A 54941-nucleotide genomic window follows, 5' to 3' on the forward strand; every position below is an offset into this window, starting at 1 on the left:
CTTTGTGCAGGTGGCAGTGGACGAACCACTCGGCGTCGTTGCGCATGGGGTGGTCGACACGGTGGTGGTACAGGCCCCAGCGGCTTTCGGCGCGGAACAGTGAGGCGCGTGCGGCCATCTCGGCGCAATCGCGGATCACGCTGACTTCCAGGGCGCGCATCAGCTCATGGGGGTTGTTGGCTTTGAGCTGGTCGAGGTCGTGCTCGATGGCGGCAAAACGGTCCAAGCCCAGCTGCATTTTTTTCGTCACTTTCGGTGGCTGCAGGTAGTCATTCACGAAGCGCCGCAGCTTGTATTCCACCTGGGCGGGCGGCAGGCCGTGCTCGCGCAGCAATGGCGCATACACCCGGGCGCGCTCGCGTTCGATCTGCTCGGCATCCAGCGCCGTGAAGTCACGCTCGGCCACGTAGTCGGCGGAGTTGGTGCCGGCAAACCAACCGTAAGTGAAGGCGCCGAGCATGTAGTTGTGCGGCACGGCAGCCATGTCGCCGGCCGAGTACAGGCCCTTCACCGAGGTCTCGGCTTTTTCGTTGACCCACACCCCCGAGGCGCTGTGCCCGGAGCAGAAGCCGATTTCGGAGATATGCATCTCCACCATGCTCTGGCGGTAGTCGGTGCCCCGGTTGGCGTGGAACTGGCCACGGCTGGGACGCTCGTTGCTGTGCAGGATTTCTTCGATGTTCTGGATGGTTTCCTCGGCCAGGTGGTCGAGCTTGAGGAACACCGGGCCGTTGCCGCTTTCGAGTTCCTGGTGGAACTCCCACATCATCTGCCCGCTCCAGTAGTCGCATTCGATAAAACGCTCGCCCTTGTTGTTGGCGGTGTAGCCACCGAGCGGGCCGGTGACATAGGCGCAGGCCGGGCCGTTGTAGTCCTTGATCAAAGGGTTGATCTGGAAGCACTCGAGGTTCGCAAGTTCGGCACCCGCATGGTAGGCCATGGCATAGCCATCGCCCGCATTGGTCGGGTTCTCGTAGGTACCCATCAGGTAACCGGAGGCCGGCAAACCCAGACGTCCCGCTGCGCCGCAGCAGAGGATCACGGCCTTGGCCTTGATCACATGGAAGTCGGCGGTGCGGCTGTCAAAGCCCATCACCCCATTCACCGTACCCTCGGCGTCGGTGAGCAAACGGGTGGCGATCACCCGGTTGGTGATTTCCACCCGCGCACGTTTCAGTTGGCGGTACAGCACCTTCTTGATGTCGTGGCCCTCGGGCATCGGCAGCACATAGGCGCCCATGTGATGAACCTTCTTCACCGCGTAGTCGCCGGTTTCATCCTTCTCGAACTTCACCCCCCAGCGGTCCAGCTGTTCGATGGTTTCGAAGCTGTGGGTGGCATAGGCGTACACCGCGGCCTGGTTGACGATGCCGTCGTTGGCGACAGTGATTTCCTTGGTGTACTGCTCGGGCGTGGCGTGGCCGGGAATGATCGCGTTGTTGAGGCCGTCCATGCCCATGCTGATGGCGCCGCTGCGTTTGACGTTGGCTTTGTCCAGCAGCAGCACGCGCAGGTTCTTGTTGCGCTCTTTGGCCTTGATCGCCGCCATGGGGCCGGCGGTGCCGCCGCCGATGATGACGATGTCGTACTCGCGCTCGATGGTGGGGTACTGGCTCATACGTGGCGGCCCTTGTGACGGTCACTGCGCAGGCGGTACTGGAAGGCATCGCCGCGGTAGTAGAGGTATTCGAAATCCAGCGGAATGCCGGCATCGTCGTGGGTCAGGCGCTCGATACGCATGATCGGCGCGCCCTCTTCCACTTGCAGCGCGCGAGTGAGATCGGCGTCGGCGAGAATCGCGTCGATGGCCAGGTCGGCATGGCCCAAGGCGATGCCGCAGTCGTTTTCCAGAATCAGGAAGATGTCGCGGGTGACCAGGTCGGCCTTTTCCAGGCGCAGGCCGAGGTGCTCGGGCACGTAGGTGACTTCCAGGGAAATCGGCTCGCGGTTGACCAGACGCACCCGCTTGATTTCAGTGACCGGCGCGCCCTCCTCCAACTGCAAACGCTCTGCAACCCGCGCGGAAGCCGGCACGTGCTTGACGCTGGTCAGGCGGTTAACCACCTCGTACCCCATCTGCGTCATCGACTCGGCCAGGCCCTGCAAAGTGCTGACGTTCTGGAACGCTTTGGGCTTGGAGACAAAAGTGCCCTTGCCGTGAATCTTGAAAATCAGCCCTTCCTTCTGCAGATCACCCAGCGCCTGGCGCACGGTGATGCGGCTGACAGCGAACGTGGTGCCCAGCTCGCTTTCGGATGGCATGCGGTTCAGCGCTGGATAGGTGCCATCGAGGATGCGTGCGCGCAGCACGTCCTTGAGTTGGGTGTAGAGCGGAACGGGGGACAGCGGGATCAATTCGGCCATGACAGCTCTCGTCAATTTCTACTTGTCATAACAAGTTGTGACGAGAAGATACGAGCATAAGCGCAAAGCGCCAAGAACTTTTATTGCATAAGCATATGAACGAGTTTGCAGGCCCAAAAAGCATCGAGGCTTCAGCCTCGACTCCTGAAAACGCGAATAGTGGCGCGAGGTTCGTGGGCTAAGGCCAGGCAAGGCGGGCTCGCTCGGAAAAGCGCAGCGTACATTGAGTACGTGAGCATTTTCAGAGTGAGCCCAACGCCGCCTGGCCGACGACCACGAAGCGAGCAAGCAAAAAAAAGCCCATCAATTGATGGGCTGTGAAGAGCCGCCCCTCTCGTGAAGGGGCAGTAAAGCGGTATCAGATATTAGCCGTGGGCGGGTTTGCTCTCGCCTTCTACGACTACATCTGCAGTTGCCCCTTGGTCCAGCTCGCGCTGCAAGGTGGCGGTGTCCAGCTGGCCACACCATTTGCCGACCACGATGGTGGCGACGCCGTTACCGACCAGGTTGGTCAGTGCACGGGCTTCGGACATGAAGCGATCGATACCCAGAATCAGCGCCAGGCCGGCAACTGGCAGGTGGCCAACGGCGGACAAGGTGGCTGCCAGCACGATAAAGCCGCTACCGGTCACGCCCGCTGCGCCTTTGGAGGCGATCAGCAGCACCAGAATCAGCGCGACCTGGTGGGAGATGTCCATTGGCGTGTCGGTTGCCTGGGCAATGAACACGGCAGCCATGGTCAGGTAGATGGAGGTACCGTCGAGGTTGAACGAGTAGCCAGTGGGGATTACCAGACCCACCACCGATTTGTTCACACCGAGTTTCTGCATCTTGTCGATCATGCGCGGCAGCGCGGTTTCGGAGGACGAAGTACCCAGCACGATCAGCAGCTCTTCACGGATGTAGCGCACAAACTTGAGGATGCTGAAACCGTGGAAGCGGGCGATACCACCGAGCACCACCAGCACGAACAACAGGCAGGTGACATAGAAGCACGCCATCAGGTAGCCCAGTTGCACCAGCGAGCCGACACCGTACTTACCGATGGTGAAGGCCATGGCGCCCAGGGCACCCAGCGGAGCGACTTTCATGATCACGCCGATGATGCCGAAGAACACCTGGGAGATGCGCTCGATGAACTCGAACACCGGACGACCGTAGTCGCCAGCGCGGTGCAGGGCGTAGCCGAACAGTACCGAGAAGAACAGCACCTGGAGAATGTCACCGCCGGCGAAGGCACCGACCACGGTGGCCGGGATGACGTTCATGATGAACTCGATGGTGCTTTGTTTTTCACCGGCCGCAGCGTAAGCGGCGATACCCGAGGTATCCAGGGACGCCGGGTCGATGTGCATGCCAACGCCTGGCTGCACGATGTTGACCACGAACAGGCCGATCAGCAGGGCGATGGTGGAGACGATTTCGAAGTAGAGCAGCGCGTAACCGCCGGTCTTGCCGACGGCCTTCATGCTCTGCATACCGGCAATACCAGTGACCACGGTGCAGAAGATGATGGGGGCGATGATCATTTTGATCAGTTTGACGAACCCGTCGCCGAGCGGCTTGAGGGCAACAGCAGTGTCTGGGTAGAAATGCCCAAGCAATACACCGATAGCGATGGCTACCAGCACTTGAACATAGAGAACCTTATAGAACGGTTTGCGGGTCATGGCATGTTCCTCAACGACCGCACGGCATCATTCCGGATGCGCGCGCTGCCTGTGCGCTAACCCTCCTGATCCGGAGGGATTTGTTGTTGGCCAGCCTGCATATGCTGCAAGCCTGCCTCGCCTATTGCAGAGGTCATGCCATCCCTTGAATTTCTATTTAATTCCTTTTAATTCAGTAACTTAAAAACAAAACCCGAGCAAAGCAGCGGCATTATTGGCGGGTTTCCGCCAAGCACTGGCGGATATCCCGCAGGCTCACGTTGGTTTGCAGTAGGAATCCGCCTAGAAAAAGCATAGCCCGCACTCTCCAAGCTTGTTACCACCTGGCACCCTGCTTACCATCGACCAGCCTTTTTTTGCCGAGCCCAACCCATGCGTGAACGCACCATCGCCAGCCATTTCGTCCGCGCCGCCCTGCGTGGCGCAGAACGTCAAGGGGTGGACTGCTCGGCAATTTTGCGTGAGGTGAATATCCAGCCGGCTTTGCTCGATGAGCCCCGCGCGCGGGTGGCGCCGGAGCAGTTCGCCCGACTGATGCAACTGCTGTGGGAAAAACTGGCTGACGAGTACATGGGCTTTGGCCGCACCCGCAGTAAACCCGGCACCTTCGCGATGATGTGTTACGCCCTGATCCACTGCCACACCCTGGAAAAGGCGCTGACCCGCGGCACCCTCTTCTACAGCCTGTTCGACGAGGCGCCGGTGATCACCCTGAGCCGCGAAGGCGACTGGGCGCGACTGACCGTGGATGACAGCACCCTGCAGGACCCCGACCACTTTCTGGTGGAGAGCCTGCTGGTGATCTGGCACCGCCTGGCCAGTTGGCTGATTGGCCAGCGCATTCGCCTGCAGGAAGCCACCTTCCGCCACGCCGAGCCCGAGCACAGCGCCGAGTACGACCTGCTGTTCCCCAACCCGCGGCGCTTTGGTGCTGGCAGCACCAGCCTGCTGTTCCAGGCGCGCTACCTGGCGATGCCGCTGCTGCAGGACGAACGCACCCTAAAGCACTTTCTCGAACACTCCCCCGCCGACCTGCTGGCCCGCCCGGATGGTGGCGACAGCCTGATCAGCCAGATCCGCCGCCTGCTCGGCCGCGACTGCGCCAGCTGGCCGGATCTGGAAGCGGTCGCACAACAACTGCACATGAGCCCGCAAACCCTGCGCCGGCATTTGCGCGAAGAGGGTTCAAGCTTTCAGGAACTCAAAGACCACCTGCGTCGCGACCTGGCGATTTACCACCTGGGGCGCGACAACCTGGCGATTCAGGATATTGCCGAGCAGCTGGGGTTCTCCGAACCCTCCGCCTTTCACCGCGCGTTCAAGAAGTGGACCGGCCTGACCCCAGGCGCCTATCGTGCGCAGGAAAGTTGATCCGCGTTTCTTGGCGTAGGTTGGGTTGAGCACAGCGAAGCCCAACAGGCCGGCCAAAGGCCAGCGCGTATCGGTCTAGATTTCCACGCGGAGCCCATTGGGCTCCCAGTTGGGCTTCGCCTTTGGCTCAACCCAACCTACGGCGTAGAATCGCCGACCTCGTTTAACGGTCCGAATCAATGCCCCTCCCCACCCGCCGCAGCACCCTCTACCTCCCCGCCGGCCCCTGGGCCACTGTGCTGGATTGCCTGTGCGCGCATTTTTCCGCCATCGACCGCGACACCTGGCTGGAACGCATGGCACGCGGCAAGGTGCTGGACGAACATGAGCAGCCCATCGGCCCCGAGCACCCGTACAAACAAGGCCTGCGCATCCACTATTTCCGTGAGGTGCCCAACGAGACGCCGGTGCCGTTCGAGGAAACCGTGCTGTATGCCGATGACCACCTGATCGTTGCTGACAAGCCGCATTTCCTGTCGGTGACCCCGGCTGGCGAATACGTCGAGCAAACCTTGCTGGCGCGCCTGAGCAAACGTTTCGGCAGCCACGACCTGGTGCCGCTACACCGCATCGACCGCCTCACCGCCGGCCTGGTGTTGTTCTCGGTGCAACCGCAAACCCGCGCCGCGTACCAGCGCATGTTTGCCGAGCGGAGCATGCACAAAACCTACGAAGCCATTGCCCCTGCCCTGCCCAAGGTGCAATTCCCGCACCTGCACAAAACCCGCATGGTGGCCGGCGAGCCGTTCTTTTTGATGAAGGAAGGCGACGGCACGCCCAACAGCGAAACGCTGATGGAGGTGCGCGAACGCAATGGCGAGTTATGGCGTTACGGGCTGTACCCGGTGACCGGCAAAAAGCACCAACTGCGTCTGCATTTGGCCGCGTTGGGCGCGGGGATCTGCAATGACCCGTTTTACCCGCAGCTGGTCAAAGACGCCGTCGACGACTACAGCAAACCGCTGAAGCTGCTGGCGCAAAGCTTGCGCTTTATCGACCCGCTGAGTGGGGTTGAGCGCGAGTTTCATAGTCAGCTGAAGCTGGAGTGGTAAGGCGTAAAAGCATCGCGGCTGAAGCCGCTCCTACGGATCGCACGATATTGTAGAAGCGGTTTCAGCCGCGATTGGCCAGACCTGAAAACGACTTAGTGCTGAAGATGGCCATACAACTTGGCGTACAACCCACCCTCGGCAATCAACTCCTGATGCCCGCCATCTTCGGCAATCTTGCCGCCGTCGAACACCAGCACCCGATCCGCCTGCTTAACCGCGGAAAGGCGGTGGGCGATGATCAGGGTGGTGCGGCCTTGCAGGAACTGGCCAAGGGCCTGGTGCAGGGCATATTCGGTGGCAGCATCCAGGGCTGAGGTGGCTTCGTCGAGAATCACCACGCTCGGCTCTGCCAGCACCATCCGTGCAATCGCCAGGCGCTGGCGCTGACCGCCCGACAGCCGCACGCCGGAGCGGCCGACAATGCTGTCCAGCCCCTTGGGCAAGGCCTGAATGGTGTGGGCCAATTGGGCGATTTCCAGCGCGCGCCAGCAGGCTTCGTCGCTGCGCTCGCGGCCCATGGTCAGGTTGGCGCGCACGCTGTCGTTGAACAGCGCCGGGTGTTGCAGCACCACCGCCACGTGTTCACGCACAGTTTCCAGGCCGATCTCTTCCAGGCTCTTGCTGCCATAACGGATAGTGCCGGCCTGCGCGGTGTACAGGCCGAGCAGCAGTTGCACCAAGGTGCTCTTGCCGCCGCCGCTGGCGCCGACAATGGCCACCTTCTCACCCGGCGCAATCACCAGGTCGAGGCCATCGAGCACCGGCTCGTCGTTGTAGGCAAAGCTCAACCCACGCACTTCGACGCCCACGGTCGGCTGGCCCACGAACGGGTTGGCGCCACCGGCGTATTGCGGCTCATCGGCGCGCGCCAGCAACTGGTTGATGCGAGTCAGCGCACCGCCCGCGGCGTAGTAGGCGTACTGCAGATTCAGCAACTGCTCGACTGGGCCGATCATGAACCACAGGTAGCTGAACACCGCGAGCATCTGGCCAATCGACAGGTCGGAAAACAGCACGGTGAGCATGGCGGCGGCGCGGAAGATGTCGATGCCAAACTGGAACAGCAGCCCGCTGGCGCGGCTCGAGGCATCGCTTTTCCACTGCGAGGCCACTGCGTAGTCGCGCACTTCCTGGGCACGCAGGCCCAAGCGGCCGAGGAAGAAGCCCTGGCGGTTGCCAGCGCGCACTTCCTGAATGGCTTCGAGGGTTTCGGTCAGCGCCTGGGTGAAACGCGAGGTGCTGTCGTTTTCCAGCTTCTTGAGGTTCTTCACCCGCTTGCCCAGTTGCACCGTGGCGTAGATCACCAGCGGGTTGAACAGCAGGATCAGCAGCGCCAGCTTCCAGTGCATCCACATCAGAATGCCGGCGGTGCCGGTCAGGGTGAGCATGGCGACGAGGAAGCGGCTGAGGGTTTCGCCGACAAATTTGTCCAGGGTGTCGAGGTCGGTGACCAGGTGGGTGGTCACGGTGCCGCTGCCCAGGCTTTCGTATTCGCCGAGGGAAATGCGCTTGAGGCGCTCGATCAGGCGTACGCGGATGCGGTACACGATGTCCTTCGACAGCCGCGCGAACAACCGCGCCTGCAGCACGTTGAAGACCAGCGCCGAGCTGCGCAGCAGCAGCGTCAGCGCGACCATCAGGCCGATATAACCGACGGCGGTCTGCGCTCTGGTGGGGAGGAAGTTGTTCATCACCTTGAGCGCGGCATCGCCCTGTTTGAGCAGCACCTCGTCCACCAACAGCGGCAGCAGCAAAGGGATGGGCACGCTGCACAGGGTGGCGAATACCGCCACCAGGTTGGCCAGAATCAGCGACTTCTTGTGGCGCAGGGCCAGGCGGCGGATTTCTTCCCAGCTCAGGCGATCAAGCATGGGCACTGTGCTCCAGCCAACGCGCCAGCAACGGCGCCAGCTGTTCCAGGGGTTGGTAGCCATTGGTGAGCAAGGCCAGTTGGCCGTTGTGCTCGGCCAGCACCGTGGGGAAACCGGCAATGCCGAGGTTCTGCACCCACTCGAAGTCGGCAACGGTGGCAGCCAGGTCGGCAGCGCTGTCGAACGCGGCGGCAAACTCGATACGCGGCAAACCGGCGCGTTCGGCCAGCTCCACCAGCACGCTGGCCTGGGTGACGTCACGGCCTTCCACGTAAAACGCCTGTTGAATCAGCTTCACCAGCGGCCAGGCACTTTCGGCATCCAGGCGGCGCGCGGCCACCAGGGCGCGGCAAGCGGGCTCGGTGTCGTAGACAAACCCATCGGCCAGCGCCCCTTCAAAGGTGAAGGGCTGGCCGGTGCTGTCCTGCACCGAGTGCCAGTGTTCGAGGATGTAGCGCTTGGTAGTCGGTTCCAGCGCAGCGGCCGTGCCGGCGCGTAAACCGCCGGCCACCAGATGGCTGCTCACCCCGGCCGCCTGGGCTTGCTGTGCCAGGGCGTCAAACACCGGAGCAAACCCCCAGCACCAGGAACACATCGGGTCCATCACGTAGATCAGACGCGCTTGCATGCTAAGGCTCCATTGGCCGGGACAACGAAAGGGGAAAGGCGTGAGGTCGCGCGATCAGTCGCGGCCTTTGTCCCGAGGGTTATAGCCCAGAGGATGGGGTTGGTTGCGGGCTTTGGCCAGTTCGATCTGCTTCTGCCGCTCACGCGCGCCGGCGCGGGTTTTCTCGCTGAGGCTGTCCCAGCAATGCGGGCAGCTGACGCCGGGCACGTAGTGCGGCGACAGGCGATCTTCAGTCGAAATTGGAATGCGGCAGGCGTGGCACTGGTCGTACTCACCTTCGCTCAGGTCATGGCGCACGGTGACGCGGTTGTCGAAGACAAAGCAGTCACCCTTCCACAGGGTCTGGTCCTGCGGCACTTCTTCCAGGTACTTGAGAATGCCGCCCTTGAGGTGGAACACCTCGTCAAAACCTTGGCCGAGCATGTAACTGGAGGCTTTCTCACAGCGGATGCCGCCAGTGCAGAACATCGCCACTTTCTTGTGCTTGGCCGGGTCGAAGTTGGCTTTGATGTACTCGGGGAAGTCGCGGAAGCTTTTGGTCTTCGGGTCTTGCGCGCCTTCGAAGGTGCCGATGGCCACTTCGTAGTCGTTGCGGGTGTCGATCAGCAGCACTTCGGGGTCGGAGATCAGCGCGTTCCAGTCTTGCGGCTCGACGTAGGTGCCCACTTGCAAGTTGGGGTCCACGCCCGGCACGCCGAGGGTGACGATCTCTTTCTTCAGTTTGACCTTGGTGCGGTAGAACGGCTGCTCATCGCAGAACGACTCTTTGTGGTCGATGTCGATGAAGCGCGCATCGCGCTTGAGCCAGGCCAGCAGGCCGTCGATGCCTTCGCGGCTGCCGGAAACAGTACCGTTGATGCCTTCGAGGGCGATCAACAGAGTGCCTTTGATGCCGTTGTCGAGCATGGCTTGCAACAGCGGTTCGCGCAGCGCTTCGTAGTCGTTCAGGGTGACGAACTTATACAGCGCCGCCACGACGATATTCTGAGTCATGGGGGTGTTTCTCCAGGTGGTCGCCCGCGTAAAGGGCGGACCGGGTTCTTTGTCCAAAATGGCGCCAGCTGGCGCGGCGCGCATTTTATGCGAGTTTCGGGTCGTCGGCCATGCTGCGTTGCGTCCTCGCTTTTAATGCTCACGTACGACAGTACGCTGCGCTTAAAAGCTGCGGGGCGCCTTGCCTGGCCTTAGCCCCGAAACTCTCGGTTTGCGGCGCCTGCGTAGATCAAAAGCACAAAAAAAGCCGCCGCTTGATCACTCAAGCGGCGGCTTTTTGTTCCGGAAGCTAGCGTAGCGGCTTAATGCCCGCCTGCGCAGGTCGGCGACGCCGGGGCTGCTCCGGTGGCCGCCCACTCTTCCGGGGTGTAGGTGTGCAACGCCAAGGCATGCATCTGCCCCATCAGGTCGCCGAGGGTGGCGTAGACCTTCTGGTGGCGCTTGACCGCATTCAGGCCGGCAAACGCCGGGGTTACCACCACGGCCTTGAAGTGGGTTTCCAGACCCCGGCTGTGCATATGACTTTCGTCCTGCACATCGACGAATTCGGGCTCGAGGGCCGCCAGGGTGGTTTGAATGCGTTCACGCATGCTCATGGGGAACTCCGATCAAGGCTTTTTGGTAGCAGGAGCAGCAGCTTTGCCATCACCTTTGGCGGCGGCCGGGGCCAGCTCTTTGGTCATGTCGGCCAGCAGTTTGTTGACTTCCGGTACGGCAGTTTCCAGTTTGCCCTGGGCCATTTGTGCCGATTCAGCGGTTACGCGCGGCATGGTTTCCTGAACTTTCTTGCCCAGCGGCGACTGGTAGAAGGCGATCAGGTCTTTGAGTTCCTGTTCGCTGAAGCTCGAGGTGTAGAGCTTGACCATGTCGGGTTTGAGTTTGTCCCAGCCCACTGCTTTGTCCAGGGAAGCCTTGGCTTTGGCCTGGTAGGTTTCCAGTTGGGCTTTTTTCGATTCCGGGGCTTGAGCCTGGGCGAAACGTTGAGCGAAAAGTTGATCGACTTGGGCGTAGATCGGGGCGGTAAGTTTGTCCGCGTGGGCCAGTTTCAGAAAGGTTTCGGCGTTGGCAGCGTGGCTGGCGGCATCGGCGAAGACCTGGCCACTGAGGCAGATCATGAAGGCGGCAGTGCAAAGGCTACGAATCGGGGTCATGGTATTTCCTTGGTAGGGGTACGAATGAAATCTACAGGTAAAGGCGAATCCCGGAGGCTGGGCATTCTGCGCGTTGGTTGGACCCGGCTCAAGCCGCAGGGTTGCAGGATCAGGTCTTATACGAAAATGCATACACGTTATGAAGCCGCCCCGTTGGTCCGCAAGCCAATTGCCAGTACTTGCCTCATAACCCTTCGGGAGTGCATTCTTCGCGCCAACAATTTGGCAGCCTCCCGGGTATAAATTAGCAAGCGCTGTAAAACCAACGCACTGCTTTTATTACACAGCCCAACTTCTGGCCTGCCCCCATTCAGCAACACACGGATGTGTTCGATGAGCAACCTCAGCCCCGCCTTCGCGACCGACCCCTGGCAGCCCTTGTGCGACGCCAAAGGTCAATTGCTGCCTGCTTCGATAGGCTGGTCCAGCCGCCCGCATATCCACTGTGCCCTGCCCGGCCATTACGGTCGGCGCAAACGCTGGAACCACTGGTGCATCACCACCCCCACCTGGATGCTGTCGCTGACAGTCGCCGACCTCGACTACCTGGGTTATGGCGCGGTGTATTTCCTCGACCTGCAAACCGGTCGCTCCGTCGCCCACACCCAGCTTCGGCCGTTTGCCCGCGGCTGCAAACTGCCCGACACACCGCTGCAAGGGCATTTTTTCCAGCACCCGCGGCTGCAGATTCGCGTCAATGAACACCAAGGTCGCGCGCGCCTGGTGGCCACCGTGCCGGATATCGGTGGGCAGACCCTGCAAGTGGCTCTCGATGTGCAGCGCCCCGCACACCTCGACTCGGTCAACCTGGTGGTACCGTTCAACCAGGGCGGCTTCCACGCCACCTCGCGGCATGTCGGCTTGCCGGTGTCGGGCGACGTGCAATTGGGCCACACCCATTACCGCTGCCAGCCGGGACAAAGTTTCGCCGCCCTGGATTTCGGCCGCGGCGTGTGGCCACTGAACACCCATTGGACCCGCGCAGCCTTCGCCGCTCCTGGTGGCATCGCCGGTAACTTCGGCTCCGGCTGGACCGACCACACCGGCCTGTCCGAAAACGCCCTGTGGTTCGGCGGCGAACTGCTGCACGTCACCCGCCCTGTGACCATCGCCGGCAACCCGCAAAACCCCTCCGCGCCCTGGCACCTGAGCAGCGAAGATGAACGTTTGGCGCTGGTCTTCACCCCTCGCCAGCAGCATATCGCCCGGCCAAAACTGGGCCCCTTCCATGCCGAAACCCGTCAGTGGTTCGGCCAGTTCGACGGCGTGTTGCGCGGCCCCAAGGGCGAGCGCGTGCCGGTCGATGGAGCCCTCGGCTGGCTCGGCACCACCAATGCCCGCTGGTGATCGCTGCGTGCCAAGCGCGGTAACGATTTATCCGCACTCGATGGAACCAGCCCGCCAGCACAACGCCTAAACTGCCGGAACAGTCCGCGGAGAGAAACCATGAATCGCAGCGAAACCGACAGCATCGGCGCCATCGACGTTCCTGAGCAGGCCTACTGGGGCGCGCAGACACAACGGTCACTGATCAACTTCGCCATCGGCCAGGAACGCATGCCGCTTGCCGTGTTGCATGCCCTGGCGCTGATCAAGAAAGCCGCCGCGCGGGTCAACGACCGCATCGGCGACCTGCCGCCGGACATCGCCCGCCTGATCGAACAAGCCGCTGACGAGGTGCTGGCCGGCAAACACGACGACCAGTTCCCGCTGGTGGTGTGGCAAACGGGCAGCGGCACGCAAAGCAATATGAACGTCAACGAAGTGATCGCAGGCCGTGCCAACGAACTGGCTGGCAAGGGCCGTGGCGGCAAGTCGCCGGTGCACCCCAACGATCACGTCAACCGCTCGCAGAGTTCCAACGACGCGTTCCCCACTGCCATGCACATCGCCACCGCGCAGGCCGTGTTGCACGACCTGCTGCCAGCGATTGCCGAGCTGTCCGGTGGCCTTGCCGAACAAGCGGCGCGGCATATGGGCCTGGTGAAAACCGGCCGCACGCACATGATGGACGCCACCCCGGTGACCTTCGGCCAGGAGCTGTCGGCCTTCGTCGCCCAACTGGGTTACGCCGACCGCGCCCTGCGCGCTGCCCTACCCGCCGTCTGCGAACTGGCGCAAGGCGGTACTGCGGTGGGCACCGGGCTAAATTCGCCGCACGGTTTCTCAGAGGCGATTGCGGCGGAGTTGACCGCGTTGTCTGGGTTGCCGCTGGTGTCGGCGCCGAACAAATTCGCCGCCCTGGCCGGCCACGAGCCACTGGTGACCCTGGCCGGTGCGCTGAAAACCCTGGCTGTGGCGCTGATGAAAATCGCCAACGACCTGCGCCTGCTCGGCTCCGGCCCACGTGCGGGCCTGGCAGAAGTGCGCCTGCCGGCCAACGAGCCGGGCAGCTCGATCATGCCCGGCAAGGTCAACCCGACTCAGTGCGAAGCGCTGTCGATGCTGGCCTGCCAGGTGATGGGCAACGACACCACCATCACCTTCGCCGCCAGCCAGGGTCACCTGCAACTGAACGTGTTCAAGCCGGTGATCATCCACAACCTGCTGCAATCGATCCGCTTGCTCGCCGATGGCTGCAGAAACTTCCAGAAGCACTGTGTGGAAGGCATGGAGCCGGACGCCACGCAAATGGCCGCGCACCTGGAACGTGGCCTGATGCTGGTAACCGCACTGAACCCGCATATCGGCTACGACAAGTCGGCACAGATCGCCAAAAAGGCCTACAGCGAGGGCACCACCCTGCGCGAAGCCGCCTTGGAGCTGGGCTTTGTCAGCAATCAGGAGTTCGATGAATGGGTCAAGCCGCAAAGCATGCTCGAGGCCGGCAGCCATGAGTGATGAGGTCAAGAGTGGGGCAACGCCACTGGAAGGCGACGGCAAGCGAATTCTGCTGATTCTGGGCACGCCCAAGGGCAGCAGTTTCTGCAACGCCCTGGCCGAGGCCTATACCGTCGGTGCTCGCGGGCAGGGCCATGTAGTGCGGCAGCTGAAGCTCGGCGAGTTGCAGTTCGACCCGATCCTGCGCGACGGCTACGACCAGAGCCAAACCCTGGAACCCGATCTGCTCGAAGCCCAGCGACAGATCCACTGGGCCGAGCACCTGGTGTTCGTCTACCCAGTCTGGTGGGGTGGCATTCCGGCGCTGCTCAAAGGCTTTTTCGACCGCACCTTGCTGCCCGGCTTCGCCTTCAAATACCGCAACCGCTCGCAGCTCTGGGACAAGCTGCTGACCGGGCGCACGGCAGACCTGCTGGTGACCATGGACACCCCGGTGTGGTACTTCCGCTGGATTTACGCCGCCCCGGCACACCGGCAAATGACCCGCACCATTCTTGGCTTCTGCGGGATCAAGACTCGCCGCCTGGCGCAGTTCTCGCCGATCCGCCCCTCCACCGAAACCCAGCGCCAGGCGTGGTTGCGCAAGGCGGAATTGCTGGGCTCCAGGGTGTAACTCGTAGGATGGGTGGGGCCGCCTAGGCGAGCGCAGCGAAACCCATCGTCACGCGAATCGATGGGTTTCGCTGCGCTCTACCCATCCTACGAGCGGCGAGCGCGCAGGGTGGCCATTAGCGATGGCCCAATCGCGGTCACCGCCGAGCCCAGCACCACCATCACCGCCCCCACATACGCCAGCCAGTTGATCTGCTCCGGGTGCACGTAGTCCGGCCACAGCTGCGCCGCCAAGGCCACCGAGGCAAAGGTCACCAGTGGCGTGATAGCCAAGGTGGCGCTGACCCGCGAACCTTCCCAATGCGCCAGCGCTTCGGCAAAGGCGCCATAGGCCACCAGGGTGTTCAGGCAGCAGGCCAGCAGCAGCCAGAACTGCAGCGGGCTCAGTTGCAGCACCTGCGCCGGGTGCGCCCAAGGGGTGAGCAAGGCGGCGCAGGCGAGGTAGATCACCATCATCACTTGCATGGAATTCCAGCGCGTCAGCAACTGCTTCTGCGCCAGGCCGTAGAAGGTCCACACGAAAGCCGCCAATAACACCGTCAACACCCCGACCGTGTAAGTGCCGAGCGAGGTCAGGAGCTCGTGCAGGCGCTGATTGAAGAACAGGCCAAAACCGAGGATCAGCACCGCCAGCCCGATGGCCTGGCCCATGCTGAAGCGCTCGTGAAACAGCCACACGCTGCCGAGCAGAAACAGAATGGGCGCCACCTGAATCACCAACTGCGTGGTGCCAGGGCTAAGTACTTGAAGGCCCAGCAGGTAGAGCACGTAGTTGCCGATCAGACCCAACACCGCCACCAGCAGCAACCAGCGGCCATTGCCACCGAGCAGGCGAAAATCCGGCAAACTCCGGGTGATGGTCAGGTACACAAGCAGCAGGGAGCCGGAGACGATCAGGCGGTACCAGGTGACGGTAATCGGGTCCATTACCTTCAACACTTCTTTCAGCTGAATCGGTAATACGCCCCACAGCACTGCGGTAAGCAGCGCCAGGAGCAGGCCGTAGACCCACCGGCCGGAAGACGTATGCATGACAGCCTCAATCGAGCTAAACGCGCAGCACATGCTGGCAAAGCCGGCATTCTAGGCGGCAGGGCATTTATATACACCGCACAGTTGTGGGGTTGAACTGTATGGCTGCCCTATTAACGTCGTCCCAGCGCAGGCTGGGACCCAGAATTTCGGCTGTGAGGACTCGCTATGCTCCCCCTGGAACAGCCTGGATCCCAGCCTGCGCTGGGATGACGGCGGTTTGCACTCAGACCCCGTCAGCGCCTTGACGCCAAATAAGCTTAAATTCAGCCAACAGGCGGCTATCTACGGCGAACAATCGACCATCTATCGCCATCCGGAGCAAATCTGCTGATTCTGATTAGACTCAAATCAGCCAACTCGCCTCTGGAGCTAACGCCATGTTCAGCCAACGCACGCAAGACCCAGCAGCCGGCACCCATTACCGCAGTGAGCGTGTCAGCGCGGTGAATGGCCAATACTTCTTCGCCACCCGGGAAGGCACCCTGGAAGGGCCCTACTTCACCCGGGTGGACGCCGAGCGGGAAATCGCCCTGTACGTGCGCCGGCAGATACAGGGTGACGACATCCTTGAAAGCCATTCCTTTGCTGAGCGGCATGGGGTGATTGGGCATTGATAGACAACCCACCTGTGCTTCAGCCGCGAACCTTTGATTTTTCTGCCCAATAAAAAACCGCGCCGGAGCGCGGTTTTTTTATGCGGCGAAAACGCTTATTTGTAGACCTCGAAAAGCCCGGTGGCGCCCATACCACCACCTACGCACATAGTCACGATGCCGTAACGTTTGCCACGACGACGCAGCTCACGCACCAGATGGCCGACCTGGCGCGAGCCGGTCATACCAAACGGATGACCAATGGAGATCGAGCCGCCGTTGACGTTGTATTTCTCGTTGTCGATCTTGAGGAAGTCGCGGGCATACAGGCACTGCGAGGCGAAGGCTTCGTTCAGTTCCCACAGGTCGATGTCGTCCACTTCCAGGCCACGGGCCTTCAGCAGTTTCGGCACCGAGTACACCGGGCCAATGCCCATTTCGTCAGGCTCGCAGCCAGCCACGGTGAAACCACGGAAGTACGCCAGCGGCTCCAGGCCCAGCTCCTTGGCTTTATCCAGGCTCATTACCAAGGTCATGGACGCGCCGTCAGACAGCTGCGAGGCGTTACCGGCAGTCACCGAACCGTCTTCAGCGAACACCGGCTTGAGGCCTTGCAGGCTGGCCAGGGTAGTGTCGGCACGGTTGCAGTCGTCGCGATCGACCACGCCTTCAACAATGGATTTCTCGCCGGTGGCTTTGTCTTCCACTTGGTACTTGACCGCCATCGGTACGATTTCGTCGTCGAACAGGCCTTCAGCCTGAGCACGAGCGGTGCGTTGCTGGCTTTGCAGGGCGTAGGCGTCCTGCTGCTCACGGGTGACGTTGTAGCGACGGGCGACGATTTCAGCAGTCTGGCCCATCGGGTAGTAGATGCCCGGTACGTTGGCTTTCAGCACCGGGTTGATCAGGTTGTCGGTGTTGACGCTTTTCATCGTCAGGGTGATCGACTCGACGCCGCCGGCAACGATGATGTCGCTGCAACCGGATGCAATCTGGTTGGCCGCAATGGCGATGGCCTGCAGGCCCGAAGAGCAGAAACGGTTGAGGGTCATGCCCGCCACCTGGGTGCCCAGGCCCGACAGCACGGCCACGTTACGGCCGATGTTGTAGCCCTGCGCGCCTTCGTTGGAGCCGGCGCCGACGATGCAGTCTTCGACCGAAGCCGGGTCGATCTTGTTGCGTTCCAGCAGGGCATTCACGCAATGCGCAGCCATGTCGTCCGGACGGGTCAGGTTGAACTTGCCACGGAAGGACTTGGCCAGGCCAGTCCGCACGCTGTCGACGATCACTACTTCACGCATCACGCACCTCGTTTTGTTATTCGGGAAAAACCCCTGGGGGGTTCAGGGCTGGAGTGCAGCTGGCGCCTAGGATAAAACCGCCCCAACCGGCAGGGCGATGATTATTCATCCCGTGTATGCGCCTTGATCCCCGCCTGATTTGCCAGTCAATCGCGGTTGATCGCCCGCTCCAGGGCATCGTTGATGGTGCGCAGCACTTTCACCCGGGCAAAGCGCTTGTCGTTGGCCTCCACCAGGGTCCAGGGCGCCAGCTCGGTGCTGGTGCGGTCAACCATGTCTTCCACGGCATTGGCGTATTGCGGCCATTTTTCCCGGTTGCGCCAGTCTTCTTCGGTGATCTTGAAGCGCTTGAAGGCGATCTTTTCCCGCTCCTGGAAACGCTCCAGCTGAGTTTCCGAATCGATCGACAGCCAGAACTTCACCACGACCACACCGGCGTTACTCAGCTGTTCTTCAAAGTCGTTGATCTCGCCATAGGCCCGCAACCAATCGGCCGGGGTGCAGAAACCTTCGACTCGCTCCACCAACACGCGGCCATACCAGGAGCGGTCGAACACGGTGAATTTGCCGCGCGCCGGAATGTGCCGCCAGAAGCGCCACAAATACGGCTGCGCGCGCTCTTCCTCAGTGGGCGCAGCAATCGGCACGATGCGGTATTGGCGGGGGTCGAGGGCCGCCGCCACCCGGCGAATCGCACCGCCCTTGCCAGCCGCGTCGTTGCCTTCGAACACTGTCACCAGCGAATGCTTGCGAAAGCGTTTGTCGCGCACCAGCCCGGCCAGGCGCGCCTGCTCGCTGGCCAACTGCTTCTGGTAGCTGTCTTTGTCCAGACGCTGGCTGAGGTCGAGGCTGCCGAGCAGGCTGCGGTTGTCGATGCTGACATTGGCCGGCCCGGCATGAGGGTGGCGCTGCTCGCGTTTCTCGGTTTTCAACGCGGTCTGCAGGCCCTCGAGCAGAATCTTTGCCACGGTAAGGTTGCGGTAGTTTTCGTCAGCGCCCTCCACCACATACCAGGGCGCGTAGTCGCGGCTGGTGCGGTGCAGCACACGCTCACCAAAACGCACGAAACGGTCGTAGGTTTCGGTCTGCGCCCAATCCAGCGGGCTCAGGCGCCAACTGCGTTCGGGGTCGTCTTTGAGGTTTTTCAGGCGGGCTTTCATCTGTTTCTTCGACAGGTGAAACCAGAATTTGAAGATCAGCGCGCCTTCGTCGCAGAGCATGCGTTCAAGGTTTTCCGCGCCAATGATGGCCTGATCCAGCACCGCATCCTTGAAATGGCCATCGACCCGGCCCTGGATCATCTGGCTGTACCAGTTGCCGAAAAAGATCCCCATGCGCCCCTTCGGCGGCAGCTGGCGCCAGTAGCGCCAGGCCGGCGGATGGGCCAGCTCTTCATCGGTTTGCTGGTCGAAGGTGCACACCTGAATCAGCCTTGGGTCCATCCACTCGTTAAGCAGCTTGATGGTCTCGCCTTTGCCGGCGCCTTCGATGCCATTGATCAGCACAATCACCGGAAAACGCGCCTGCTGCTGCAACTCGAACTGGGCGTCCAGCAACGCCTCGCGTAGCGCTGGCAGCGCGGCTTCGTAATCTTCCTTGTCGATGGCGTGACCAATTTCGGCGGACTCAAACATAAAACCTCGCTCCATTCCCGGACATGTTTGCCACAGCCTAGCGGATTGCGCCGCGCAAGCCATGCGATGGATCAGGATCGGCTAGAATGCGCGCCTTGCCGCGCCAGAACCGACCATGTCCGACACCACTGCCAACGCCCCCTCGCACACCGCCCAATTGGATTGGGATGACCTCGGCCAGCCACATTCGCGGGCCTACGACGATGTGTACTTTTCCAACAGCTTGGGTCTCAGCGAACCGCGCTACGTATTCCTCGATAACAACGACCTGCCAGCACGTTTCGCCGCACTGACGGCTGGCGGCAAGCTGGTGATTGGCGAAACCGGCTTTGGCACCGGGCTTAATTTTCTCTGTGCCTGGGAGTTGTTTGCGCGCACAGCGCCTGCAGGTGCGCAGTTGCACTTTGTCAGCGTGGAAAAATACCCGCTAAGCCATGCCGATCTACAACGCGCCTTGGCGCTGTGGCCGGAGCTGCAGCCATTTGCCGAGCAGTTGCTGGAGCAATATGTCGCCATCCACGCGGGTTTTCAGCGGCTGCTATTCGACGGCGGGCGGGTGGTGTTGACCCTGCTGATCGGCGATGTGATGGAGCTGCTGCCGCAACTGGATGCCGAGATCGACGCCTGGTTTCTCGACGGTTTTGCCCCGGCGAAGAACCCGGAAATGTGGTCGCCGGAACTGTTCAACCAACTGGCGCGCCTGTCCACCCCAAGAACCACCCTCGGTACCTTCACCACCAAGGGCGACGTGCGTCGTGCGCTGAAAGCTGTCGGCTTCAAACTCAAACGGGTACCCGGCCTGGGGCATAAGTGGGAAGTGCTCAAGGGCCATTTCATCGGCCTGCCCGATGCCCCGCCGCCATCACCCGACAAAGCCTGGTACGCCCGCCCCACCCCGCTGGATGGCCCGCGCACGGCTCTCGTGATCGGCGCCGGCCTGGCCGGCTGCGCCAGCGCCGCCAGCCTGGCAGCACGTGGTTGGCAGGTGACGCTGCTGGAGCGCCATGGCGCAATTGCCCAGGAAGGTTCGGGCAATCCTCAGGGCGTGCTGTACCTGAAGTTGTCTGCCCACGGCACCAGTCTTTCGCGCCTGATCGTCGCCGGTTTTGGTCACACCCGCCGGCAGATCCAACGCCTGCAACGCGGCCAGGACTGGGACGCCTGCGGTGTGCTGCAACTGGCCTTCGATGCGGACGAAGCCGGGCGCCAGGCCAAACTGGCCGCCGCTTTCCCCGCCGATCTGCTCCAAGCGTTGGACCAGGCGCAAGCCGAGCAACAAGCCGGCGTCGCCCTGGCCAGCGGTGGTCTGTTCTACCCGCAGGGCGGTTGGGTGCATCCGCCCGCGTTGTGCCAGGTACTGGCGGCACACGCCAACATCACCCTGCAACTGCACCAGCAGGCCGTGGCCTTGCAGCATGAGCAAGGCCAGTGGCAGGCCTGGGACGGCGAGCAACTGCTGGCCAGTGCCAGCGTCGTGGTGCTCGCCGGTGCCGCCGATGTGCGCCACTTTGCCGCCACGGCCGAGCTACCGCTCAAGCGCATTCGCGGACAGATCACCCGCGTACCAGAAACTGCCGCCAGCCGTGCCTTGCGCACGGTGGTGTGCGCCGAAGGTTACGTCGCCCCGGCGCGCAACGGCGAACACACCCTCGGTGCCAGTTTCGATTTCCACAGCGCGGACCTCAGCGTCAAAGCCAGCGAACACACCAGCAACCTGCAGTTGCTGCAGGAGATATCCAGCGACCTCGCCGAGCGTCTTAACGCCGCCGAATTGCCGGTAACTGAGCTCGAAGGCCGCGCCGCCTTTCGCTGCACCAGCCCCGACTACCTGCCCATCGTCGGCCCGGTGGCCGATGCCGCTGCCTTCGCCGACGCCTATGGCGTGCTGCGCAAAGACGCCCGGCAAACGCCCAACACGCCCTGCCCCTGGCTACCCGGCCTGTACGTGAACAGCGGCCACGGTTCACGCGGACTGATCACCGCACCGTTGGCCGCTGAACTGCTGGCCGCCTGGCTGGACAACGAACCGCTACCGCTACCGCGCGATGTCGCCGAAGCCTGCCATCCCAATCGCTTCGCGCTGCGCAAACTGGTCCGCGGGTAGAAAAAATCGAGGCTGATCGGCGCGCCGGCCGGCCTCTGCCACGCCAGACGCCATTCCTCTGTGTGGGAGGCTTGAGCCTCGATGCCGTTGTAATTTACTCAACCTGCGTGATCCACGAGGCAACCTGTAACTATTCTGACGACAAAAAGAGAAATAAAGCAGAATACTTACACCACAACCGCTAGGTGAATTCAGTTTCTGTAACTATTCTGTAGGCCAATAGCCCCCTATCAGCAGAATATTTACATTATGGCCAACAAAACCTCGCCATTACTTCCCGCTACCACGGAGTTGCTGGCTGCCTTTGGCGAACGCCTGCGTCTAGCCCGCGAGCGCCGGAAGCTCACGGCGGCGCAAGTAGCGGCCCGCGCCGGCATGGCCCCCCTCACGCTGCGCAATGTCGAGCGCGGCGCCGATGGGGTGACCATGGGGGCCTACCTTGCCGTGATGCAAGTGCTGGGGCTCGAAGCCGATCTGGCGCTTCTCGCTGCTGCCGATGACGTCGGCCGCCAGTTACAGGACGCTACGCTGGTGAGCCGGCGCAAAACGTCGCGTCCACGCCCTGCCGCCAAGACCACCCGTTACCCCGCTGCCGAGCCGCGCCCTATGTATGGCGTCAGAGAGAGCAGTGGCCTGGAGCTGATCGACGACTATCGCGCGCACATGGACGCCCTGTTCGACGCTCAGGACGACAACTGATGAACGCCTGCATTTATGTGCACGCCGACTGGGAGGGTCTGGCGCAACCGCTGCTGCTCGGCACCTTGCATGCCCGGCTCAGCGGTCGCGACGAACTGTTCGGCTTCGAGTTCGACGCGGCCACCCTCACTCACCCGGCATTGCCAGGCACGCCCCTCGATCCTCGATTAGGCAACTGGCCAGGGCCGCAGTATCCACCCAAGGGACGTACCTCGTTCGGCATGATTGCCGACTCCTCTCCCGACCGCTGGGGCCAGTTGCTGATGAAACGGCGAGCCGAGCGCCAGTGGCGCGGGAGCGGCGCCGTAGGGCAGCCGCCACGCCTGCACGCCTCGGATTATTTGCTAGGTGTGCATGATCAATACCGGGTAGGCGCCCTGCGCTACAGCCTGGAACAGCAGGGGCCTTTTCTCGATAACCAACGCCGCGACGGCGCGCCGCCCTTGGTCATGCTGCGCGAACTGGAAGCCGCCAGCCTGGCGTTCGAGACCTCAGAACATGACCCGGCAGCGATCACCGACGAGCAACTGCGCCTGCTCATCGCGCCAGGCGGCTCGTTGGGCGGCGCCCGGCCCAAAGCCAGCGTGATCGACGAACGTGGCCAACTGTATATCGCCAAATTCCCCAGCACCCGTGACAGCCACAACGTCGGTGCCTGGGAGGGGGTCGTGAATTACCTGGCCGAAAAATCTGGCATTGTCCCGGCTCGCGGTGGTGTCGCGCGGTTTGCCAGTGCTCATCACACCTATGTGGTGCAGCGCTTCGATCGCACCCTCAGAGGCCAACGCTTGCACTTTGCCTCGGCCATGACCCTCGCCGACAAACAAGATGGCGACGATGCCAGCACGGGCGCCTCGTACCTGGATATCGCCACGGTTCTGATCACTCAAGGGGCGCAGCCAAACCAGGACCTGCGGCTGCTGTGGTCGCGCCTGGTGTTCGACATGCTGGTGTCCAACAGCGACGGTCATCTGCGCAACACCGGTTTTATTCTGCGGCCGGGAAAGGGCTGGCAGCTGGCGCCCGCCTTTGATATCAACCCGGACCCCGGCGCCCATGGGCTGAAACTGAACATCAATGAAACCGACAACGCCATGGACCTGGACCTGGCATTGTCGGTAGCGCCGATTTTCCGCGTGCCGCTGGCAGACGCCGAGGACATCATCCGCACCCAAATGCGCGTGGTCCGCCATTGGCGCGCCTTGGCCAGCAGCCCGCTGCACGGCCTCTCGGCGCGGGAAATCGAGCGCATGGCCCCGGCGTTTCGCCTGGCGCAGTAGCGGTTAGATCAACCCTTCCGCCTTCAACGCCACCACCACTTGCGGCCGCGCGGCAACGCGGGCCATGAAGGCTTGAACCTGCGGCCACTGCGCCAGGGAGAAGCCGACGAAGTTGGACCAGTTGAGTACGGTGAACAGGTAGGCGTCGGCGACGCTGAAGCGGTTTTCCAGTACGTACTCGTTGCCCTCCAACTGCTTGTTCAACCAATCCAGGCGCTTGCCCAAGGTGGTGGTTACCGCCGCTTTCCAATCGGCCGACTGCGCGGGGTTGAACATCGAGCCCATGGGTTTGTGGATTTCCGAAGAAATGAAGGTCAGCCATTCCTGCAACTGGTAACGCGCCGGGCTGCCCACGGCAGGGGCCAGGCCGGCTTCGGGTTTCTGGTCGGCGATGTACTGCAGCACGGCCGCGCCTTCGGTGAGCAACTGGCCGTTATCCATAACCAGGGCGGGCACGTAGCCTTTGCTGTTGATGGCAGTGAAGTCGGCGCCGCTGGCGGTCAGTTTGGCCTTGAGGTCGACCTTCTCCAGTTCGAACGGCAAGCCGGCTTCCAGCAGTGCGATATGCGGGGCCAGGGAGCAGGCGCCGGAGGAAAAATACAGTTTCATAAGCAGTCCTTTCACGGTGGGCAGGTAGTACGCGAAAAATGCGTGCAAGGAGCTTAGCGATTGCTTTCCACGGCACAAGTACCTACCTTTTGGTAAGTATGCTTTTAGCCATTCCGGGGTTCCCATGCTCGACGACCAAGACCACGCCGCCTGCCGTGCCGGCAATGTATTCAGCGTCACCTGCCCGGCGCGTTATGTGCTCGATGTACTGGCAAACAAATGGGCGCTGCTGCTGATTCACACCCTCGCCCATGGCACCCACCGCACCGCCGAGCTGCGCCGCCAGGTGGGTGGTATTTCGGAAAAGATGCTGATCCAGACCCTGCGCCGCCTCGAACGGTTCGGCCTGGTTACCCGCCAAGCCTACCCGGAGGTGCCGCCACGGGTGGAGTACTCGCTGACAGCACTCGGGCTGTCCTTGAGCACGCCGATTCGCGCGCTGGACCATTGGGTGGAAGCCAATATCGATGAACTGAACCAGGCCCAACTGGCCTTCGAGGAAAAGGCCGTCGAGGCCTAGGCACGGCGTTGTCGACCGCTATGGTCGCAAGTCACAGTCTGGGCAATCACAGCGCCAGCAAGCCGAAAAGTGGCAGATACGCCTTGGGCATCGACGATGAACGAGGGAAATGCCGAAGCCATCAGCATGCCGATCAGCGCCTACGGCAGAGTCCATAGCCGAAGCCCGATCTTGCTTGTAGCGATCAAGAGGCGCTGGAAGGTGTCGAGCGGGACAAGAGCCTCGCTAACACGTCAGCACAGCTGGCCTCCAGGATCTCGTCGGCGAGTGGCGAATCGTCAGGGCACGCCCGCGACAGCATGAGTGCCCCCACAACCTGAGAAATCACCGCGATGCGCTGACCGCGCAGGTCGTTTTTGGCCGAGCCTTCTGCGTCGCCAGCTTGTTTTGCCAGGGTCGCCAGCATGCTTTCAAGGCCGGACGCAAAAGCCGCTTTGGTCGACTCTGGCTGACGCCCTGCGTCTGCACAAAGTGCTGCCATCGTGCAGCCGTCACCACGGGCGTCGCGGTGCTCTCTGGACAGGTAGTACTTCACGAACGCCACTGCATTCATGTCGTCGGCTATGGCGGCGCCTTGTGCAAAACCACAGGTGGCCGCCTCCGCGAGCAGCTCGGCTTTGGACCCAAAGTGCTTGTAAAACCCGCCATGGGTGAAGCCTGCGGCGGCCATCAAATCGGCGATGCCTACGCCGTCGTAACCCCGCTCGCGAAACAGCACCGAGGCGGTCTCGACAATGTGCGCGCGGTTTGCCTGCGCCTGCGCTTTGCTGACTTTCATGTGCAGGACTCCTCCAAATCGGCCATCAGAAATGCCAGCACTATACATTGATGTCGACCATCATCAAAACTCTTGACAGTAAAGATGACGATCAACATCATAACCGGACTTTCACTGAAAACGATCCGGCGCAGGCACCCCATGACCGACAAAACGCTTTTCGAACCCTACACCCTTGGCTCGCTCACCCTTGCCAACCGCATCGTGATGGCGCCGCTGACGCGCAACCGTGCCGGTGCGGGCCTTGTACCTAGTGAACATGCCGCCACCTACTACAGTCAGCGCGCCTCGGCGGGCTTGCTGATCACCGAGGCCACGCAGGTCTCCGCCCAGGCTCAGGGCTACCAGGACACCCCCGGCCTCTACACGCAGGCGCAGATCGAAGGCTGGCGCAAGGTCACCGACGCCGTTCACGCCAAAGGCGGGCGGATTTTCGTTCAGCTGTGGCACGTCGGCCGCATCTCCCACATCGACCTGCAGCCCAACGGTGACGCTCCCGTTGCACCCTCGGCTATCCGCGCCCAGACCAAGACCTTCGTTAACAATGGTTTTGCCGATGTCTCCGAACCACGTGCACTGACCCTGGATGAGTTGCCCGGCATCGTCGATGATTTCCGCCAGGCTGCGGCGAACGCTATTGCGGCTGGGTTCGATGGCGTTGAGGTGCATGGCGCGAACGGTTACCTGCTCGAACAGTTCATCAAAGACGGCGCCAACCTGCGTACCGATGCCTATGGCGGCTCTATCGAAAACCGCGCCCGCCTCTTGCTGGAAGTTACTGCCGCAATAGCCAAGGAGATCGGTGCCGATCGCACTGGCGTGCGTATCTCGCCCGTGTCGCCAGCCAACGGCATTTCCTGCAGTGACCCACAACCACAGTACGACTACATCGTCGACCAGCTCAGCGCCCTGGGCATCGTTTACCTGCACGTGGTGGAAGGCGCCACCGGCGGCCCACGTGATGTCGCCCTGTTCGACTTCGATGCGCTACGCAGCCGTTTCCAGAACACCTACCTGGCCAACAACGGTTATGACCTCGAATTGGCCAACGCCCACCTGAAAGCAGGCAAGGCCGATTTGTTTGCCTTTGGCCGCGCCTTCATCAGCACCCCGGACCTGGTTGAACGACTGGAGAACGGTGCCCCCCTCAACGCGCTCGACCCAACCACGCTGTATGGCGGCGGCGCCAAAGGCTACATCGACTACCCGACCCTCGCAGATTCCAGCGCTCAGTAAGCATTCGCCCATGCTGCCTACCGCGGCGTGGGCTCACCTTTTCGATCAAGGAAAAACAACCATGACCTCTCAGTCCACTGTTCTGATCACGGGCGCATCGACCGGCATTGGCGCCATCTATGCACAGCGCTTCGCCCGCCGCGGCCACGACCTGGTGCTGGTCGCCCGTGACACGACGCGCCTGGAAGCGCTCGCTGCTAGTTTGCGTGAAGAAACCGGCGTGGCCGTCGACATCCTCCCTGCCGATCTCACTCTGCCCAGCGATCTGGCCGCCGTCGAAGCCCGCCTGCGCGAAGACGCCAAGATAGAGATCCTGATCAATAACGCAGGCGCGGCGCTGTCCGGCCAGTTCATCGATCAATCGACTGACGACGTCGCTCGCCTTGTCACCCTTAACACTACCGCGCTGGTCCGCTTGGCAAGTGCCATTGCCCCGCGTCTGGCGCAGGCCGGCACAGGTGCGATCGTCAACATCGGCTCGGTGGTCGGTCTGGCGCCAGAATTCGGCATGTCGGTTTACGGCGCGACCAAAGCGTTCGTGCTGTTCCTCTCACAAGGTCTGAGCCTGGAACTCACCCCCAAGGGCGTCTTTGTGCAGGCCGTGTTGCCGGCCGGAACCCGCACCGAGATTTGGCAGCGTGCAGGCATCGACATCAACACGCTTGCCGACCTGATGAGCGTGGACGAATTGGTCGACGCGGCACTGGTCGGCTTCGACCGCCGCGAGCTGGTCACCATCCCGCCGCTGCACGACGCCGCGCACTGGGAAGCGTTGAACGGTGCACGGCTGGGCCTGATTTCTGACTTGCGTCAGGCACAGGTCGCAGAGCGCTATCAGGTCGCGCCCTAACGCCCGCCTCGGCATTTTGCCCCAGGAGAGAACAATGACAGCCCACGCAAAACGCGCCGAGCAAACAGGCGATCCGAGCCCCAGCTACATCGACGCCCCCACCCGCTCGGTCACGGTTGGCGGCACTGCATTTGCCTACCGTGACCTGGGCCCGCGCAGTGGCGTGCCATTGCTTCTGCTGAACCACTGGGGCGCGGTGCTGGACAATTTCGATCCGCGAATCGTCGACGGGCTCGCCCGCACGCGGCGCGTTATAGCCATCGACTACCGAGGCATTGGCGCGTCAGGCGGAACGGCACCGGTGACCATCGCATCGATGCGATGGCGCGGGATGTGATCGAACTGAGCAATGCGCTGGGTTTGAACACGGTCGATCTGCTGGGTTTCTCCCTCGGCGGGTTCGTGGCACAGGACATCGTGTTGAAGGCCCCCGAGCGGGTGCGCCGGCTGATTCTGACGGGGACCGGGCCGGCAGGGGGTACAGGTATCGAGCAGGTCGGCAAGGTCTCCTGGCCATTGATGGTCAAAGGTCTTTTCACCCTGCGTGATCCCAAGACTTACCTGTTCTTCACCTCCACAGCCAATGGCCGGCTAGCCGCCAAGGCTTTTCTGCAGCGGCTGAAAGAGCGCAAGTCAGACCGAGACAAGGGCCCGACTCCCGCTGCCTTGCTGCGCCAGCTGAAGGCCATCAAGGCCTGGGGCCGGCAGGCGCCTCAGGCGCTCGACAGCATCCGTATCCCGGTGTTAATCGCCAATGGCGACCACGACATCATGGTGCCGACCGAGAACAGTCACGACATGGCGCGGCGCATCCCGGGCGCGAAACTGGTGATCTACAAAGACGCTGGGCATGGCGGAATTTTTCAGTACCACGGCGAGTTCGTGCGCACGGCACTGGCCTTTCTTGAGGCGCAACCTGAGTCCATCGGAACGATCAGCCCCCTCACTGCAACGGAGACGATGAAATGAGTCAACCAACGGCAATTGTGTTCGGCGTGGGATCGGTACGCGGTGTTGGCGGCGCCGTGTGCAAACGTTTCGCGCGCGAGGGCTACCACGTCATCGTGGCGGGCCGCACGTCGGCCAAGATCGACACAGTGGTGGCAGAAATATCCGCACTGGGCGTCGGCAGCGCCGAGGCGTTGCCAACTGACGTGACTGATGAAGCCCAGGTAATTGCCGCGTTCGATCGCGCGATGAATCCCGGAGCCGGGCGCGAGCCTGCCGATGTGGTGATCTCCAACGCGGGCAACAATGCCGTTATCGATTTCACCCAGCTAACCGCCGCACAGTTTGAGGACTTCTGGCGGGTTGGCTGTTACTCCGGCTTCCTTATCGGTCGCGAAGCCGCCCGCCGGCTGGTCCCGCTGGGCCGGGGCACGGTGATCTTCACGGGCGCCTCAGGCAGCCTGCGCGGCAAGCCCGGCTATGCCCACTTCGCCGCGGCCAAGGCCGGGCTGCGCATGATCGCGCAGAGCATGGCTCGCGAGTACGGGCCCAAAGGCGTCCATGTCGCCCATGTCGTCATCGACGGCGGAATTAGTGGTGATCGGCTTCAGGCCGCCTTTCCCGACAGGGACCTTTCCGCCTCGGATGGCCTCCTCGGCTACGACGCCATCGCCGACAACTATTGGCTGCTGCACCGCCAGCCGAAATCGGCCTGGACCCAGGAGCTAGACCTCAGGCCGTTCAGGGAAAACTGGTAACTGCTCGACCCAAGATGCCGGGCCCACAACACCCTTCGTTCAAAAACTCTAGAGAACAGTCCCACCATGAAGGCGTTCATCATTGATCGTTACGGGAAAAAAGAAGTCGGCCGCATCGGCGAAATGCCCGCCCCTGAAGTACGGGACGATGACGTGCTCATTCAGGTTCACGCGGCGAGCGTCAACCCGCTGGATAGCAAGATCAAGAGCGGCGAGTTCAAGCTGATTCTTCCCTACCGCCTGCCCCTTGTTCTGGGCAACGACGTGGCCGGTAAGGTAGTGCGCGTTGGCGCCCGAGTGCGCGATTTCAAGCCAGGCGACGAGGTGTACGCGCGCCCGGACGATGACCGCATCGGCACCTTCGCCGAACTCGTTGCCATCAAGGCGTCGTCGGTGGCGTTGAAGCCCAGGAGCCTCAGCCTGGTCGAAGCCGCTGCCCTGCCTCTGGTGGCACTGACCGCCTGGCAGGTGCTGGTCGAAACCGCCAAGTTGAAGAAGGGGCAGAAGGTATTTATCCAGGCAGGCTCCGGCGGTGTGGGAAGCATCGCCATCCAGCTCGCCAAACACCTGGGCGCCTTCGTGGCCACCACCACCAGTACGGCCAATGCCGACTGGGCAAAGACATTGGGCGCCGACGTCGTCATCGATTACAAAAAGCAAGACTTCGCCAGCGTGTTGCGTGACTACGACGTGGTGCTGAATAGCCTGGGCAACGACGAGCTGAACAAGTCCCTGCAGATTCTCAAACCCGGCGGGCACCTCATCTCCATCTCCGGGCCGCCCACCCCAGCGTTCGCCGCCGAGCGCGGCCTGGCCTGGCCGGTCAAGCAGGTGCTGCGCCTGCTGAGCGCCGGTATCCGCAGAAAGGCCAGGCACAAAGGGCTGCATTACTCGTTTGTGTTCATGCGCGCCGACGGTGCACAACTGCGCGAAATCACTGCCCTCGTTGAGTCCGGCGCGATCCGCCCGGTCATCGACAACGCGTTCCCCTTTGCCGACACCGACAAAGCACTGGCCTACGGAGAAAGTGGGCGCGCCAAGGGCAAGGTTGTGGTGCAAGTAATTTAACTGGCGCGCCGGCCTCGGCCGGTCCGCAATCAAGGAGAAGACTATGAGCACCTCTACGTCCGCCAGCGTTGGCAAACGCGCACTAGTAACCGGCGCATCCAGCGGCATTGGCGCAGCCATCGCGCGCGAACTGGCCAACCTGGACGTTGACCTGGTCTTGACGGCACGGCGCCGCGACGCGCTCAGTGCAGTCGCCGCCACCTGCAACGGTGTTAAGGTCGAAATCATCGCCGCCGACCTCGGCAAACCCGACGGCGCCCGCACGCTATGGGCCGCCGCGACTGCCAACGGCCCTATCGACATCCTCATCAACAACGCCGGCTTCGGTTACTTCCGCTGCTTCGACGAGGTCGACTGGGCCCGCGACGCAGAGCTCGTCCAACTCAACATGACCTCACTGGTCGCCCTCGCACGATGCTTTGTAGACGCCCACAAAACCACCACCACACCCGCACACATGGTGAACATCGCATCCACCGGCGCATACCAGTCCGTACCCAACATGGCGCTGTACGCCGCCTCGAAAGCCTTCGTCCGCAACTTCAGCGAAGCGCTCCACGACGAACAAAGCGGCACCCCCCTGTCGGTCACCTGCATCTGCCCCGGCGGCACCGATACCGCATTCCACGCAGCGTCCGGCGGCGGCGACTACTCCTGGATCGCCAACGCCTCGACCAAAAGCGCAGAGTTCGTAGCACAAGCCACCCTCCGCGCCATGTGGCGCGGCAAGCGCACGGTTGTGCCTGGACTGCTCAACAAACTGACGTGTTTTGGCGTGCGTTTCTTGTCACGGCCACTCGCGTCGCGGGTCGCCACGCACGTGCTCGGCAGGCCACGGTTGGCTCTACCGGTCCGCGGCGAAGTTTGACTGCGCAGCTCACTGAGGAGTTAGCAGAGAAGGCAGAGGCATACTGCTCGTGTGTTTCTTCCATTGAGGGAGTGGCATGCAGCTATCGGCGAGAAGCGGACTGTCTCGACCCGACGATTAAAATCAAAAACATCGCGGCTGAAGCCCCTCCCATAAGGAACCGCGATCCCCTGTAGGAGCGGCTTCAGCCGCGAGCTTTTTTGGATGGACTTCAGCGTCCGCTCCTGGCCGAGGCTGTGTAAAAACGTTTTTCAGCGAGACAGATACCGCAAGTCGGACTGAAAAATGCGCTTCTCCGCAAAATTCATATCTGCTGACCTGCCGATAAATTTCAGATTTTGCGTAGCTGCGCGCACTTCAATTTTGGCTGAGCGTTTTTACACACCCTGGGCCGATTGCAGCCGTTCAAAAAGGGCTGCTTCCGACCATTACCCGCCCTCCGGATAGCTAAATAAAACCTCGGAGAATGCCGGGGCGTTTCGTGTTTTTACGCTGAAAAATGCAGCGCCGAAATTCTGCTGAGGAGAGGGAACGAAGTCCTCGGTTCCTGTGTATAGGTCATTGATCAATAGCAGTACCGAAAACGACAGTTCGTCGTTGTTTCTGGTGTATTTGGTTAGCTGAAATTCGGCTGGGAGCGTGAGTGTACCTGTGACGCTTTCGTTGCCCCGCAAGATGAAGCCTGTGTGTGATTTTGGGGCCTGCAATTCGAGCGTGCCGGAGAGTGTCTGCTCAGGATCGTAAGAGGCATCAGCATCCTCCTGCCATATGTGCACGGTGACTCTGCGATTAATCCAGATGTAGCCTGGGCTCAGGTTATTTTTGAATGTCACGCTGTATTGGTGGCTTTGATGTAGTTGCCGGTATGTTTCATCGGCATCGGCCAGAAACGCGAGGCGCGCTACATACAACAGGACTGCCAGGACCGTTATTGATGCGATTACACGAGAGAGTTTCATAGCGTTACGTCCTTGTTTTCGCGATGGCCAATCCCTTTTAAAGAGCCGGACCATCTGCTGCCGATACCTGGCTGCGTTTCCGTCTGCAATCGGCTAATAGCTGTCATTCCCGAATGATTGCTTTCGATCCGTTGCAGCCAAAGCCTGCCAATAGGCATCCTGCTAAATGAGGAGGCGGGCCTCCCCGATTCGCGTCACGGTTCGTGCCAGCCGCTGACAGTGCGGCTCTCGCCATCGAATTCCACGTTCGCGCCGTCCTCATCGCCGTAGCCCCAAATTGTGTAGGAGCCAAATGCATCGACCTTTGTAGGGCTCCCGAGCAACCTTTCCACGTCATCCTCCGTTAGCCCCTTTTCAAGCCTTCGCCAATTAACTTTGTCTGGTGGAATGGAGGGAGCAGCATTTCGCTGGCGAAGTTGATCCTCAAGGGTAGCTACGCGTCGTTCCAGGGTGCGGACGGCTTCCTCTAGCTTATTCACTCGAGATTCGGCGCTCGACTGCGCAAAGGCCAGTTCACCGGACGCGAAGAGCAAGACGGTAAGTGCAAAAAGATAGCGATATGCAATCATTTAGCTCTCCTAGTGTGGCTTCTGCGAAATTGCATCCCGATGCCTAACGATTAGGCTAGCCACGAAATGGAATGGAAGTGAATCTACCCTGCCCTTTTAGGTGCCTTGAGCGCCTGCTTTTGGCCGATAGCGGCATGTGCTGAATTGGTCAATCGCTGGAAGCGAAAAATGCGCTACAAGATTCCGTGGGGCGAGCAGACGTTTCAAGCCCTGCCCATTTCCCGGTACCAGCCATCGACAAGCTGGCTCCGTTCTCCCCACACCAAGCTCGCCACTTGTTGAATGATTGCGGCGAGCGAGTCAACGTTCACACCCGGGGCTTCCAGGCACGCCAACCGACCGCGCGACCAGTCGATTACGCTGCACTGCGGATACTGTTCAAGTAGTGCAGCCAGCACCTTCTGAGGTGGCTCGCTGGCCTCGTACCTAAAGTCAAAATAAGACGCAGCAGAGCTCTCTAAGGGGTATAGCAACACCCAGCCATTGACGGGGCCGGCGAAGCTCAGCGTGACGTAGCGGGACGCCCATTCAGGCCCGCCCTGGGCAATGTGGCCCAGCACGTCCACGAGCGGTTGGCCTTCGCGGAGGCGAACCCCTGAGGCATTTGAGTCTGACCCGTGTGACACGCCAGGCTTGGCTATATGCGCAGGGTCTTTCTTTTGTTTGCTCATGTTAAACCGTGCGAGCTCGCTTTGCGTAAGGTGATAAGCCCTTGGCATCTTGCCGCCACTTCCGGGACTACCTCAGCAAGTGTGGACAGCACCTGATACATCTCTTGTGCGTCTGGAAATGGGTAGACCTCCAGCCCCATTGCAATCTTCAGCTTGCGAACATCCAGCCCTTCCCTCAGCCACGCCTCGACCTCACGCGTCATCGCCGCGCCGTTGTCGTTGGTTTGCCAAGCCAACAGATTGAACAGTTCGGTAACCAACGTTTCGGGCACCGCGCGGGGGATTTCCGCAAACAGGCGATTGGCTAGGTCAGGCTCGCCAAATACGTTGATCACTTCAAGTACGGCGTCGAACGCCTGGGAGTATTCGGTCGCGTTTCGCTCAATGCTGATGATGTCGAGGGCGTGTTGTAGGGAAGGGTGCATACGGGCGCTTCCTGTTTTTGCGGGGGGCGTTTGATCTAGGGATCATGATTGCCGCCTACTTCGCGGCCACTATCACAGTAGCTGTCACATCGCCAATGACAGCAGTGGGAAAGAATCGCCTCACCCTCCTACTAGTGATCCTGCCAGCCATCACTGGATTTATTATCGGCAACGTTTTCGTCTACAAATCTCAAACCGGGTCAAAGATAGTGCGCCTGGCCACACTGATTCCTTACTCAGCGATGGCAATATTTGTACAGTTTTTTGCTGGCTGGACAATAGCCGTAGTCATAGGGGTGTAGGGGCTGAGAAGGCTTCTGGCCAGAGTGTATAAAAACGCCCGCCCAAACTTTGAGTAAACGCTAATGGACGTTTTCTGCTTCTCGCGACCGGCTGCTTCTGGCCGATAGCGGCCTGTCGTGACCGGCTGCAAACGGCCAGAAGGAGACTCTGGCGTGAGAAGAGATTCCGCTATTTCGCCTTAACCTTTTGAGTTTGGATTGCGCAATGGAGATCGGAGAGTTCAAGCATTTATGGGATGGAAGCGAGTCCGGATGGGCATTGAAAAAACTTATCCAGGATAGCTGGCGCCTAGTTTTCTATTTTTCCTCAGAGGGACCTAATGCAAGGCAAATTACTCTTCTTCGTCAATTCATCCCCGAGCTGATGAGTTCGCCGCTATCTAAGGTTCACAACCAGCTTAAAGGTAAGCCTTGTTATCGAACCCGCGAAGACTACGGCAGCAGTGACGGCTATAGGCTTCGAAGACAAGCTGAAGCGTTGGGGCTCAAGGTTTCCTCTGAAGTGGCCAGTAACGTGTCGTATATGCCGGTCCGCAATGAATTGGTTGTCACGATCATTGAAGATCAGGCGTTGGCTAGGGCGGTGGTTTTGAGGATGATTGAGGCTGGCGTGCCTGTTTTGGAGACCTATGTCGACTGAGCTAAGCGCAAATGGGACAAAGGTGAGCGGCGTTGCTCCGTTGCGCTAAAGGTCTGCTTCTGGCCGATTGCAGCCGGTCACGACAGACAGTTAACGCCCGGAAGCAGACATTAAGAGCAGGCAAAATACCCGCTCCCTCTTGCAGTCGAACCGCATCCCTCTATAGATCCCGCGCCATAAGCACCTGCGGCTTGTCCCAGCGCTCAAACTTCTCGATCACCTTCCACCCGCGCTTGGCGTAATAGTCAGTACGGTCCTGGGTGTGCAAGTACAGACGCGCCTCCCCTTGCTGCCGAGCACGCGCACAAACCCCTCCGATCAGCGCCTCGGCCACACCTTTACCGCGTGCCAGCGGGGTGACAAACACACACGCAAGCCAAGGCCCTAACGCTTCACGACCAGGCAAGTCGGCCTTGGCCAGCGACGCGCCGCCGAGTAACTGGCCGTCTTCGATCGCCACCAGGCTCGGCCAGTCGCCATTGCTTTGCCCGGCGGCAAACTCCGCCTGCCAGTCGCTCAATGACTGATCGGCGTATTCATACTGAAACTGCTCATACAGCCAGGTGGCCATGGTGCTGCAGTGCGGGGAATCGGGTGAAAGCCAGATAAATTGGGGCATGAAAATCCTTTTGCGCAGTGCAGCTCCGGGGCTGTTGGTAACTGCACCATACGTTGAAATACCTGGTTTTCTCAAAGGGCCATGAGCCGTACTTCGCCCCCCGCTCTGCCACTGTGTCTTTTGGTGACGCAAAACAGTGCACCGCCGCGACCGCGCTGCGCGCGAGCGCACCAAACAAAGGCTCTAGAGCGCCATTCCTGCCGTACATCCGTTAAACCGCGCCCCAAAAACAGCCACGGTCCAGAACTTGCTACCAAAATGGCTCATTGCCAGCACCGGCAGCCACAACAGCGTTCTGTACAACGGAACGCTGGCAAGATCCTTTGAGGAGTCGTCGTTCATGCAGTCCGTGTTATCCCCTGGGATCCGTCTTCTGAGCCGCTTTGGCTTTGCCCGCAAGTTCCAACTGCTGTTCCTGCTGTTCGCCCTGCCGCTCGCCGGCAGTCTGTGGATGATCGGCCAAACCTACCAAGCGAAAATGGCGGTGATCGCCAAAGAACACAGCGGCGTGCGCCAGTTGCTGGCGCTCGATGCGGTGGACGTGCAGCTCTCCAGCCGGCGCAACCTGGCCGCGCGCTGGAAGGCCGTGGACACCGCCCGCGTGCCGGGCCCGGAAGCCCAGCAAGCCATCAGCCAACTGGACAACTCGATGCCGGCGCTGCGCCAAAGTATCGAAGAATTCGCGGCCGCGCTAAGCAGCGAAGGCGCCAGTGACGAGGTACAAAAACGTCTGCAAGAACTGCAAGCCGCCGTGCCGCAACTGGAGCTCGCCAGCCTGCGCACCGTGGGCTGGTGGCCGGATGCGTTGGACCGTTTCACCGCCCTCAAAGCCAGCCTGCAAGGCCTGCGCGACCAGATCGCGATGGACAGCGGCCTGACTCTGGAGCCATCGGTGGAAGGCTACCTGCTGATGCAGATCGCCACCCAACAGGCGCCGGACATGTTCGAACGTGTCGGCCGCCTGGCCAGCATGGGGGAAGCTTCCGTCGCCGCCGGCCAGTTCAGCCTGCAAAGCCGCCTGCAACTGCGTGACCTGCGCGGCCGCATCAACGATGCCCGGGCGCAACTGGATAAAACCGGCGCCACCCTGCAAGCCAAGCTGCCCGCCCAACTCAGCACCTGGGCCGAGCAGTACGCGAGCACCCAGCAACAGCTCAACAGCGACCTCAAGGCCCTGGATGACGGCCTGTTCGGCGACACCATCAACATGAAAGCGCCGGCCTTCCAGCACACCATGGACAGCCTGCTGAAAACCCTCAGCGACCTGCGCCAGCAAGCCCTCAAAGCACTCGACGCACGCCTGGACTTCTACCACAACCGCGCCATCGCCCAGGCCATTCCGGTGGTGGCCGCGTTTGCCATTCTGCTGCTGGCGGCGGTCTACCTGTTCATCTGCCTGCAAAGCTCGATTCGCCGTAGCGCCAGTGGCATCACCACCCTCGCCCAGTCCCTGCGTGACGGCAATCTGTGCGTGGAAGTGGAGGTGCAAGGCCGTGATGAACTGGCGGCCATCAGCACCGCGCTGAACCTGGCCGTGGTGCAACTGCGCACCAGCCTGCTGGGCGTCAATCACGAGACCCAACAGCTTGGCGACGCGGTGATCACCCTCAACTCGCAGTCCACCGACACCTTGGGCGAGGTGGAAGCGCAGCAACACCAGATCAGCCAGATCGCCACCGCCGCTACGGAACTGGCGGCCACCTCGCTGGGCGTTTCCAAGAGCTGCGAACTGGCCTCGGCCAGCGTACGCCAGACCCGTGCCATCGCCGAAGCCAGCAACCGCGACAGCGAGCGCACCACCGCCAGCATTCAGGGCCTTAACCAGCGTCTGGGTGAAACCGCCGAAGCGCTGGGCCGGGTCAGTGATCAGGGGCAACAGATTCAATCGGTGGTCGACAGCATTCGCGGCATCGCCGAACAGACCAACCTGTTGGCCCTCAACGCCGCCATCGAAGCCGCCCGTGCCGGCGAACAGGGCCGCGGGTTTGCCGTGGTGGCCGACGAAGTGCGCAGCCTGTCGCAACGCACCCAGACCTCCACCCTGCAGATCGCCACCACCGTGGAAAGCCTGCGCAGCACCGTGCGCCAAGCGGTGGAACTGATGGAAGCCGCCTGCGGCCAGGCGCAAAGCGACGCCACCGCCGTGACCGGCCTGGGCGTCAGCCTCAGCGAAATCGCCAGCGCCGTTCAGGGCGTCAGCGACACCCTGGCGCAGATCGCCACCGCCGTAGAAGAACAAGCCACCACCGCCGACGCCGTCAGCGGCAGCATCCAGCAAGTCGACCAAGCCGCCATCCGCCTGCTCGACGGCGCCCGCGCGGTGAACCAGGCGGCCGACCGTTTGAGCAAGGGCAGTCGCGCGCTGAACGACAACACGGCGCGCTTCAGCCTCGGTTAATCGCCGATGCCAGGGTGCGTTATACGTGCCCTGGCAGTTTGCTGGCTGCGCCAAACAGCCAGACATGCTCCAGCGCGGCGTTGTTCTCCACCAGGCGAATAGGCGCGATACCTCCTGGCATCTCGACCTGCACATCACCGGCGACGAGTTGCCCGTCCTTCCACATCGCGCTGGCCACCGCACAAGCGCTGGTGCCGGATGACAGCGTCGCTCCCTCACCGCGCTCAAACACCCGCGCCAAGACGCTTCGTTGGTTCAGCGCCACGGCCCATTGAAGGTTGATGCCATTGGCACAGGGGTCGCCCAAGCCGGCGCCCTGCTTGCCGTTCACCTCAGCAGAAGAAAAGGCGATCGCGCGCAGGGCATCGAAACCTGTGGTGCGAAGCCAGGCCATCTCGGGCAGCTCGGCCGGAGAGTGAAGCAACGACACGCAATGCGGGTTGCCCAGCCGGACAAAAACACTTCGCTGCCAGCCTGGGTTCACTGCCGCTAACGCGCCTACGCGGTGAACAGCCGGGCTCGACGTGGCGCTCAGATTGTCCTTGGCAGCTACCGCCTCGGCGCCAAACGCAGGCGCCCCCATGTCCAGCCAGAAACCCTCAATGCCCTGGTGCTCGGCGGATGAAAGTGGCGTGCAAACCGGTGAACCACTGTCACGGCCAAGGTGATGCACGCGTAACGTGAATTGCGCTCCGGAACTGATCAGGCCCGTGTCCATCAGCGATTGAGCAAAGATGGTCAAACCATTGCCACTGCGCTCGGCAAGGGAACCGTCGGTGTTCACAATCAGCAGATCAAACGGTGCGGCCTGCTGGAAAGGCCCCACCAACAGGCCATCTGTAGCGTGCTGCTTCCAGCCGCCCTCGCCTGCGCAAAACAGCTCAACTGCAGCATTCGCCCAGCGGGCCGAACAGGCAGCGGCCTGCTCGGCCGCCGCCGGCATTTGCACCCCGGCCGCACGCAGTTGCTCGGGGGTGACAACCGCGTACCGGTTGCCTCGCGCATCGTAAATGTTTGCCATAACCCGCTAGCCACTCAAGACGGATAGCGCTAGGTTACCCGACCATCCGGCCCTGTGCTGGCCAAGCTCCGCAGGCGACAGAACCGCAACAAGGACTCAAGCCCCCTTATGGACAAGATGAACCCGCTGGTGCCCGAGCTGATCGTCACCGACCTCGCGCAAAGCCTGGCCTTCTACTGCAATGTGCTGGGCTTCCATATCGAGTACCAACGCCCCGAGGACAAGTTCGCCTTCCTGTCTTTCCACGGCAGCCAGTTGATGCTCGAACAGGACGACCTCAGCGACTCGCCATGGCGTGTCGGCCCACTGGAGCAGCCCTTTGGCCGAGGCCTCAACCTCTCGATTCAGTGCCCTGACGTTCGCGCCTTGGCCGCCGCTATCAGCCAAGCCGGCCTTGCCTTACGCAAGCCGATTGAAGAGCGCTGGTATCGCCAGGACGACCACTCCCACGGCGAGCTGAATTGTCTGCTGCAAGACCCGGACGGCTATCTGTTGCGCTTTACCCAGAGCCTGGGTTTGATCGCCAACACACAATTGCCCAGCGACTGACATCGCTCCGCCTCACCTCACCGCAACGGATTGCCTTATGCACAAGTCACTCGAGTTGAACAAAGCCAACTGGAACGAGCGCGCCGCGCTGCATGCGGCTTCGCCGGACTATGAAGTGGCGCATTTTCTCGCCGACCCCACGCACCTGTCGGCGGTGGTGCGCTTTGACCTGCCGCGCCTTGGTGACATCAGCGGCTTGAACGGCGTTCATCTGCAGTGCCACATCGGCACCGACACCCTGTCCCTGGCACGCCTGGGAGCAAGCATGAGCGGGCTGGATTTCTCCGCGGCATCGCTTGCGCAGGCCCACCAATTGGCCGCCGCTTGTGGCGCCGCTATCGACTATGTCGAGGCGTCGGTGGATGACGCGACGCAGGTGTTGGACGCCGGCAGTTTCGACCTGGTCTACACCGGCATCGGCGCCTTGGTCTGGTTGCCCAGCATCGATGACTGGGCGCGCACGGTAGCCGCCCTGCTGAAACCCGGCGGCCGGCTGTTTCTACGTGAAGGCCACCCAATGCTGTTGGCGGTGGACGAGGACTGCCCGCACGAACTGCGGATTACCCGGCCGTACTTCGAGCGCGCCGAACCGACGGTATGGGACGACGACAGCACCTATGTGCAAGCCGACGCCACGCTCAACGCCACCATCACCCATGAGTGGAACCACGGTCTCGGCGAAGTAGTCTCCGCCCTGCTGCGCCACGGCCTGGCACTCACCGCCCTGGACGAGCATCAGAGCATTCCCTGGCAAGCGCTGCCTGGGCAAATGGTCCTGGGCGATGATGGCGAGTGGCGGCTCAAAGACCAGCCCTGGCGGCTGCCGCTGAGTTACACGTTACAAGCCATCAAGTTGTGAACACGCAGCCTTTGCCCGATTTAAAAGGACAGTCCGCCCCCATGCGCTATTCCCTTGTCGCCAACGGCGAGCCACTTCCCTCTGCCCAACCGGAGACGGTCGTACCCTGGTGGAGCTTCGGCAAAACCGTGTTGGCGGCCACTGCGTTAACGCTGGTGCGTGACGGTTTGCTCGGCCTGGATGATCAGGTCGCCGCCGGGCCCTTCACCCTGCGCCAACTGCTGCAGCACCAAGCCGGCCTGGCCGATTATTCAGAACTGCCGGCCTACCATGCCGCTGTCGCTGCCGGTGATACACCATGGCCGCTCAACGAAATGCTGCAGCGCCTGGAGGCAGGTCGCCTGCGTTATCCGCCGGGCAGCCAATGGCGCTACTCCAATGTGGGTTACAGCTACGTCGCGCAACTGATCGAACGCAGCACTGATTTGCCGCTGCAGGAGGCCCTGCAACAACGCCTCTTCCGCCCACTGGAGTTGTCGGCGATCACCCTGGCGACCACTCCGGAACAACTGAGCGTCGTCGACTTGGGCGTAGCAGCTGGTTACCACCCCGGCTGGGTCTACCACGGTTTGCTGATAGGCTCGCTCGCTGAGGCCGCGTTGTTGCTGGAGCGCTTGCTCACTAGCGACCTGCTGCCCCGCACCCTGCTCGAAGATTTGCAAAACACCCGCGTGCTCGGCGGCCCCCTACCCGGTCGACCATGGGCGGCGCCGGGGTATGCCCTAGGCTTGATGAGCGGCGTCACCCACAACGGCCTGACCCTGCGCGGCCATACCGGCAGCGGGCCGGGCAGCAATATTGCGGTCTATCACTGCCGGCATGAGGGCCGCAGCGCCACCTGCGCCGTGTTCAACGAGCACGAAGACCAAGGCGCCGTTGAGACACAAGCGCTGCATCACCTGACCGCGGCGCTGCAGCATGGATAACCCCCACACCCTGGTCACCCGCTTTTAGACCCCGGACCCGCGAGTCGCACCTGGCGCGAGCAGGCGCAGATAAGCAACGATCACTCACCCCACTTTTTTTCCTTAGCCAGGCCACCCATGCCCCTCTTCGAACTCATCCGCGATGCCAAACACCTGGTGGTTTTCACCGGCGCCGGGGTGTCGGCGGAAAGCGGTATTGCGACCTTTCGTGATGCGTTGACCGGGTTGTGGGAACGCTACGACCCGGCGCAGTTGGCGACGGCTGAGGCGTTTCGCCGTGACCCGGCGCTGGTCTGGGGTTGGTATGAGTCGCGGCGCTTGCAGGTGCTCAAGGCGCAACCCAATCCAGCGCATCGGGCGATTGCCGCGCTGGCTCGGCAGGTGCCTGAGCTGACCCTGATTACCCAGAATGTCGATGACCTGCATGAGCGCGCCGGCAGCCCTGAGGTGATTCATCTGCATGGCAGCCTGCACCACCCCCGTTGCTTTGCCTGCAATCGGCCGATAGCGCTGGAGCCGACTTCAGTGGCGGTTAACGGGCCGCAGGAGCCGCCGCGCTGCCAAGGTTGCAACGGCCGTGCGCGACCGGGAGTGGTGTGGTTTGGCGAGGCGTTGCCGGAGCGCGCGATACGCACGGCGATGGATGCGGCCAAGCGTTGCGATTGCCTGTTGTCGATCGGCACCTCGGGCGTGGTGATGCCGGCGGCGCTGATTCCACAGGTGGCGCTGGAGGCTGGCGCGAACGTTATCCACATCAATATGCAGCCGGTGGAATGCCGCGCGGACAACGAACACTCGCTGATCGGCGCCGCCGGTAAACTGTTGCCCGCGCTGTGCCAGCAGGCTTTTCCCGCCTAACCTGCGAGCGGCGTGCGAGCGAGAACGCGGCTCACAACGTCCTTGGCTGCCGCGTAAACAGCCGCACAAGGCCGCGCCCCACCTCACGCAACAACCGCCCGCCGAAGCTGAAGTCGAGCACCCCGGTTTCATCCACATAACGTTGCCAATGCTCGACCAACGCGCGCAGGCGTTCCGGTTCGGCATCGGCCAGGTCGTGGATTTCGCCGGGGTCGCGTTTGAGGTTGTAGAGCTGCCAGCGGCCGGGGCCATCCGGTTTGGGAATGTACAAGGCCTTCCAGTCCCCTTGGCGCATGGCACGGGCGCGGAACAGTTCCCAGCCGGTGGTTTCGTCCTGGCTGTGGGGCAGTTCCTGGTGGCCTTGCAGATACGCCAGCAACGAACGGCCGCGAATCGGCAGCACCTCGCGGCCTTGATAACGGCTGCCAGGGTGACTGGCGCCGGCCAGTTCCAGTAGCGTCGGCACGATATCCATGACCGTGGAAAACTCATGGCTGATGGTGCCCTGTCGCTGTAGGCCCGGCCAGGTGATAAACGCCGGCACGCGGATGCCGCCCTGGCTGGTGAACAGCTTGAACTGGCGCGACGGCGCCGTGGCTGCCTGGGCCCAGCGCGGGCCATACCAGACATACGAGTTGGCGCGACCGACGTTATCCAGACTGTTGTCGTAGTGTTTGCCGATAAAACGCTGGGCGCGCTTGCCGACGATGGGCAGCGCTTCCAGGGCAGCACCTTCGGCACCGTTGTCGGAGAGGAAAATCACCACGGTGTTGTCCAGCTCGCCGCTGGCGCGCAAGTGTTCGACCACCCGGCCAACGTTCCAATCCAGGCGGTCGACCATGGCGGCATACACCTCCATGGCGCGCGCCGATTGTTGCCGCCCCTCCTCGTCCAATTCATGCCAGTTCGGCGTGTTGGCCACCACTGGGTGCGCCTCGACATCGGCCGCCACCAGGCCCAGTTCCTTGAGTCGCAGCAGACGCTGCTCACGCAAAACATCGGGGCCGCCGTCGTAGCGGCCTTGGTATTTGGCGATCAATTCATCCGGCGCCTGCAGCGGAAAGTGCGGCGCGGAAAAGGGCAAATAGGCAAAGAACGGCCGGTCGTCATCCGCCGGGCGTTCACCCAGGTAGTCGAGTAGGCGCGTGGTGAAGGCGTCGGAGGAGTAGAAGTCTTTGGGCAGCTCGGTGAGTGGCTCAAGGCCGTCGCGGTAGGTGCCTTCCACCGCATGCAGCAGGCGCGGCATTTTGTGCGCGGGTACGTCGGGTGCCCAGCCGTAGTGGTTATGCGCGGCGCCTTCAAGAATGAACGCTCGCTCGAAACCACGCGCCGCTGCCGAGGTTTCCGGCGTGCGTCCCAGGTGCCATTTGCCGGAGATCAGCGTGTGGTAACCGGCATCGCGCAAGAGCTCGGCAATGCTGACCACGCGTTGGTTCAAGTGGCCTTCGTAACCGGGATTACGGCGGATGGTTTCGTCGCTGAACTCCGCCATCGCGCCGATGCCAGCCAAGTGGTGGTCAGTGCCCGTGAGCAGCATGGCGCGGGTGGGTGAACAGGCCGAAGCGGCGTGAAAATCGGTTAGGCGCAAACCGGCGCTGGCCAGCGCATCAAGGTTCGGCGTGTCGATCTCGCCACCAAAGGCACCGAGGTCGGAGAAGCCCAAGTCATCGGCGACAATCAGCAGGAAATTCGGGCGTTTGCTCATATTAAATTCAGGACCAATGCGTTTTAGCGATAAGAGCAGCTATTAAAGAGAGCGCTCGTGATCACTGGCCAGTTCCTTTCCTGAATATTTTTGATGCTTTTTTGGCATGTATCAGCAGGGCGTGCCTCCTCTGAATGTGCCCACTTGCGACCACCAACACGCCACTGTCCGCGACCTTTACCTCATTCAGAAAAGATAAATCACACGTCCTTTGCATATCGGAGCGGCAGTTTCGTTTGGCTGAACAGGAATACTCGGTGGGTATAGTGTTGATAAATCTTCAACGGTGGTTATTATACCCACCAGCAGGAAGCAGAAATGGGCAGCAAAAATAGCCGCAAGCTGATAGCAACGGTCATGGCCGATGGTTGGTATCTGGTTCGGGTCACGGGAAGCCACCATCACTTTAAACACCCCACAAAGAGTGGCTTAGTAACGATTCCTCACCCGAAAAAAGACTTACAGATCAAAACGGTAAACAGCATTTTGAAACAAGCTCAGCTCACCCTGACCGGCGCATTTTTAGCTTAGAAGGAAACCAGACCATGCTTTATCCAATCGCAATCCTTCCCGGTGATGATGACCACGCCTGGGGGGTTGAAGTACCCGACATCCCAGGCTGTTTTTCGGCGGGCGATGATCTAGACGATGCGATGGCCATGGCGCGCGAAGCCATTGAAGGCCATTTGCAACTGCTGGCCGAAGAGGGTGGCGCTATTCCGATCGCCAACAAAGTAACCGTACACGCAGCAAACCCCGACTTTGCTGGCTGTATCTGGGCGTTGGTGGATATCGACGTGACCCAATATATGGGCCGCGCCGAAAAGCTGAACATCACCCTGCCGGGTTACCTGCTCAAGCGTATTGATGACTATGTGAAAAGCCATCCGGACCAAAAAAGCCGTTCGGGCTTTCTGGCAAGCGCAGCGCTCAAAGTACTGCAGGGCGCTTGAACAACAAGGGCGCGCCACTGCTCCGGCAAAAGGACGACACCGGCCTCGTAGGAGCGGCTTTAGCCGCGATGCTTCTGGCATGTCCACCCAAGCCCCACCTTTTCCAGGCCCGGCCAATCGAGGCTGAAGCTTCTCCCACAAGGGTCGCGGTCTAGCGTGGGAACGCTTCTGCCGCGATGCGTTAGAACCGCCACCCCACTTTCTCCAACGCTTGCGCCAACGCTTCAATATCCGCCTCACTACGCCCGGCAAACGCCGGCATATACGCCAACGGGTCCGGCAGGCTTGAGGCCTGGCCGATAAACCCTTGCGTGGCGGCATGCAGGCAGTAGGCGCTGTAGGCCGGGTTGTAGCCGCCCTCCTGCACCACCAGCAGCCGTCCTTCGCAGAGTTCGTCGGCCAACTGTCGAGCACGTTGGGCCAGGTGGTTGAAGCCTTGCATGGTCAGCAACTGGCGGCCGTTGGGGTCGAACTGCGAGGCGTCCAGGCCGTTGGCGATGATCAGCAGTTGCGGTGCGAACGCTTTGATTGCCGGCGCCACAAACCGCTCGAAGGCCATCGCGTAGGTCAAGTCATCGGCGCCCATCGGCAGCGGGATATTCAGGTTGCTGCCCTCGCCCGCGCCTTCGCCACGCTCATCCACCGCACCGGTTTGCGGGTGGCTGGGGCCCCAGGCGCCGTGGTCCATGTGCAGGGAGATGGTCAGCACCGTCGGGTCGGCATAGAAGCCGGCCTGGGTGCCGTTGCCGTGGTGCACGTCCCAGTCGACGATGGCCACGCGCTCCAGGCCCGCAGCACGCGCGGCCTGAGCCGCCACGGCCACGTTGTTGAAGAAGCAGTACCCATCGGCCATGGCCGGCGCCGCGTGGTGGCCTGGTGGGCGCACCAGGGCCATGGCCGGACGGCGGCTGGCCAGGGTTTGCTCCAGGGCCGCGATGCTGGTACCCGCGGCAGCCAACAAGCCGGACAGGCTGCCAGGATTCATCAGCGTGGTGCTGCTGAAACGCCGGCCACTGCCATCGGCGCTTTCGATACTGCGCAGGTAATCTGCCGTGTGAAAGCGCAGCAGCTCGGCCTCGCTGGCGTGCCGCCCGGCATGCCAGGCCAACTGCTCAGCCACCGGGCCATTGCGCAGTACCGCACGCATGTTGACCAGGCGCGGGCTGCTTTCCGGGTGCTGGGTCTGGTGGTCCAGCAGGTCACTGGGCGGCGCTTCGAACACGCCAAACCCGGTGTCGTGGCGCAGTACGTCGTCGTGCCAGAACACATCCATTGCTTTGCTCATGCCGTGTTCCTCAGTCGATCACGTGCAGCTCGGGTGGAATCTCCGAGAGGCTCTGCGAGCCGTCTTTGCCGCACAAAACGGTGTCGCCCAATTTCAGCCCAAAGCCTTCTTTGTACAGCGACAGGTTGGGTTCGATGGAGAACGACATGTTCGGCTGGAACACATGGTCATCGGCTTCGTCGACCATCATCGCTTCCAGCCAGGTCGGCGGGTACGCCAGGCCCAGGCTGTAGCCGATGCGGTGCACGCGGGTACGCGACAGGTCGATGCGGTCGAGAATCTCGTTGCACACGCGGTTGGCCTCGCCCACCGGGGTGCCCGGTTTGGCGATATCGACGGCGGCGTTGAAGGCTTCGGTGAGCAGGGTCGACACCTCACGCACCCGTGCGGTCGGCTTACCGATGACCGCGGTGCGCATCAAAATGGCGTGGTAACGGTTGCACACCCCGGCGTGCTCGAGGATCACCACGTCACCCGGGCTGATGGTCAGGCGGTGCGGCATGGCGTGGGTCATGGTGCTACGCCGGCCGGTGGCGCACATCGGGCTGATGGCAGCGTACTCGCTGCCGGCATCACCCAGGGCTTTGGCGACGATGCCGGAGATCTGTACTTCCGACATGCCCGGACGCAGCGCTTCAAACGCGGCGCGCATGCCCTGGTCGGCCATGCGTGCGGCGCTGCGTTGGTATTCGATTTCTTCGGCGGTTTTGATCAGCCGCTCTTCTGCCACTACCACCGAAGCATCTTCAAAATGGGCGTGCGGCATATGGCGCAGCAGCGTGGTGTATTGCAGCGCGCTGAAGGTCGAAGCCTGCATTTCCAGGCCGATGCGGCCCTGGCTCAGGCCCAGGCCTTCAAGGGAATCGGCGACGATGCGCAGCGGGTCCTGCTTGGCGATGTCGTAGAAGATGCCCTCTTCCAGGCACGACAGTTCGTAGGTGCACGGCTCTTCGCTGGTGCGGGTGAGGAAGATCGGGTTGGCCAGTTTCGGCGAGATGATCAGTGCCTGGTACCAAAGAAACCCCAGGCTGTCGAAACCGGTCAGGTAGTTGATGTTGTCCGGGTAGTTGATCACCAGCGCATCGAGGCCACGCTCGCTCATGCGGCGCTTAACGGCTTCGATACGTTGACGGTAAGTGCGCAGTGGAAAAGCAGTCATCATGAGGAATCCCTCCTTAGGGAAAAGGTGCTTGGTGTGTTCTGGTTTTTTTACTGAGTAATGCGTTGAAGCCTGGGCCGGCTAGCGGCCCGGTGATGAGCTGTGGTCATGCCGGTACATGCGCACCAGCAACACCACCAGGGTGATCAGTACCATCACGGTGGACACCGCGGCGATGGCCGGGTCGAGGTTGTAGCGCAGGCCATCCCAGATGCGCTTGGGCAGGGTGATCACGTGCAGGCCGCTGGTGAACAGGGTCACCACCACCTCCTCCCAGGACATGATGAAGGCCATGAAAAAACTCCCGGCCAGGCCGCCCCGCACGTTGGGCATCAGCACCTGGCGGATGGTCATGCCCAGTCCGGCGCCGAGGGAGCGCGAGGCTTTGTACAGGCTGGTGTCGAGCCGGCTGTAGGCCACCAGCATGGCGATCAGCGAGTACGGCAAGGCCATCATCAGGTGGCCGAAGCCGACGCCGATCAAGGAGTCCAACTGCTGCACCCGCGCGCCGAGGTAATAAATCGACATGGCCGACACCACCTGCGGCACGATCATCGGCAGCAGCACAGTGGCGGTCAGCAGCACGCGGTAACGCGGCTCCAGCCAGATGCCGGTGGCGAACAGAAACGACAGCACGGTGCTGACCACCCCCACCCCCACGGCCAGGCCGAGGCTCTGCACAATCGAGCTGAGCCAGGCACTGTCGAGCAACGTCAGGTAGTGGCGCAGCGACCAGGCACCGTCCGGGAACGACAGGTAGCGCTGGTCACCGAACGACAGCGGCACGATCACCAGAATTGGCAGCAGCAGAAACAGCGCAGCCAACAACAGGGCGGCCAGCGACAGCAACTTGGCAATATTCAGCGGCGGCTTGTAGCCCCGAGGCGCGGCAATCGCCACGCTGGCGCTGCTCAAGGTGCGTACCGTACTCATGCCTGCCTCCCGGTAAAGCGGCCGAAGCCGACCAACTTGCCAAACACCACGGCGCACACCGCCACCATTGCCATCAGCACGATGCTCAGTGCCGCGCCCAGCCCCCAGTTGGAGAGTTGGAACATCTGGATATAGATACTCTCGGCCAGCATCGCCGCCTTACCGCCGCCCAGCAGCGCCGGCGTGACGAAGCAACCGAGGCTGAACACGAACACCGTCGCCGAGGCCGCTGCCACGCCCGGCAGGGTCAGTGGCAAGAACACATCGCGCAGGCTCAGCCAGCGCCCTGCCCCCAGGCTGCTGGCCGCCCGCAGCAGGCGGTCATCGACCTGGCTCATCGACGACAACAGCGGCAATACCGCGTACGGCACCATGAAATGCACCATGCCGATCAGCGCGCCCAACTCGTTACGCACCAGCGCCAGGGGTTCGTCCACCAGCCCCAGGCCCAAAAGGCCCTGGTTGATCAGGCCGTCGTTGCGCAGCAGTACCAGCCAGGCGAACGCACGAATCAGCATCGACAGCCAGAACGGCAGCAGCACGAACAACTCGATCATCAGCCGCCCACGCGCCGAGGCAAATCGCCAGCGAAAGGCGATCAGGTAGGCGATGGCCACGCTGATCAACGTAGTCAGCAGGCAGATGCGCAAGGTGCGCCAGATCACCGCCTGAATCGCCGCGCTGTCGACAATGGCCGCATAGTTCTGCAGGCCGACCTTGGGCAGGCTGAGGCTCCAGCCCAGCACACCAAGGGTCGGCAACAGGTAACCGAGCAGAATCAACAGCGGCAGCGGCAGAATCAGCAGCGCGTAGATGCGCAGCGTGCCCTGCCCGGCTCTTCCTTTGGCAATGGCCATATCAACCACCAATCAGCGCCAGGTAACGGTCGAGGGTTTCGCTGTAGTGGTCGGCGTACCACAGGTTGTTCATCGACACCTGTTTGCTCAGGTTGTCTGGCGCCGTCGGGTTGATGCGCTGCAATTCGGCGGACAGCAGGCTGTTCACCTTGGAGTCGACCGGGCCCATGTTGTAGACCTCCATCAGCCGCGCCTGCACTTCCGGGCGCAGGGCGTAGGCGATGAACTTCATCGCGTTGGCGGCGCCAGCGGGATTGTTTTTCGGCACGAACCACACCGAAGGGGCGACGATGGCGTTGTCGAAGGTCCAGTCGATGGCACCGCCGGTGTCCTGCTTCACCAGCTCGGCGCGGGTGTGCCACATCTGCCCCATGCTCACTTCACCGTCACGCAACAGCTGCTGCGACTCGGCGCCGGTGGACCAGTGGGTTACCACGTGCGGCATCAGCTCTTCGATCTTGCGCAGGGCGCGGTCGACATCCAGCGGGTACAGTTGGTCGGCCGGCACGCCGTCGGCCAGCAGTGCGCATTCGAGGTTGGCGCTCATCCATTTGTACAGGGTGCGTTTGCCCGGGTACTTCTTCACGTCCCAGAAATCGGCCCAGCTTTTCGGCGGATTTTTGCCGAATTTCTTTGCGTCATAACCGATCACGTAGCTGTAGGTGTAGTTGGCCAGGCCGAACTCGTGGATGTCGCCGTAGCCGATCAGCGACTTGTCGACCACGCCGTAATCGATGGGCGCCAACACCCCCTCCTTGCCCAGGCGGTAGGAGGAGTACATCTCGCCGTCGCACACATCCCAACGCACCGCGCCGCTGTTCACCTGGGTTTTCACCGCGCCTTCGGTGGGGCCACTGCCATCGACCATCAGCTTCAAACCGCTGGCGGCGTTGAAGCCGGAGAAGCTCTTTTCAAACGCCGGCACCGCATCGCCACCCCAGTTCGCCACCACCAGCGAACCGCCATCGGCGAAGGCGTGACGCAGCGGCCCCATGCCGGCGGCGGCCGCCATCAAGGCCATCAGTTGGGTGAAGCTGCGGCGGCTGAGGGTGCCGGCTTGCAGGCGCTGCTGGGCGATGTCTACGGCGTCGTCGATAAAGCGCTGTTGGTCTTTCATCCTAGATTCCCCTTCGAGAGTGGCGGCAGGTGATCGAGCTGTTGTTTTTAGGAATGCGGCTGTTTTAGTTGGAAATCAGATGGCCATGCTGCTCGGACCAGGCGCACCAATACGGCTGGCCTTTTTCCACGCTGCGCAGCAGCGGGTGGCTGACCGGAATGCGCAGTGCCATGGCCTGGGCATCGACGGTGCGCAAGTCGACGCTGACATGGGTACCCAGGTAAGTGAGGTGCTCCATGTGCGCCACCACGCCATTGCCGATGCCGGCCTGGCTGAAGGGCTGCAGGTCGACATGCTCCGGGCGAATCGCCAGCCAGCTGCTGCTGCCGGCGACCGGCAGCGAGCGTTGGTCGGCCTGGCTGACGCGTAACGGGCGGCCCTGGTAGCTGCACACCACGCCATCGTCCTGGCGGCTGATGCTGTCGACGCCAAGCAGGTTGGTGTCGCCGAGAAAGTTGGCGACAAAACGGCTGGCTGGGCGCTCGTAAACCTCTTGCGGCGTACCCAGTTGTTCCAGGCGGCCGTGGTTGAACACCGCCACCCGGTCGGACAGCGCCAGGGCTTCTTCCTGGTCATGGGTGACGAACACAAAGGTGGTGCCGAATTCTTTGTGCATGCGCGCCAGTTCCACCTGCATTTCCTGACGCAGGCGACGGTCGAGGGCGGACAGCGGTTCATCGAGCAGCAGCAACGGCGGTTCGAATACCAGCGCACGGGCCAGGGCCACCCGCTGTTGCTGGCCGCCGGACAACTGCTGAATGCCGCGCTGGCCTTTGCCCTCCAGACCTACCCGTTCGAGCATGCGCCCGACACGCTCGGCGATCTGCGCCGGCGGTACTTTGCGCACCTTGAGCGGGTAGGCAATGTTCTGCTCCACGGTCATGTGCGGGAACAGCGCATACCCCTGGAACACCACGCCGAAATTGCGCTGGTCGGCGGGCAGCCCGGTGATGTCCTGACCATTGCAGAGAATCTGCCCTTCGCTCGGCTGTTCGAAGCCGGCGAGCATCATCAAGGTGGTGCTTTTTCCCGAGCCGGAAGGGCCCAGCAGGGTGAGAAATTCGCCGCGCTTGATGTGCAGCGTCAGGTCGCTCAACGCACGGGTTTCGCCGTATTGCTTGCCCAGCTTCAGCAGGTCGACGAAATGCTCATGGGGAACCGACATGGGAACTACCTCGTGTTCGATGGGCGCTTGGCGCCGTCTTGTGACCCTATCGTCACGGCAAATTTAATTGACATCAAATGATTTGTTTTCTAGGTTTCGTGTGAATTCAATTCACATAAAAATTACCCGCCATGCACCTGAAAGCCACACGCCGCCTGCCTTCGCTGATCGCCTTGCGCGCTTTTGAAGCACTCGTCAGGCAAGGCAGCACGGGGGCTGCAGCGCTGGAGCTGCACGTCACCCACAGCGCCATCAGCCACCAGATCAAGAAGCTGGAAGAAGAATTGGAAGTAGCGCTGGTGGAACGCCACGGCAAGGGCGTGCACCTGACCTCGGCCGGGCGCAAGCTCAGCCAGTTGGTGAATGGTGCGTTCGAGCAATTGCGCGATATTCAGACCGCCCTGCCCACCGCCACCCCGGCCGGCAATTTGCGCATCGCCTGCGCGCCGGCGCTGCTCGCGCGCATCTCCGGCATGCTCGATCGTTTTCTGCGTGACTACCCCGATGTGGCGTTGCATCTGCTCTCCATCGAACACGCCAATCAGGGCGTGGACATGGTGATTTCGTTCGGCGACAGCGAAGTGGAAGGCCAGCGCATTGCCGCGCTTGGCGACATCCTCTACTTCCCGGTGTGCAGCCCGCGCCTGCTCAATGGCAGCGAGCCCTTGCGCAAACCCCGCGACCTGGCGCGCCAGGTGCTGCTGCACGAAGACGATGGCCACGACTGGAGCCGCTACTTTCTCGCCGCCGGCATCCCCAGCCTGCAAGGCCGGCAGAACATCTACCTGCCCAACGCCTCGCTGACCATCGGCGCCGCAATTGCCGGGGCTGGCATCACCATCAGCGACCATATTCTGGCCGGCGAGCAACTGGCCCAAGGCACATTGATTCGCTTGTTCGATATCGAGTTTCCGGCGCCGCATCCCTACTTCATCATCATGCCGCCGCGCGGGGCCAACGAGCTGGCCAAGGCGTTTGCGGATTGGTTGGTAAGGGAGTTGGAGTTGATTGAGCGGGTGGGTTGAAGAGAATCGCGGCTAAAGCCGCTCCTACGGCCTGCACAATCCTGTAGGAGCGGCTTCAGCCGCGAAGCGATCTATCACCCACGCAAAATCATAAAAACCTTGCGCACCTTGGTCAGGTTCTCCCACGTCCCCTTAAACCCCGCCGCCACCACAAACGTATCCCCGGCATTGAACTCGCGGCTGACCCCCTCGCTATCGGTCAAGCGCACCTGGCCTTCGAGCAGGTGGCAGAGTTCGTCGTAGTCACACTCGCAGCGTTCCAGGTGCGGTGGCGCTTCCCAGATGCCGGCGGTGGCCTTTTTATCGGGCTCCACAAAGTGCCGCCAGCTGCGGGCGGTATAGGGGGTGTCGACGGCCTGCGGGTCGTTGGTTTCGAACTCCACCGGGGCCAGTTGCGGGTTGGCAAAATCAATAACGTGTTGCGGGGTCATGGTCGTGTCCATTGGGCGTAGAAGTCAGGAATCGAAGCCAATGCCCAGAGCATCGAAGCCCTTGAGCAGCAGGCTGCGTTGGCCAGTGCGGTCTTCCTCGGCGAGCGCGCGCTGCGCCAGGCTGATGCCGGCATAACGCAGCGGCTCTGGCGGAAAGGGAAACGGCGCGGTGGAGGTCATCGCCAACTGGGTGCGCTCGCTGCTGATGCCTTCGAGCAGATCGAGCAGGGACAGGGCGGCAAAACGGCTGGCCGACACGCCCTGCCCGGTAAAACCCAAGGCATAGGCGACCTGGCCATTGGCGGCGGTGCCGGTGAACATCGTGGTGCGCGCCGAGGTGTCGATGATGCCGCCCCAGGCGTGGCTGAACGGCACCTCGGCCAGGGCCGGGAAGGTCGCCTGGAATTGTTCGGCCAGGCGCAGAAAACTTTGCGGGCGCTGGGTCAGCGCTTCGTCGCGCTGGCTGCCGTAGTGGTAGATGGCGTCGTAGCCGCCCCAGAGCATGCGGTTGTCGGCGGTTTTGCGCAGGTAGTGGAACTGGTTGCCGCTATCGGCAATGCCGTAGCGTTCGCGCCAGCCGATGGCGGCCAGTTGTGCGTCGCTCAGCGGTTCGGTGACCAACGCATAGTCATAGATCGGCACCACCGCCGATTTCAATTTGCCCAGAAGCGGCGGAGCAATGTTGGTGGCCAATGCCACTTTGCCGGTTCTCACCGTGCCCAGGCCGGTGCTGAGCAATTGTTGATTGCCGTCTTGGCGCACGCCGGTCACCGGTGAATGCTCGAACAGCTGCACGCCCTGCTCCAGGCACACACGGCGCAGTTCGCCGACCATTTTCACGGGGTTGAGCAAGGCGTAATTGGGCTCGAACACTCCGGCCACATAGGCGGGCGAATCCAGGCGGGCCTTGAGTGCGTCGCCCTGGAGAAACTCGCAGTCGATGCCAAAGCGCTGGTAGTTGCGCTGCATGGCGTGCAAACCATCCACCTGCCAGGGCTGGCTGGCGACGTTGAGTTTGCCGGCCAGTTCGAACTCCACCTGCAGGCCGAACTGCTGCAAATCCTCGGAGAAGGCACTGAGGTTGTCGCGGCCCAAGCGTATAAGTTGCTCGGCCTCGTTCGGCCAGCGGCGCAGCGCATTGCCCACCCCGTGGGAAATGCTCGGCGCGCAGAAACCACCATTGCGCCCGCTGGCTTCGCTGCCGCACTGCCCGGCTTCGAGCACCACGATGCTGGCCTGCGGCCAACGTTGGCGGGCGAGCAAGGCGGTCCACAAACCGACGAAGCCGCCACCGACAATCGCCAGGTCGGCACTGATGTCCGCCGCCAGCCGCGGCGCCGGGTCGACGCTGGTGCGGGTCTCCAGCCAATAGGGATAAGGCCGGGCCGCAGACAACGCCTGCTGAGGAGAAATGGCTGGCATGCACAGGTGCTCCGTAACGAAGGGATGGGCATGTTCTAAAGGAAAGCGCGGTGGGTTTACGAGGGCGTGCGCCTTGCAGCGGGCACGCGCGGAAATCTGCCGGTTCTGGAATACTGCCTGGCGCGCGGTGCTCGGCAACGCGCCGCGCCACCTGAATTCGTGTGCTGGAGCCTGTTGTGAAAGTCCCTGATTTGCCCACCTCGCCCACCTTCCACGCCGACCCCGCCGGGACCACCACCCATGCCGTGATCCTCGCCTACCACCAGGCCTGGAAGCAGCGTGACCTGGATGCCCTGATGGCCCTCTACGACCCGTCCATCGACTACCACGACCTGCTGCAAAACCGCCGCATCAGCCACGCGCAACTGCGCGACTACCTGGCGGCGAGCATGCCCGTCGGCGCCGAAGAATTGCAGACCTACACCGAACGTTTGCTGATTGATGGCGACACCGCCGTGCTGCAATACCAGGTCACCCTCAAGGGCAGCGATGGCCTGGTGTCGCTGAATGCCATCGAAGCCTTGTCGGTGCGCAACGGGCTGATCTTCAAGGTCAACGAATACGCGGTACTGGTCAGCAACGCCACGCAGAAACCCGCCGCCCGCGAACGCGCCGACACGGTCAGCCGCCTGGGTTTGTCCGCGCGCCAGGTGGGCGCCCTGGCCAACGACCTGCAGCAGTATTTCCAGCAGAGCAAGGCCTACCTCAACCCGGCGTTGGACCTGCCGCAAGTAGCCGCCGCCACCGGCTACACGCGCAACCAAATCTCGTTTTTCCTCAACCAGGTACGCGGCCAGAGCTTCTACAGTTTTCTCAATCAACTGCGCCTGGCCGAGGTACTCGAACGCATACAAGCCGATGCCGCACCGGCGCGCATCGACGAGCTGGCCCAAGCTGCCGGCTTCAACTCGCTGTCGACCTTCTACCGCTGTTTCAAGCAACACACCGGGCTGTCGCCCAAGCTGTACCTGCAGCAAGCCCATCGCAGCGGACCCGCTGCAACGCCATAGCAACAAGCGCCCTCTTCATCGCCACCGCAGCCGACGCTAGGCTCGGTGCTTTTGGCGCCCGTGGACGGAGAAATGGCAATGCGCGAACACCTGTATATCGATGGCCAATGGCTGCCCGCCAGCAGCGGCGAACGGTTTGCCGTGTACAACCCGGCGACCGAAGCGCTGCTGCACCAGGTCGCCGCAGGCGATGCCCGGGACATCGACAAAGCAGTCGCTGCTGCCCGACGTGCCTTCGATCAAGGCCCC

55 protein-coding genes (2 of these 55 running past the window's edge) are annotated in these 54941 nt (G+C 61.9%); 27 read left to right on the forward strand and 28 right to left on the reverse strand.

Annotation, left to right across the window (positions count from 1 at the left end; all coding sequences use genetic code 11):
- The 3 genes from C8K61_RS13325 to C8K61_RS13335 form a co-directional block, all read right to left on the reverse strand.
- Window positions 1–1618, reverse strand: partial view of a fumarate reductase/succinate dehydrogenase flavoprotein subunit gene (locus C8K61_RS13325; protein ID WP_108096738.1) — the 5' portion only. It extends 119 nt beyond the left edge of the window; the window shows 1618 of its 1737 coding nt (coding positions 1–1618); the start codon lies at window positions 1616–1618; its stop codon lies off the left edge, out of view.
- The gene (locus C8K61_RS13330) at window positions 1615–2364 is read right to left on the reverse strand and encodes a GntR family transcriptional regulator (protein WP_108096739.1); all 750 of its coding nucleotides are present in this window, start codon (window positions 2362–2364) and stop codon (window positions 1615–1617) included. The genes C8K61_RS13325 and C8K61_RS13330 overlap by 4 nt, the downstream gene beginning before the upstream one ends.
- A gap of 365 nt (window positions 2365–2729) precedes the next feature.
- The gene (locus C8K61_RS13335) at window positions 2730–4034 is read right to left on the reverse strand and encodes a dicarboxylate/amino acid:cation symporter (protein WP_108096740.1); all 1305 of its coding nucleotides are present in this window, start codon (window positions 4032–4034) and stop codon (window positions 2730–2732) included.
- A 372-nt stretch (window positions 4035–4406) separates the two neighbouring features.
- On the opposite strand from C8K61_RS13335, the gene C8K61_RS13340 reads away from it, so the two are divergent.
- On the forward strand, window positions 4407–5405 hold the full coding sequence (locus C8K61_RS13340) for an AraC family transcriptional regulator (RefSeq protein WP_108096741.1): 999 nt from the start codon (window positions 4407–4409) through the stop codon (window positions 5403–5405).
- 179 nt (window positions 5406–5584) lie between these two features.
- Window positions 5585–6457 (forward strand): pseudouridine synthase, encoded by an 873-nt coding sequence (locus C8K61_RS13345; RefSeq protein WP_108096742.1) that lies wholly within the window; start codon window positions 5585–5587, stop codon window positions 6455–6457.
- A 92-nt stretch (window positions 6458–6549) separates the two neighbouring features.
- Here C8K61_RS13345 and C8K61_RS13350 read toward each other — a convergent pair whose 3' ends face one another.
- From C8K61_RS13350 to C8K61_RS13370, 5 genes are all read right to left on the reverse strand, one after another.
- Window positions 6550–8328, reverse strand: a complete 1779-nt coding sequence (locus C8K61_RS13350; protein ID WP_108096743.1) for an ABC transporter ATP-binding protein — start codon at window positions 8326–8328, stop codon at window positions 6550–6552.
- Entirely contained in the window at window positions 8321–8956 is a 636-nt protein-coding gene (locus C8K61_RS13355; RefSeq protein WP_108096744.1) for a DsbA family protein, read from the reverse strand. The genes C8K61_RS13350 and C8K61_RS13355 overlap by 8 nt, the downstream gene beginning before the upstream one ends.
- Window positions 8957–9010: 54 nt before the next feature.
- A complete protein-coding gene (locus C8K61_RS13360) occupies window positions 9011–9949 on the reverse strand; it encodes a rhodanese-related sulfurtransferase (RefSeq protein WP_108096745.1) in 939 nt (312 codons plus the stop codon).
- Between the two features lie 302 nt (window positions 9950–10251).
- Window positions 10252–10545, reverse strand: a complete 294-nt coding sequence (locus C8K61_RS13365; protein WP_108096746.1) for a BolA family transcriptional regulator — start codon at window positions 10543–10545, stop codon at window positions 10252–10254.
- 12 nt (window positions 10546–10557) lie between these two features.
- Complete coding sequence (locus tag C8K61_RS13370) at window positions 10558–11100, reverse strand: DUF2059 domain-containing protein (RefSeq protein ID WP_108096747.1); 543 nt, start codon at window positions 11098–11100, stop codon at window positions 10558–10560.
- A 333-nt stretch (window positions 11101–11433) separates the two neighbouring features.
- On the opposite strand from C8K61_RS13370, the gene C8K61_RS13375 reads away from it, so the two are divergent.
- The 3 genes from C8K61_RS13375 to C8K61_RS13385 all read left to right on the forward strand — a co-directional run bounded on the left by C8K61_RS13375 (window position 11434) and on the right by C8K61_RS13385 (window position 14554).
- Window positions 11434–12447 (forward strand): DUF2804 domain-containing protein, encoded by a 1014-nt coding sequence (locus C8K61_RS13375; protein ID WP_108096748.1) that lies wholly within the window; start codon window positions 11434–11436, stop codon window positions 12445–12447.
- Between the two features lie 99 nt (window positions 12448–12546).
- Window positions 12547–13941, forward strand: coding sequence for a class II fumarate hydratase (locus C8K61_RS13380; protein ID WP_108096749.1), 1395 nt, complete (start codon window positions 12547–12549; stop codon window positions 13939–13941).
- Window positions 13934–14554, forward strand: a complete 621-nt coding sequence (locus C8K61_RS13385) for an NAD(P)H-dependent oxidoreductase (protein ID WP_108096750.1) — start codon at window positions 13934–13936, stop codon at window positions 14552–14554. The genes C8K61_RS13380 and C8K61_RS13385 overlap by 8 nt, the downstream gene beginning before the upstream one ends.
- 86 nt (window positions 14555–14640) lie before the next feature.
- Here the strand turns inward: C8K61_RS13385 and C8K61_RS13390 are convergent, their stop codons facing one another.
- Window positions 14641–15585, reverse strand: a complete 945-nt coding sequence (locus C8K61_RS13390; protein WP_108096751.1) for a DMT family transporter — start codon at window positions 15583–15585, stop codon at window positions 14641–14643.
- A gap of 380 nt (window positions 15586–15965) precedes the next feature.
- Between C8K61_RS13390 and C8K61_RS13395 the strand changes: the two genes are divergently transcribed.
- Window positions 15966–16202 (forward strand): DUF6316 family protein, encoded by a 237-nt coding sequence (locus C8K61_RS13395; RefSeq protein ID WP_108096752.1) that lies wholly within the window; start codon window positions 15966–15968, stop codon window positions 16200–16202.
- Window positions 16203–16297: 95 nt separating this feature from the next.
- On the opposite strand, the gene C8K61_RS13400 is transcribed toward C8K61_RS13395, so the two are convergent.
- Together C8K61_RS13400 and pap are read right to left on the reverse strand one after the other, a co-directional pair.
- A complete protein-coding gene (locus tag C8K61_RS13400; protein WP_108096753.1) occupies window positions 16298–17482 on the reverse strand; it encodes a thiolase family protein in 1185 nt (394 codons plus the stop codon).
- A gap of 146 nt (window positions 17483–17628) precedes the next feature.
- Window positions 17629–19116 carry a polyphosphate:AMP phosphotransferase gene (gene pap / locus C8K61_RS13405; protein ID WP_108096754.1) on the reverse strand — a complete coding sequence of 496 codons (1488 nt, stop codon included), beginning with the start codon at window positions 19114–19116 and terminating at the stop codon, window positions 17629–17631.
- 115 nt (window positions 19117–19231) lie between these two features.
- On the opposite strand from pap, the gene mnmC reads away from it, so the two are divergent.
- From mnmC to C8K61_RS13420, 3 genes are all read left to right on the forward strand, one after another.
- Window positions 19232–21220: a bifunctional tRNA (5-methylaminomethyl-2-thiouridine)(34)-methyltransferase MnmD/FAD-dependent 5-carboxymethylaminomethyl-2-thiouridine(34) oxidoreductase MnmC gene (gene mnmC, locus C8K61_RS13410; protein ID WP_108096755.1), complete on the forward strand. Its 1989-nt coding sequence runs from the start codon at window positions 19232–19234 to the stop codon at window positions 21218–21220.
- 249 nt (window positions 21221–21469) lie between these two features.
- Window positions 21470–21919, forward strand: coding sequence for a helix-turn-helix domain-containing protein (locus C8K61_RS13415; RefSeq protein WP_108096756.1), 450 nt, complete (start codon window positions 21470–21472; stop codon window positions 21917–21919).
- Window positions 21919–23199: a type II toxin-antitoxin system HipA family toxin gene (locus tag C8K61_RS13420; protein WP_108096757.1), complete on the forward strand. Its 1281-nt coding sequence runs from the start codon at window positions 21919–21921 to the stop codon at window positions 23197–23199. Before C8K61_RS13415 ends, C8K61_RS13420 begins: the two co-directional genes overlap by 1 nt.
- A gap of 3 nt (window positions 23200–23202) precedes the next feature.
- Here C8K61_RS13420 and gstA read toward each other — a convergent pair whose 3' ends face one another.
- Window positions 23203–23808 (reverse strand): glutathione transferase GstA, encoded by a 606-nt coding sequence (gstA, locus tag C8K61_RS13425; protein ID WP_108096758.1) that lies wholly within the window; start codon window positions 23806–23808, stop codon window positions 23203–23205.
- A gap of 124 nt (window positions 23809–23932) precedes the next feature.
- On the opposite strand from gstA, the gene C8K61_RS13430 reads away from it, so the two are divergent.
- A complete protein-coding gene (locus tag C8K61_RS13430) occupies window positions 23933–24328 on the forward strand; it encodes a helix-turn-helix domain-containing protein (RefSeq protein ID WP_108096759.1) in 396 nt (131 codons plus the stop codon).
- Between the two features lie 184 nt (window positions 24329–24512).
- Here the strand turns inward: C8K61_RS13430 and C8K61_RS13435 are convergent, their stop codons facing one another.
- The gene (locus tag C8K61_RS13435; protein WP_108096760.1) at window positions 24513–25106 is read right to left on the reverse strand and encodes a TetR/AcrR family transcriptional regulator; all 594 of its coding nucleotides are present in this window, start codon (window positions 25104–25106) and stop codon (window positions 24513–24515) included.
- A 141-nt stretch (window positions 25107–25247) separates the two neighbouring features.
- Between C8K61_RS13435 and C8K61_RS13440 the strand changes: the two genes are divergently transcribed.
- The 6 genes from C8K61_RS13440 to C8K61_RS13465 all read left to right on the forward strand — a co-directional run bounded on the left by C8K61_RS13440 (window position 25248) and on the right by C8K61_RS13465 (window position 30834).
- Window positions 25248–26342 (forward strand): alkene reductase, encoded by a 1095-nt coding sequence (locus tag C8K61_RS13440; RefSeq protein ID WP_108096761.1) that lies wholly within the window; start codon window positions 25248–25250, stop codon window positions 26340–26342.
- 61 nt (window positions 26343–26403) lie between these two features.
- Entirely contained in the window at window positions 26404–27192 is a 789-nt protein-coding gene (locus C8K61_RS13445) for an SDR family oxidoreductase (protein ID WP_108096762.1), read from the forward strand.
- Between the two features lie 186 nt (window positions 27193–27378).
- Window positions 27379–28161: an alpha/beta fold hydrolase gene (locus C8K61_RS13450; RefSeq protein ID WP_371919993.1), complete on the forward strand. Its 783-nt coding sequence runs from the start codon at window positions 27379–27381 to the stop codon at window positions 28159–28161.
- Entirely contained in the window at window positions 28158–28898 is a 741-nt protein-coding gene (locus tag C8K61_RS13455) for an SDR family NAD(P)-dependent oxidoreductase (protein ID WP_108096763.1), read from the forward strand. Before C8K61_RS13450 ends, C8K61_RS13455 begins: the two co-directional genes overlap by 4 nt.
- Before the next feature lie 66 nt (window positions 28899–28964).
- On the forward strand, window positions 28965–29966 hold the full coding sequence (locus C8K61_RS13460; RefSeq protein WP_108096764.1) for an NADP-dependent oxidoreductase: 1002 nt from the start codon (window positions 28965–28967) through the stop codon (window positions 29964–29966).
- A 43-nt stretch (window positions 29967–30009) separates the two neighbouring features.
- Window positions 30010–30834, forward strand: coding sequence for an SDR family oxidoreductase (locus C8K61_RS13465; RefSeq protein WP_108096765.1), 825 nt, complete (start codon window positions 30010–30012; stop codon window positions 30832–30834).
- A 428-nt stretch (window positions 30835–31262) separates the two neighbouring features.
- Here C8K61_RS13465 and C8K61_RS13470 read toward each other — a convergent pair whose 3' ends face one another.
- The 4 genes from C8K61_RS13470 to C8K61_RS13485 all read right to left on the reverse strand — a co-directional run bounded on the left by C8K61_RS13470 (window position 31263) and on the right by C8K61_RS13485 (window position 33458).
- Window positions 31263–31793, reverse strand: coding sequence for a hypothetical protein (locus C8K61_RS13470; RefSeq protein ID WP_108096766.1), 531 nt, complete (start codon window positions 31791–31793; stop codon window positions 31263–31265).
- Between the two features lie 194 nt (window positions 31794–31987).
- Window positions 31988–32362: a hypothetical protein gene (locus C8K61_RS13475; protein ID WP_108096767.1), complete on the reverse strand. Its 375-nt coding sequence runs from the start codon at window positions 32360–32362 to the stop codon at window positions 31988–31990.
- A 203-nt stretch (window positions 32363–32565) separates the two neighbouring features.
- Window positions 32566–33033, reverse strand: a complete 468-nt coding sequence (locus C8K61_RS13480; protein ID WP_108096768.1) for a hypothetical protein — start codon at window positions 33031–33033, stop codon at window positions 32566–32568.
- Window positions 33030–33458 (reverse strand): hypothetical protein, encoded by a 429-nt coding sequence (locus tag C8K61_RS13485; RefSeq protein ID WP_108096769.1) that lies wholly within the window; start codon window positions 33456–33458, stop codon window positions 33030–33032. Before C8K61_RS13485 ends, C8K61_RS13480 begins: the two co-directional genes overlap by 4 nt.
- A 507-nt stretch (window positions 33459–33965) precedes the next feature.
- Between C8K61_RS13485 and C8K61_RS13495 the strand changes: the two genes are divergently transcribed.
- Window positions 33966–34400: a hypothetical protein gene (locus C8K61_RS13495; RefSeq protein WP_108096771.1), complete on the forward strand. Its 435-nt coding sequence runs from the start codon at window positions 33966–33968 to the stop codon at window positions 34398–34400.
- Between the two features lie 160 nt (window positions 34401–34560).
- Here the strand turns inward: C8K61_RS13495 and C8K61_RS13500 are convergent, their stop codons facing one another.
- A complete protein-coding gene (locus C8K61_RS13500) occupies window positions 34561–35019 on the reverse strand; it encodes a GNAT family N-acetyltransferase (protein ID WP_108096772.1) in 459 nt (152 codons plus the stop codon).
- A gap of 1234 nt (window positions 35020–36253) precedes the next feature.
- Between C8K61_RS13500 and C8K61_RS27235 the strand changes: the two genes are divergently transcribed.
- Window positions 36254–37417: a methyl-accepting chemotaxis protein gene (locus tag C8K61_RS27235; protein WP_371919994.1), complete on the forward strand. Its 1164-nt coding sequence runs from the start codon at window positions 36254–36256 to the stop codon at window positions 37415–37417.
- Between the two features lie 19 nt (window positions 37418–37436).
- On the opposite strand, the gene C8K61_RS13510 is transcribed toward C8K61_RS27235, so the two are convergent.
- Window positions 37437–38438 carry a diaminopimelate epimerase gene (locus C8K61_RS13510; protein WP_108096774.1) on the reverse strand — a complete coding sequence of 334 codons (1002 nt, stop codon included), beginning with the start codon at window positions 38436–38438 and terminating at the stop codon, window positions 37437–37439.
- A gap of 108 nt (window positions 38439–38546) precedes the next feature.
- On the opposite strand from C8K61_RS13510, the gene C8K61_RS13515 reads away from it, so the two are divergent.
- The 4 genes from C8K61_RS13515 (at window position 38547) to C8K61_RS13530 (ending at window position 41630) form a co-directional block, all read left to right on the forward strand.
- Window positions 38547–38987, forward strand: coding sequence for a VOC family protein (locus C8K61_RS13515; RefSeq protein ID WP_108096775.1), 441 nt, complete (start codon window positions 38547–38549; stop codon window positions 38985–38987).
- A gap of 37 nt (window positions 38988–39024) precedes the next feature.
- The gene (locus C8K61_RS13520; RefSeq protein WP_108096776.1) at window positions 39025–39846 is read left to right on the forward strand and encodes a bifunctional 2-polyprenyl-6-hydroxyphenol methylase/3-demethylubiquinol 3-O-methyltransferase UbiG; all 822 of its coding nucleotides are present in this window, start codon (window positions 39025–39027) and stop codon (window positions 39844–39846) included.
- Window positions 39847–39887: 41 nt separating this feature from the next.
- Entirely contained in the window at window positions 39888–40772 is an 885-nt protein-coding gene (locus tag C8K61_RS13525; protein ID WP_108096777.1) for a serine hydrolase, read from the forward strand.
- A 117-nt stretch (window positions 40773–40889) separates the two neighbouring features.
- Window positions 40890–41630: an NAD-dependent deacylase gene (locus C8K61_RS13530; protein ID WP_108096778.1), complete on the forward strand. Its 741-nt coding sequence runs from the start codon at window positions 40890–40892 to the stop codon at window positions 41628–41630.
- Between the two features lie 31 nt (window positions 41631–41661).
- Here the strand turns inward: C8K61_RS13530 and C8K61_RS13535 are convergent, their stop codons facing one another.
- On the reverse strand, window positions 41662–43335 hold the full coding sequence (locus tag C8K61_RS13535) for an arylsulfatase (protein ID WP_108096779.1): 1674 nt from the start codon (window positions 43333–43335) through the stop codon (window positions 41662–41664).
- A 318-nt stretch (window positions 43336–43653) separates the two neighbouring features.
- Here C8K61_RS13535 and C8K61_RS13540 point away from each other — a divergent pair, with 318 nt between their 5' ends.
- Entirely contained in the window at window positions 43654–43866 is a 213-nt protein-coding gene (locus C8K61_RS13540) for a type II toxin-antitoxin system HicA family toxin (protein ID WP_108096780.1), read from the forward strand.
- A 14-nt stretch (window positions 43867–43880) separates the two neighbouring features.
- Window positions 43881–44288, forward strand: a complete 408-nt coding sequence (locus tag C8K61_RS13545; RefSeq protein ID WP_108096781.1) for a type II toxin-antitoxin system HicB family antitoxin — start codon at window positions 43881–43883, stop codon at window positions 44286–44288.
- Between the two features lie 181 nt (window positions 44289–44469).
- Here the strand turns inward: C8K61_RS13545 and C8K61_RS13550 are convergent, their stop codons facing one another.
- From C8K61_RS13550 to C8K61_RS13575, 6 genes are all read right to left on the reverse strand, one after another.
- Window positions 44470–45573, reverse strand: coding sequence for a hypothetical protein (locus tag C8K61_RS13550; protein ID WP_256589426.1), 1104 nt, complete (start codon window positions 45571–45573; stop codon window positions 44470–44472).
- A 10-nt stretch (window positions 45574–45583) separates the two neighbouring features.
- Window positions 45584–46735, reverse strand: a complete 1152-nt coding sequence (locus C8K61_RS13555) for a Xaa-Pro peptidase family protein (protein WP_108096782.1) — start codon at window positions 46733–46735, stop codon at window positions 45584–45586.
- Window positions 46736–46813: 78 nt separating this feature from the next.
- Window positions 46814–47665 (reverse strand): ABC transporter permease, encoded by an 852-nt coding sequence (locus C8K61_RS13560; protein WP_108096783.1) that lies wholly within the window; start codon window positions 47663–47665, stop codon window positions 46814–46816.
- Entirely contained in the window at window positions 47662–48522 is an 861-nt protein-coding gene (locus C8K61_RS13565; RefSeq protein ID WP_108096784.1) for an ABC transporter permease, read from the reverse strand. The genes C8K61_RS13560 and C8K61_RS13565 overlap by 4 nt, the downstream gene beginning before the upstream one ends.
- Before the next feature lies 1 nt (window position 48523).
- Entirely contained in the window at window positions 48524–49639 is a 1116-nt protein-coding gene (locus C8K61_RS13570) for an ABC transporter substrate-binding protein (RefSeq protein ID WP_108096785.1), read from the reverse strand.
- 64 nt (window positions 49640–49703) lie between these two features.
- Complete coding sequence (locus C8K61_RS13575; protein ID WP_178086452.1) at window positions 49704–50804, reverse strand: ABC transporter ATP-binding protein; 1101 nt, start codon at window positions 50802–50804, stop codon at window positions 49704–49706.
- Window positions 50805–50935: 131 nt separating this feature from the next.
- Between C8K61_RS13575 and C8K61_RS13580 the strand changes: the two genes are divergently transcribed.
- Window positions 50936–51829: a LysR substrate-binding domain-containing protein gene (locus tag C8K61_RS13580; protein ID WP_108096786.1), complete on the forward strand. Its 894-nt coding sequence runs from the start codon at window positions 50936–50938 to the stop codon at window positions 51827–51829.
- 74 nt (window positions 51830–51903) lie between these two features.
- On the opposite strand, the gene C8K61_RS13585 is transcribed toward C8K61_RS13580, so the two are convergent.
- The gene (locus C8K61_RS13585) at window positions 51904–52260 is read right to left on the reverse strand and encodes a cupin domain-containing protein (RefSeq protein ID WP_256589427.1); all 357 of its coding nucleotides are present in this window, start codon (window positions 52258–52260) and stop codon (window positions 51904–51906) included.
- A gap of 24 nt (window positions 52261–52284) precedes the next feature.
- Window positions 52285–53682, reverse strand: a complete 1398-nt coding sequence (locus C8K61_RS13590; protein ID WP_108096788.1) for an FAD-binding oxidoreductase — start codon at window positions 53680–53682, stop codon at window positions 52285–52287.
- Between the two features lie 176 nt (window positions 53683–53858).
- On the opposite strand from C8K61_RS13590, the gene C8K61_RS13595 reads away from it, so the two are divergent.
- Window positions 53859–54692 carry a nuclear transport factor 2 family protein gene (locus tag C8K61_RS13595; protein WP_108096789.1) on the forward strand — a complete coding sequence of 278 codons (834 nt, stop codon included), beginning with the start codon at window positions 53859–53861 and terminating at the stop codon, window positions 54690–54692.
- Between the two features lie 78 nt (window positions 54693–54770).
- A protein-coding gene (locus tag C8K61_RS13600) for an aldehyde dehydrogenase family protein (protein ID WP_218277814.1) crosses the window boundary here: on the forward strand, window positions 54771–54941 show its 5' end (the start). The gene runs 1305 nt beyond the window's last position; only the first 171 of its 1476 coding nucleotides appear in the window; it begins with the start codon at window positions 54771–54773; its stop codon lies off the right edge, out of view.

The sequence above is a fragment of the Pseudomonas sp. GV071 genome, assembly GCF_003050835.1.
Lineage (GTDB): Bacteria > Pseudomonadota > Gammaproteobacteria > Pseudomonadales > Pseudomonadaceae > Aquipseudomonas.

Excerpts from the sequence above, each read along its gene's own strand:
- C8K61_RS13520 (WP_108096776.1), top strand. The coding sequence starts at position 39,025 with ATGCACAAGTCACTCGAGTTGAACAAAGCCAACTGGAACGAGCGCGCC.
- C8K61_RS13575 (WP_178086452.1), bottom strand. The coding sequence starts at position 50,804 with ATGTCGGTTCCCCATGAGCATTTCGTCGACCTGCTGAAGCTGGGCAAG.
- C8K61_RS13375 (WP_108096748.1), top strand. The coding sequence starts at position 11,434 with ATGAGCAACCTCAGCCCCGCCTTCGCGACCGACCCCTGGCAGCCCTTG.
- C8K61_RS13400 (WP_108096753.1), bottom strand. The coding sequence starts at position 17,482 with ATGCGTGAAGTAGTGATCGTCGACAGCGTGCGGACTGGCCTGGCCAAG.
- C8K61_RS13570 (WP_108096785.1), bottom strand. The coding sequence starts at position 49,639 with ATGAAAGACCAACAGCGCTTTATCGACGACGCCGTAGACATCGCCCAG.
- C8K61_RS13435 (WP_108096760.1), bottom strand. The coding sequence starts at position 25,106 with ATGAAAGTCAGCAAAGCGCAGGCGCAGGCAAACCGCGCGCACATTGTC.
- C8K61_RS13510 (WP_108096774.1), bottom strand. The coding sequence starts at position 38,438 with ATGGCAAACATTTACGATGCGCGAGGCAACCGGTACGCGGTTGTCACC.
- C8K61_RS13335 (WP_108096740.1), bottom strand. The coding sequence starts at position 4,034 with ATGACCCGCAAACCGTTCTATAAGGTTCTCTATGTTCAAGTGCTGGTA.
- C8K61_RS13585 (WP_256589427.1), bottom strand. The coding sequence starts at position 52,260 with ATGACCCCGCAACACGTTATTGATTTTGCCAACCCGCAACTGGCCCCG.
- C8K61_RS13390 (WP_108096751.1), bottom strand. The coding sequence starts at position 15,585 with ATGCATACGTCTTCCGGCCGGTGGGTCTACGGCCTGCTCCTGGCGCTG.
- C8K61_RS13565 (WP_108096784.1), bottom strand. The coding sequence starts at position 48,522 with ATGGCCATTGCCAAAGGAAGAGCCGGGCAGGGCACGCTGCGCATCTAC.
- C8K61_RS13530 (WP_108096778.1), top strand. The coding sequence starts at position 40,890 with ATGCCCCTCTTCGAACTCATCCGCGATGCCAAACACCTGGTGGTTTTC.
- C8K61_RS13460 (WP_108096764.1), top strand. The coding sequence starts at position 28,965 with ATGAAGGCGTTCATCATTGATCGTTACGGGAAAAAAGAAGTCGGCCGC.
- C8K61_RS13370 (WP_108096747.1), bottom strand. The coding sequence starts at position 11,100 with ATGACCCCGATTCGTAGCCTTTGCACTGCCGCCTTCATGATCTGCCTC.
- C8K61_RS13550 (WP_256589426.1), bottom strand. The coding sequence starts at position 45,573 with ATGAGCAAAGCAATGGATGTGTTCTGGCACGACGACGTACTGCGCCAC.
- C8K61_RS13475 (WP_108096767.1), bottom strand. The coding sequence starts at position 32,362 with ATGATTGCATATCGCTATCTTTTTGCACTTACCGTCTTGCTCTTCGCG.
- pap (WP_108096754.1), bottom strand. The coding sequence starts at position 19,116 with ATGTTTGAGTCCGCCGAAATTGGTCACGCCATCGACAAGGAAGATTAC.
- C8K61_RS13355 (WP_108096744.1), bottom strand. The coding sequence starts at position 8,956 with ATGCAAGCGCGTCTGATCTACGTGATGGACCCGATGTGTTCCTGGTGC.
- C8K61_RS13445 (WP_108096762.1), top strand. The coding sequence starts at position 26,404 with ATGACCTCTCAGTCCACTGTTCTGATCACGGGCGCATCGACCGGCATT.
- C8K61_RS27235 (WP_371919994.1), top strand. The coding sequence starts at position 36,254 with ATGGACAGCCTGCTGAAAACCCTCAGCGACCTGCGCCAGCAAGCCCTC.
- C8K61_RS13495 (WP_108096771.1), top strand. The coding sequence starts at position 33,966 with ATGGAGATCGGAGAGTTCAAGCATTTATGGGATGGAAGCGAGTCCGGA.
- C8K61_RS13500 (WP_108096772.1), bottom strand. The coding sequence starts at position 35,019 with ATGCCCCAATTTATCTGGCTTTCACCCGATTCCCCGCACTGCAGCACC.
- C8K61_RS13580 (WP_108096786.1), top strand. The coding sequence starts at position 50,936 with ATGCACCTGAAAGCCACACGCCGCCTGCCTTCGCTGATCGCCTTGCGC.
- C8K61_RS13360 (WP_108096745.1), bottom strand. The coding sequence starts at position 9,949 with ATGACTCAGAATATCGTCGTGGCGGCGCTGTATAAGTTCGTCACCCTG.
- C8K61_RS13380 (WP_108096749.1), top strand. The coding sequence starts at position 12,547 with ATGAATCGCAGCGAAACCGACAGCATCGGCGCCATCGACGTTCCTGAG.
- C8K61_RS13330 (WP_108096739.1), bottom strand. The coding sequence starts at position 2,364 with ATGGCCGAATTGATCCCGCTGTCCCCCGTTCCGCTCTACACCCAACTC.
- C8K61_RS13590 (WP_108096788.1), bottom strand. The coding sequence starts at position 53,682 with ATGCCAGCCATTTCTCCTCAGCAGGCGTTGTCTGCGGCCCGGCCTTAT.
- C8K61_RS13560 (WP_108096783.1), bottom strand. The coding sequence starts at position 47,665 with ATGAGTACGGTACGCACCTTGAGCAGCGCCAGCGTGGCGATTGCCGCG.
- C8K61_RS13430 (WP_108096759.1), top strand. The coding sequence starts at position 23,933 with ATGCTCGACGACCAAGACCACGCCGCCTGCCGTGCCGGCAATGTATTC.
- C8K61_RS13525 (WP_108096777.1), top strand. The coding sequence starts at position 39,888 with ATGCGCTATTCCCTTGTCGCCAACGGCGAGCCACTTCCCTCTGCCCAA.
- C8K61_RS13470 (WP_108096766.1), bottom strand. The coding sequence starts at position 31,793 with ATGAAACTCTCTCGTGTAATCGCATCAATAACGGTCCTGGCAGTCCTG.
- C8K61_RS13540 (WP_108096780.1), top strand. The coding sequence starts at position 43,654 with ATGGGCAGCAAAAATAGCCGCAAGCTGATAGCAACGGTCATGGCCGAT.
- C8K61_RS13415 (WP_108096756.1), top strand. The coding sequence starts at position 21,470 with ATGGCCAACAAAACCTCGCCATTACTTCCCGCTACCACGGAGTTGCTG.
- C8K61_RS13440 (WP_108096761.1), top strand. The coding sequence starts at position 25,248 with ATGACCGACAAAACGCTTTTCGAACCCTACACCCTTGGCTCGCTCACC.
- C8K61_RS13420 (WP_108096757.1), top strand. The coding sequence starts at position 21,919 with ATGAACGCCTGCATTTATGTGCACGCCGACTGGGAGGGTCTGGCGCAA.
- C8K61_RS13485 (WP_108096769.1), bottom strand. The coding sequence starts at position 33,458 with ATGCACCCTTCCCTACAACACGCCCTCGACATCATCAGCATTGAGCGA.
- gstA (WP_108096758.1), bottom strand. The coding sequence starts at position 23,808 with ATGAAACTGTATTTTTCCTCCGGCGCCTGCTCCCTGGCCCCGCATATC.
- mnmC (WP_108096755.1), top strand. The coding sequence starts at position 19,232 with ATGTCCGACACCACTGCCAACGCCCCCTCGCACACCGCCCAATTGGAT.
- C8K61_RS13515 (WP_108096775.1), top strand. The coding sequence starts at position 38,547 with ATGGACAAGATGAACCCGCTGGTGCCCGAGCTGATCGTCACCGACCTC.
- C8K61_RS13340 (WP_108096741.1), top strand. The coding sequence starts at position 4,407 with ATGCGTGAACGCACCATCGCCAGCCATTTCGTCCGCGCCGCCCTGCGT.
- C8K61_RS13545 (WP_108096781.1), top strand. The coding sequence starts at position 43,881 with ATGCTTTATCCAATCGCAATCCTTCCCGGTGATGATGACCACGCCTGG.
- C8K61_RS13365 (WP_108096746.1), bottom strand. The coding sequence starts at position 10,545 with ATGAGCATGCGTGAACGCATTCAAACCACCCTGGCGGCCCTCGAGCCC.
- C8K61_RS13480 (WP_108096768.1), bottom strand. The coding sequence starts at position 33,033 with ATGAGCAAACAAAAGAAAGACCCTGCGCATATAGCCAAGCCTGGCGTG.
- C8K61_RS13385 (WP_108096750.1), top strand. The coding sequence starts at position 13,934 with ATGAGTGATGAGGTCAAGAGTGGGGCAACGCCACTGGAAGGCGACGGC.
- C8K61_RS13455 (WP_108096763.1), top strand. The coding sequence starts at position 28,158 with ATGAGTCAACCAACGGCAATTGTGTTCGGCGTGGGATCGGTACGCGGT.
- C8K61_RS13395 (WP_108096752.1), top strand. The coding sequence starts at position 15,966 with ATGTTCAGCCAACGCACGCAAGACCCAGCAGCCGGCACCCATTACCGC.
- C8K61_RS13345 (WP_108096742.1), top strand. The coding sequence starts at position 5,585 with ATGCCCCTCCCCACCCGCCGCAGCACCCTCTACCTCCCCGCCGGCCCC.
- C8K61_RS13465 (WP_108096765.1), top strand. The coding sequence starts at position 30,010 with ATGAGCACCTCTACGTCCGCCAGCGTTGGCAAACGCGCACTAGTAACC.
- C8K61_RS13535 (WP_108096779.1), bottom strand. The coding sequence starts at position 43,335 with ATGAGCAAACGCCCGAATTTCCTGCTGATTGTCGCCGATGACTTGGGC.
- C8K61_RS13555 (WP_108096782.1), bottom strand. The coding sequence starts at position 46,735 with ATGATGACTGCTTTTCCACTGCGCACTTACCGTCAACGTATCGAAGCC.
- C8K61_RS13350 (WP_108096743.1), bottom strand. The coding sequence starts at position 8,328 with ATGCTTGATCGCCTGAGCTGGGAAGAAATCCGCCGCCTGGCCCTGCGC.